This is a genomic window from Pseudogemmobacter sp. W21_MBD1_M6, from assembly GCF_052119585.1.
GTDB lineage: Bacteria > Pseudomonadota > Alphaproteobacteria > Rhodobacterales > Rhodobacteraceae > JBGQOJ01.
Window position 1 is genome coordinate 1 of sequence record NZ_JBGQOJ010000022.1, and the last position, 54,405, is coordinate 54,405.

The 54,405-nt window shown below is 59.6% G+C and carries 51 protein-coding genes, 2 pseudogenes and 1 CRISPR repeat array; of the genes and pseudogenes, 23 read left to right on the top strand and 30 right to left on the bottom strand.

Annotation, left to right across the window (positions count from 1 at the left end; translation table 11 throughout):
* Positions 1 to 38: 38 nt before the first annotated feature.
* Positions 39 to 263: an Arm DNA-binding domain-containing protein gene (locus ACEN2R_RS16690; RefSeq protein ID WP_442043818.1), complete on the bottom strand. Its 225-nt coding sequence runs from the start codon at positions 261 to 263 to the stop codon at positions 39 to 41.
* Positions 264 to 466: 203 nt separating this feature from the next.
* On the opposite strand from ACEN2R_RS16690, the gene ACEN2R_RS16695 reads away from it, so the two are divergent.
* On the top strand, positions 467 to 655 hold the full coding sequence (locus tag ACEN2R_RS16695; protein ID WP_442043819.1) for a hypothetical protein: 189 nt from the start codon (positions 467 to 469) through the stop codon (positions 653 to 655).
* A gap of 35 nt (positions 656 to 690) precedes the next feature.
* Here ACEN2R_RS16695 and ACEN2R_RS16700 read toward each other — a convergent pair whose 3' ends face one another.
* The 6 genes and pseudogenes from ACEN2R_RS16700 to ACEN2R_RS16725 form a co-directional block, all read right to left on the bottom strand.
* Positions 691 to 2,331 (bottom strand): recombinase family protein, encoded by a 1,641-nt coding sequence (locus ACEN2R_RS16700; protein WP_442043820.1) that lies wholly within the window; start codon positions 2,329 to 2,331, stop codon positions 691 to 693.
* The gene (locus tag ACEN2R_RS16705; protein ID WP_442043821.1) at positions 2,328 to 3,371 is read right to left on the bottom strand and encodes a tyrosine-type recombinase/integrase; all 1,044 of its coding nucleotides are present in this window, start codon (positions 3,369 to 3,371) and stop codon (positions 2,328 to 2,330) included. The genes ACEN2R_RS16700 and ACEN2R_RS16705 overlap by 4 nt, the downstream gene beginning before the upstream one ends.
* Complete coding sequence (locus ACEN2R_RS16710) at positions 3,368 to 5,071, bottom strand: tyrosine-type recombinase/integrase (protein ID WP_442043822.1); 1,704 nt, start codon at positions 5,069 to 5,071, stop codon at positions 3,368 to 3,370. The genes ACEN2R_RS16705 and ACEN2R_RS16710 overlap by 4 nt, the downstream gene beginning before the upstream one ends.
* Positions 5,072 to 5,236: 165 nt before the next feature.
* Complete coding sequence (locus tag ACEN2R_RS16715) at positions 5,237 to 5,446, bottom strand: helix-turn-helix domain-containing protein (RefSeq protein WP_442043823.1); 210 nt, start codon at positions 5,444 to 5,446, stop codon at positions 5,237 to 5,239.
* Between the two features lie 195 nt (positions 5,447 to 5,641).
* Positions 5,642 to 6,352 carry a hypothetical protein gene (locus ACEN2R_RS16720; RefSeq protein WP_442043824.1) on the bottom strand — a complete coding sequence of 237 codons (711 nt, stop codon included), beginning with the start codon at positions 6,350 to 6,352 and terminating at the stop codon, positions 5,642 to 5,644.
* Positions 6,353 to 6,518: 166 nt separating this feature from the next.
* A pseudogene (locus ACEN2R_RS16725) lies at positions 6,519 to 6,722 on the bottom strand (IS3 family transposase); the annotation flags it as partial.
* A 682-nt stretch (positions 6,723 to 7,404) separates the two neighbouring features.
* On the opposite strand from ACEN2R_RS16725, the gene cas3 reads away from it, so the two are divergent.
* The 9 genes and pseudogenes from cas3 to ACEN2R_RS16770 all read left to right on the top strand — a co-directional run.
* Positions 7,405 to 9,621: a CRISPR-associated helicase Cas3' gene (cas3, locus tag ACEN2R_RS16730; RefSeq protein WP_442043825.1), complete on the top strand. Its 2,217-nt coding sequence runs from the start codon at positions 7,405 to 7,407 to the stop codon at positions 9,619 to 9,621.
* Between the two features lie 102 nt (positions 9,622 to 9,723).
* Positions 9,724 to 10,407 (top strand): type I-C CRISPR-associated protein Cas5c, encoded by a 684-nt coding sequence (gene cas5c / locus ACEN2R_RS16735; RefSeq protein ID WP_442043826.1) that lies wholly within the window; start codon positions 9,724 to 9,726, stop codon positions 10,405 to 10,407.
* A complete protein-coding gene (cas8c, locus tag ACEN2R_RS16740) occupies positions 10,404 to 12,242 on the top strand; it encodes a type I-C CRISPR-associated protein Cas8c/Csd1 (protein WP_442043827.1) in 1,839 nt (612 codons plus the stop codon). Before cas5c ends, cas8c begins: the two co-directional genes overlap by 4 nt.
* Positions 12,239 to 13,141 (top strand): type I-C CRISPR-associated protein Cas7/Csd2, encoded by a 903-nt coding sequence (gene cas7c / locus ACEN2R_RS16745; RefSeq protein WP_442043828.1) that lies wholly within the window; start codon positions 12,239 to 12,241, stop codon positions 13,139 to 13,141. Before cas8c ends, cas7c begins: the two co-directional genes overlap by 4 nt.
* A complete protein-coding gene (gene cas4 / locus ACEN2R_RS16750) occupies positions 13,128 to 13,760 on the top strand; it encodes a CRISPR-associated protein Cas4 (protein WP_442043829.1) in 633 nt (210 codons plus the stop codon). Before cas7c ends, cas4 begins: the two co-directional genes overlap by 14 nt.
* Positions 13,757 to 14,785, top strand: a complete 1,029-nt coding sequence (cas1c, locus tag ACEN2R_RS16755; RefSeq protein ID WP_442043830.1) for a type I-C CRISPR-associated endonuclease Cas1c — start codon at positions 13,757 to 13,759, stop codon at positions 14,783 to 14,785. Before cas4 ends, cas1c begins: the two co-directional genes overlap by 4 nt.
* A gap of 4 nt (positions 14,786 to 14,789) precedes the next feature.
* Positions 14,790 to 15,080 carry a CRISPR-associated endonuclease Cas2 gene (gene cas2 / locus ACEN2R_RS16760; protein WP_442043831.1) on the top strand — a complete coding sequence of 97 codons (291 nt, stop codon included), beginning with the start codon at positions 14,790 to 14,792 and terminating at the stop codon, positions 15,078 to 15,080.
* 168 nt (positions 15,081 to 15,248) lie between these two features.
* A CRISPR array of direct repeats spans positions 15,249 to 16,795; the repeat unit is 32 nt; unit sequence GTCGCCCCCATCACGGGGGCGTGGATCGAAAC.
* Positions 16,796 to 16,964: 169 nt separating this feature from the next.
* Positions 16,965 to 18,212 (top strand): IS256 family transposase, encoded by a 1,248-nt coding sequence (locus ACEN2R_RS16765; RefSeq protein WP_442043832.1) that lies wholly within the window; start codon positions 16,965 to 16,967, stop codon positions 18,210 to 18,212.
* Between the two features lie 33 nt (positions 18,213 to 18,245).
* Positions 18,246 to 18,502 (top strand): annotated as a pseudogene (locus tag ACEN2R_RS16770) (Mu transposase domain-containing protein); the annotation flags it as partial.
* On the opposite strand, the gene ACEN2R_RS16775 reads toward ACEN2R_RS16770, so the two are convergent.
* On the bottom strand, positions 18,459 to 19,205 hold the full coding sequence (locus ACEN2R_RS16775; protein ID WP_442043868.1) for a hypothetical protein: 747 nt from the start codon (positions 19,203 to 19,205) through the stop codon (positions 18,459 to 18,461). The pseudogene ACEN2R_RS16770 and the gene ACEN2R_RS16775 overlap by 44 nt on opposite strands.
* A 1,043-nt stretch (positions 19,206 to 20,248) precedes the next feature.
* On the opposite strand from ACEN2R_RS16775, the gene ACEN2R_RS16780 reads away from it, so the two are divergent.
* Positions 20,249 to 21,547 (top strand): AAA family ATPase, encoded by a 1,299-nt coding sequence (locus ACEN2R_RS16780; RefSeq protein ID WP_442043833.1) that lies wholly within the window; start codon positions 20,249 to 20,251, stop codon positions 21,545 to 21,547.
* 46 nt (positions 21,548 to 21,593) lie between these two features.
* The gene (locus tag ACEN2R_RS16785; RefSeq protein WP_442043834.1) at positions 21,594 to 22,349 is read left to right on the top strand and encodes a hypothetical protein; all 756 of its coding nucleotides are present in this window, start codon (positions 21,594 to 21,596) and stop codon (positions 22,347 to 22,349) included.
* A 797-nt stretch (positions 22,350 to 23,146) separates the two neighbouring features.
* Here ACEN2R_RS16785 and ACEN2R_RS16790 read toward each other — a convergent pair.
* The 4 genes from ACEN2R_RS16790 to ACEN2R_RS16805 are packed head-to-tail and all read right to left on the bottom strand — an operon-like array spanning position 23,147 to position 26,977.
* Entirely contained in the window at positions 23,147 to 24,349 is a 1,203-nt protein-coding gene (locus tag ACEN2R_RS16790) for a hypothetical protein (protein WP_442043835.1), read from the bottom strand.
* A gap of 5 nt (positions 24,350 to 24,354) precedes the next feature.
* Positions 24,355 to 25,155, bottom strand: a complete 801-nt coding sequence (locus ACEN2R_RS16795) for a CbbQ/NirQ/NorQ/GpvN family protein (RefSeq protein WP_442043867.1) — start codon at positions 25,153 to 25,155, stop codon at positions 24,355 to 24,357.
* Between the two features lie 5 nt (positions 25,156 to 25,160).
* Positions 25,161 to 26,513: a cbb3-type cytochrome c oxidase subunit I gene (locus ACEN2R_RS16800; RefSeq protein ID WP_442043836.1), complete on the bottom strand. Its 1,353-nt coding sequence runs from the start codon at positions 26,511 to 26,513 to the stop codon at positions 25,161 to 25,163.
* A gap of 11 nt (positions 26,514 to 26,524) precedes the next feature.
* Positions 26,525 to 26,977 carry a c-type cytochrome gene (locus ACEN2R_RS16805; RefSeq protein WP_442043837.1) on the bottom strand — a complete coding sequence of 151 codons (453 nt, stop codon included), beginning with the start codon at positions 26,975 to 26,977 and terminating at the stop codon, positions 26,525 to 26,527.
* A gap of 138 nt (positions 26,978 to 27,115) precedes the next feature.
* Between ACEN2R_RS16805 and ACEN2R_RS16810 the strand changes: the two genes are divergently transcribed.
* Both ACEN2R_RS16810 and ACEN2R_RS16815 read left to right on the top strand, forming a co-directional pair.
* Entirely contained in the window at positions 27,116 to 27,334 is a 219-nt protein-coding gene (locus ACEN2R_RS16810) for a DUF1858 domain-containing protein (protein WP_442043838.1), read from the top strand.
* Between the two features lie 217 nt (positions 27,335 to 27,551).
* On the top strand, positions 27,552 to 28,739 hold the full coding sequence (locus ACEN2R_RS16815; protein WP_442043839.1) for an NnrS family protein: 1,188 nt from the start codon (positions 27,552 to 27,554) through the stop codon (positions 28,737 to 28,739).
* A gap of 17 nt (positions 28,740 to 28,756) precedes the next feature.
* Here the strand turns inward: ACEN2R_RS16815 and ACEN2R_RS16820 are convergent, their stop codons facing one another.
* The gene (locus ACEN2R_RS16820; RefSeq protein ID WP_442043840.1) at positions 28,757 to 29,452 is read right to left on the bottom strand and encodes a Crp/Fnr family transcriptional regulator; all 696 of its coding nucleotides are present in this window, start codon (positions 29,450 to 29,452) and stop codon (positions 28,757 to 28,759) included.
* Positions 29,453 to 29,551: 99 nt separating this feature from the next.
* On the opposite strand from ACEN2R_RS16820, the gene ACEN2R_RS16825 reads away from it, so the two are divergent.
* Positions 29,552 to 29,986, top strand: coding sequence for a pseudoazurin (locus ACEN2R_RS16825; RefSeq protein WP_442043841.1), 435 nt, complete (start codon positions 29,552 to 29,554; stop codon positions 29,984 to 29,986).
* Positions 29,987 to 30,049: 63 nt separating this feature from the next.
* Here the strand turns inward: ACEN2R_RS16825 and ACEN2R_RS16830 are convergent, their stop codons facing one another.
* Positions 30,050 to 30,859, bottom strand: coding sequence for an SUMF1/EgtB/PvdO family nonheme iron enzyme (locus tag ACEN2R_RS16830; RefSeq protein ID WP_442043842.1), 810 nt, complete (start codon positions 30,857 to 30,859; stop codon positions 30,050 to 30,052).
* Positions 30,860 to 30,928: 69 nt separating this feature from the next.
* Complete coding sequence (nirK, locus tag ACEN2R_RS16835; RefSeq protein WP_442043843.1) at positions 30,929 to 32,077, bottom strand: copper-containing nitrite reductase; 1,149 nt, start codon at positions 32,075 to 32,077, stop codon at positions 30,929 to 30,931.
* Between the two features lie 216 nt (positions 32,078 to 32,293).
* On the opposite strand from nirK, the gene dctP reads away from it, so the two are divergent.
* The 4 genes from dctP (at position 32,294) to ACEN2R_RS16855 (ending at position 33,969) form a co-directional block, all read left to right on the top strand.
* Positions 32,294 to 33,130, top strand: a complete 837-nt coding sequence (gene dctP, locus ACEN2R_RS16840) for a TRAP transporter substrate-binding protein DctP (protein WP_442043844.1) — start codon at positions 32,294 to 32,296, stop codon at positions 33,128 to 33,130.
* Positions 33,094 to 33,252, top strand: coding sequence for a hypothetical protein (locus ACEN2R_RS16845; protein ID WP_442043845.1), 159 nt, complete (start codon positions 33,094 to 33,096; stop codon positions 33,250 to 33,252). The genes dctP and ACEN2R_RS16845 overlap by 37 nt, the downstream gene beginning before the upstream one ends.
* Before the next feature lie 61 nt (positions 33,253 to 33,313).
* The gene (locus ACEN2R_RS16850; RefSeq protein ID WP_442043846.1) at positions 33,314 to 33,586 is read left to right on the top strand and encodes a class I SAM-dependent methyltransferase; all 273 of its coding nucleotides are present in this window, start codon (positions 33,314 to 33,316) and stop codon (positions 33,584 to 33,586) included.
* On the top strand, positions 33,586 to 33,969 hold the full coding sequence (locus ACEN2R_RS16855; protein WP_442043847.1) for a hypothetical protein: 384 nt from the start codon (positions 33,586 to 33,588) through the stop codon (positions 33,967 to 33,969). Before ACEN2R_RS16850 ends, ACEN2R_RS16855 begins: the two co-directional genes overlap by 1 nt.
* Positions 33,970 to 33,976: 7 nt before the next feature.
* Here the strand turns inward: ACEN2R_RS16855 and ACEN2R_RS16860 are convergent, their stop codons facing one another.
* The 3 genes from ACEN2R_RS16860 to ACEN2R_RS16870 all read right to left on the bottom strand — a co-directional run bounded on the left by ACEN2R_RS16860 (position 33,977) and on the right by ACEN2R_RS16870 (position 35,299).
* On the bottom strand, positions 33,977 to 34,360 hold the full coding sequence (locus tag ACEN2R_RS16860) for a LysR substrate-binding domain-containing protein (RefSeq protein ID WP_442043848.1): 384 nt from the start codon (positions 34,358 to 34,360) through the stop codon (positions 33,977 to 33,979).
* Positions 34,361 to 34,608: 248 nt separating this feature from the next.
* On the bottom strand, positions 34,609 to 34,740 hold the full coding sequence (locus ACEN2R_RS16865; protein WP_442043849.1) for a sigma factor-like helix-turn-helix DNA-binding protein: 132 nt from the start codon (positions 34,738 to 34,740) through the stop codon (positions 34,609 to 34,611).
* A gap of 25 nt (positions 34,741 to 34,765) precedes the next feature.
* Positions 34,766 to 35,299, bottom strand: a complete 534-nt coding sequence (locus tag ACEN2R_RS16870; RefSeq protein ID WP_442043850.1) for a sigma factor — start codon at positions 35,297 to 35,299, stop codon at positions 34,766 to 34,768.
* 254 nt (positions 35,300 to 35,553) lie between these two features.
* Here ACEN2R_RS16870 and ACEN2R_RS16875 point away from each other — a divergent pair, with 254 nt between their 5' ends.
* Genes ACEN2R_RS16875 through ACEN2R_RS16885 form a run of 3 tightly spaced genes read left to right on the top strand, consistent with a single transcriptional unit; the run spans position 35,554 to position 38,619 of the window.
* A complete protein-coding gene (locus tag ACEN2R_RS16875) occupies positions 35,554 to 36,150 on the top strand; it encodes a MarR family transcriptional regulator (protein ID WP_442043851.1) in 597 nt (198 codons plus the stop codon).
* Positions 36,147 to 37,355: a P-loop NTPase gene (locus ACEN2R_RS16880; RefSeq protein WP_442043852.1), complete on the top strand. Its 1,209-nt coding sequence runs from the start codon at positions 36,147 to 36,149 to the stop codon at positions 37,353 to 37,355. The genes ACEN2R_RS16875 and ACEN2R_RS16880 overlap by 4 nt, the downstream gene beginning before the upstream one ends.
* The gene (locus ACEN2R_RS16885) at positions 37,348 to 38,619 is read left to right on the top strand and encodes a DUF6522 family protein (RefSeq protein WP_442043853.1); all 1,272 of its coding nucleotides are present in this window, start codon (positions 37,348 to 37,350) and stop codon (positions 38,617 to 38,619) included. The genes ACEN2R_RS16880 and ACEN2R_RS16885 overlap by 8 nt, the downstream gene beginning before the upstream one ends.
* Positions 38,620 to 38,649: 30 nt before the next feature.
* Here ACEN2R_RS16885 and ACEN2R_RS16890 read toward each other — a convergent pair whose 3' ends face one another.
* The 12 genes from ACEN2R_RS16890 to ACEN2R_RS16945 form a co-directional block, all read right to left on the bottom strand.
* Positions 38,650 to 39,582, bottom strand: coding sequence for an IS5 family transposase (locus ACEN2R_RS16890; RefSeq protein WP_442043854.1), 933 nt, complete (start codon positions 39,580 to 39,582; stop codon positions 38,650 to 38,652).
* A 73-nt stretch (positions 39,583 to 39,655) separates the two neighbouring features.
* The gene (locus ACEN2R_RS16895; protein ID WP_442043855.1) at positions 39,656 to 41,101 is read right to left on the bottom strand and encodes an aldehyde dehydrogenase; all 1,446 of its coding nucleotides are present in this window, start codon (positions 41,099 to 41,101) and stop codon (positions 39,656 to 39,658) included.
* Between the two features lie 38 nt (positions 41,102 to 41,139).
* Positions 41,140 to 42,855: a thiamine pyrophosphate-requiring protein gene (locus ACEN2R_RS16900; RefSeq protein ID WP_442043856.1), complete on the bottom strand. Its 1,716-nt coding sequence runs from the start codon at positions 42,853 to 42,855 to the stop codon at positions 41,140 to 41,142.
* Positions 42,856 to 42,871: 16 nt separating this feature from the next.
* The gene (locus ACEN2R_RS16905) at positions 42,872 to 44,227 is read right to left on the bottom strand and encodes a TRAP transporter large permease (RefSeq protein ID WP_442043857.1); all 1,356 of its coding nucleotides are present in this window, start codon (positions 44,225 to 44,227) and stop codon (positions 42,872 to 42,874) included.
* Positions 44,228 to 44,231: 4 nt separating this feature from the next.
* A complete protein-coding gene (locus ACEN2R_RS16910; protein ID WP_442043858.1) occupies positions 44,232 to 44,741 on the bottom strand; it encodes a TRAP transporter small permease in 510 nt (169 codons plus the stop codon).
* Positions 44,741 to 45,781 (bottom strand): TRAP transporter substrate-binding protein, encoded by a 1,041-nt coding sequence (locus ACEN2R_RS16915; RefSeq protein WP_442043859.1) that lies wholly within the window; start codon positions 45,779 to 45,781, stop codon positions 44,741 to 44,743. The genes ACEN2R_RS16910 and ACEN2R_RS16915 overlap by 1 nt, the downstream gene beginning before the upstream one ends.
* Positions 45,782 to 45,882: 101 nt before the next feature.
* Positions 45,883 to 47,064, bottom strand: coding sequence for a cytochrome P450 (locus ACEN2R_RS16920; protein WP_442043860.1), 1,182 nt, complete (start codon positions 47,062 to 47,064; stop codon positions 45,883 to 45,885).
* 45 nt (positions 47,065 to 47,109) lie between these two features.
* The gene (locus ACEN2R_RS16925) at positions 47,110 to 48,690 is read right to left on the bottom strand and encodes an FAD-dependent monooxygenase (protein ID WP_442043861.1); all 1,581 of its coding nucleotides are present in this window, start codon (positions 48,688 to 48,690) and stop codon (positions 47,110 to 47,112) included.
* Positions 48,683 to 49,702, bottom strand: coding sequence for an amidohydrolase family protein (locus ACEN2R_RS16930; protein ID WP_442043862.1), 1,020 nt, complete (start codon positions 49,700 to 49,702; stop codon positions 48,683 to 48,685). Before ACEN2R_RS16930 ends, ACEN2R_RS16925 begins: the two co-directional genes overlap by 8 nt.
* Before the next feature lie 32 nt (positions 49,703 to 49,734).
* Entirely contained in the window at positions 49,735 to 50,514 is a 780-nt protein-coding gene (locus tag ACEN2R_RS16935) for an IclR family transcriptional regulator (protein WP_442043863.1), read from the bottom strand.
* A complete protein-coding gene (locus ACEN2R_RS16940; protein ID WP_442043864.1) occupies positions 50,514 to 52,457 on the bottom strand; it encodes a TRAP transporter permease in 1,944 nt (647 codons plus the stop codon). Before ACEN2R_RS16940 ends, ACEN2R_RS16935 begins: the two co-directional genes overlap by 1 nt.
* Before the next feature lie 10 nt (positions 52,458 to 52,467).
* On the bottom strand, positions 52,468 to 53,415 hold the full coding sequence (locus tag ACEN2R_RS16945; protein ID WP_442043865.1) for a TAXI family TRAP transporter solute-binding subunit: 948 nt from the start codon (positions 53,413 to 53,415) through the stop codon (positions 52,468 to 52,470).
* A gap of 507 nt (positions 53,416 to 53,922) precedes the next feature.
* Here ACEN2R_RS16945 and ACEN2R_RS16950 point away from each other — a divergent pair.
* Positions 53,923 to 54,405: response regulator (locus tag ACEN2R_RS16950; RefSeq protein WP_442043866.1), on the top strand; the 483-nt coding region annotated here is incomplete at its 3' end.

Consider the following 54,405-nt stretch of genomic DNA (forward strand, 5'->3'; position numbering starts at 1 on the left):
ACCATGGGTTCGTTCTCCTGCGCCCTCAAGTGTAAACTTTAGCCAGTCAATTGTCTCACGCTTATTGGCACAGAGGGGGGGCCAATCCGGTAGCGGCGTTGACGTCCATTGAACCGGTAGTCGAATGTGAAAGAGCGACTGCCCGAACGATAGATGCGAATGGCAAAGCCGGTGACCTCCGTGTCGAAAATCAAGTAATCACGCCCTTGAACAGGCTCTGCTTCTCGGATAATTTTTCCGTTCAGTTTCAATGTGTTGCTCATGTGCATGCCTCCTTTGAATTTATCATGAGGCGTAGATTCGCGCCTCTATCAAGTTCAAACACGCCCAGCGCACCGGAATTCAGGAATTAACCGGAAATAAACGCCACTCCTTATTCCGGATGCACGGATATCATCGACTGGAGGCAGCGCGGCCGGTCGAAACATGTCCCCGCAGCGAGTGATTTTAGGGGCCGCGGCTGGGCTTGACCGGCGACGTTCGCGCCCGCACCGTGGCGATCATCCCGATTATGATCGCAGCGTTTTACGTCAGCACCACGTCAGCCAACGCATCACAAAGTTCAGCCGTCTGGCGCGGTCTCAACGCAATGAATGTGACTGAAGATCAAGAGGTGGAACCCTGTAAGATCAAAGGCTTTCCGCTAAGCGGTTGATAAATAAAGAATCAATAAAAACAATAGCTTATGGCTCATAACCTGAAGGTCGTCAGTTCAAATCTGACTCCCGCAACCACTTTGACCGAACCACTATTAATAAGGGCCTCGGCCCCGGGTTGGGCCAGCCCTACGAGGGCTGTAATCGCCCCGTCCAGATCAATCTGCACGCCCCTTTCCGTCTCGTGGATTGTCACGGACTGGATCAAACCGCGAATTGTCTCCAAAGCAGCGGTCCGGATCTCCGGATCGGCCAGCGTCCGGGACAACTCCTCCACTTTCCGACGATAAATCTCGCTCAGTTGCGGATGCAGCCGCACCGGTGACGGTGCAGGCGCTGCCAGTTTTGCATCAACCTCAGCCAGCTGTGCTTCCATGTCTTCCAGTCTGGTCTTCAAGCCTGCCGTGCGCAGCCCATCGGCGATGGCGTCGTAGAGCCCGTCGAGTCGGCGCGTGATATGAGTGCGTTCGGATGTTAGCCGGGCGCGGGTTGCGCTTTCTTCGGCACGCTCGGCATTCATCTCGCGGCTGACAGATGCCACGAAGGCGGCCACCGCCTCGGGACGCATCAACCGATTCCGCAGCAGGTTCAGCACCACACCTTCTAGCTCGTCACGCTTGAAGGAGCGTTTCTGCGTGCAGGTGGCCTGTTTGCGTGCGGCGGAGCAGGCAAGATAATCCTTACCGACAGCGGCAAAGCCACCGCCACAGCAGCCACAGCGCAGCAGACCAGTCAGCAGATGGGTCGCCCGTTTTTTTTCCCAGAACCGTGTCGCTCTGAGCGCTTGTACGCGCGGTGTTGCATCAATCTCGCCTTGACGATGTTTGACACGAGCCCAAAGCGCGTCGTCCACGATCCGCATTTCCGGCACGTCGGTGATGATCAACTGCTCATGCGGATTGAGCCGTGAAACCCTACGTCCTGTTTCCGGGTCCTTGATGTACCGCAGCCGGTTCCATACCAGCCGGCCGATGTAGAGTTCATTATTCAGCAGGCCGGTGCCCCGGATACGGTGGCCGCGAATGGCCGTGTCGCGCCACGGTTTGCCACTGGGGCCGGGGATTTCCTCGCCGTTCAGCTTTCTTGCGATGGCTTTGGGTGACAGGCCCTCGCTGAACTCTACGAAAATCCTGCGGATCAGGGCTGCCTCCGGTTCGTTTATCGTGCGCTCGCCGGTGACGGGCATGCCGTCTGGTCCAAGACGGCGCACGACATCATAGCCGTAACTGTTGCCGCCGCCCGAGCGTCCGGCCTCGACACGCCCGCGCATTCCCCGATGGGTTTTGGCAGCGAGGTCTTTCAGAAACAGCTGGTTCATCGTGCCTTTGAGGCCGACGTGCAACTCGCTGACCTCGCCTTCTGACAGGGTGACGATCTTTACCCCGTAAAAACTCAGCCGCTTGAACAGTGTCGCCACATCCGCCTGATCGCGGCTGAGCCGGTCAAGGGCCTCGGCCACGATGATGTCGAAACAGCCGCGGCTAGCGGCGTCCATCAGGCGTTGTACGCCAGGCCGCTGCATGCTGGCACCGGAGACTGCCTTATCGGAAAATACCTCTGTCACGGTCCAGCCTTCGCGGGTGACGCGTTCACGACAGATGCGCAACTGGTCCTCGATGGATGCCTCGCTTTGCATCTGTGAAGAAAACCGCGCGTAAATGGCTACTCTGGTCATGATCGACCTTCCTTGAGACGTTTGATCAGCATTTGATAATCCCGCCCTGCATCGATTGTTTGAGCGTGGATGTAATGACGTTCGGCTGTCCTGAATCCTGAGTGTGCCAGAACGGGGCGGATCAGTCGCGCACTTTCTGGCGACATGCGAGCAAGCGTTGTCGCGGCTGCATCGCGGAAGAAATGCGGGGGCACGCGTTTGCCAGTCAGCTTGAGGGTCAGGCCGCCGATGCGGCTTCCAATGTAATCTTGCCCGATAATCTCCCCTTTTTTACCGACCCAGAGAATGTCATGGTTCTGATCCCCGCGGGACAGAAGAGCAGGACGCGTCTCTTCTATGTAACGGCGCAGGATAGGTTCTACCTGGTGTGGGACCGCAGCTTCCCAAGGCACGCCCGTTTTGGTCATGTCCTCAGACAGAGAGAGGAGGATCTCGCTCTCGGAGACGTGGAGGGACTGACCAAGGGTGAGCTCGCAAAACGAACGACGCCGGATCGGCAGCAAAGCCAGCAGGGCGATCATTATGCCGTCCCGCTGGCAGATCATCCGCTTGAGCGGAGATGGGGCAGCATCGGCATTTGCGGTGGCCTGAGTCAGCCCGGCTTTGAGCAGCACTTCGCTCGACAGTATCCGCCCCTGTTTCCGAGCTGGATCGCCACGACCAGCAGCACGCTTCAATCCAGCGAGCAATCGCTGGGGCATCGTCCAATCTTGATCTGGATCAGTGGCCCGCAAAACGCGCAGAACCCCGTCTACAAACAACAGGCGCGACATTGGCGCTGTATGTGCAAGCGCGTCCAGCCAGCGCTGAAGCCGGGCTAGGGTGGCGCGCTCTGCAGGCGGTGTGAAAAGCGCATCGGGGTCGGTGGTCTCAAGCCACTTCATCCAGCGCGCATAGCAGGCCTCAAGCGTTTTGGACGAGGTCTGACGCAAATGCGCCAGCGCACCGGGATCGTCAAACGGGCCTGCTTTCTTGTGCAGCGCGTCCCACATCATGCGGTCTGCTACAGGCCAAGCGGCGCGGGGTAGAACGAGGCTCATTTGCGTCGTCCTTTCTTTGCTTCCATCAGATCAGCAAATGCGCGGGTCGCAGACTTCACTTCGAGGCCAGAATACAGGTTGATCGTATGGCTGACGTCCGAATGACCAAGCAGGCGGCGCGCGACCTCATAACCGCCGGGATTGGCATCGAGCCAGTTCATCACGGCAGTGTGGCGGAACAAGTGAGAATTGACCTCAAGGCCGGTTACTTTGGACACGCGTCGTCTTATCCGTGCTGAAAGCTGACCGGGCACCATCGGGCCTGTTCCGTCGCGCCGTGGGAACAGCCAAGGCGTTCCAGCAGCACACATATGCGGGCAGCGCGTCGCGAGGTGGCGATCCATCATGCGGAGCACGTCTTTGGGCAGTTCGAACTCGAGGGGACGTTCATTCTTGAGATCGTCTTCTGTCAGCACCAGATAGGCGCGGCCATCTCCGGGGCGCTGGATGTGACGTTCCAGATGAATACCGGCCAGATTTTTGATGCGGACGGGGCAAACCAGAAGAATGGCGATTGCTACCGCGTCCTCGCGCGCCAGTGCCTTGGTATAGTCGTTTGCCTTGCCTGTGGGCGGACGGTTGAACACCCGTTCAGGCAACTCCAGCAAACGCAGCATAGCCTTGTCATTTTGCAAGACGCGCAGGCGGTCACGGTTCCTGCGGGTCATTCCCTTCTGCGGCGTTACGGCGACACGTGCCGCAAGCTTGGCGAGCTGCTTTTGAATCTCTTCAGGCTGACCCGTTATGCGGCTCAGGTTGCGCAGCAGCGCCGCCACTTCGCTGATCATCTTCACAGTCTTGTTCTCAGTGCGCGACAGCATCTGACGCAGGCCGCGTTCGACGACCGCAGGGGGCAGCAGTGCCGCGATACTGTCGACCTCCTCGATCGGCATGCCCGCATGCACGAGTTCTGAGGCAAAGCGGATGATCTGGCGGCGATACTGGAAAAGTGTTGCCGGACGCAGCACCTTTACCCGTCCGTTCTCCGCCAGCGGGTCCGGATGCGATAGCTGAAACATCAGCTGTTCGAGATCCGCCAGAAACTCCATGGGAAACATTGTATCGGGCAGCTTGATGATCTTCTGGCGATTTTCCAGCGGCAGGCGGGTCTCAGGCCAGTCGGGCAGTCGGCGTGCTGCCAGATTCCAGCCATTGATTGCGGCGCGATAGGCTCCATCTGGCGATTTGCTGATCTCGGTGCGGATCAGCGCCTCACGATATGCCAGAGCCTCTTCGGCGCGAACCTGATGCGGCGCGACTGCCTGGTTGTTCAGGAAGTGCACGAAGCGGCACAGAGACGCCAGCAAGGTCCTGTCCTTGGTGGCCAGTACGCTGGCCCAGAGATGCTGCCATTCAGGCGACAGATCTGTGATGCGGTTGAAGCGGCGCCCGACGATCCCGACATGGACCATCGCCGAGCGGGCATCGCTGACCGCGTTCTGCCAGGCCTTGGTCGTGAGCCCGAGAGCGGCCGGGGCGATCCGCGCCAGACGCGGCTGCAACCAGCGGCCATGGCAGGGCACATCCTGTGGCGCGCGGCCGATGGCTTTGGCAACGCGGCGCAACCCGGAGATCATGTCGCGGATCCGCGTGGGCTTCAGGCTCTGGTCTGCCTCAAGCGTCAGGATCAGGTCCGTGAACATCGGCGTGCCTTTTGGCACGAAAGCCATATCGATATCGAACTTGGCGGAATAGCTCATCGGGAAATCTCCTTTGGGACAGGCGTGGTCTCGGGTGGACAGGGCAGGACAGGGCGTCCGATTCGGGAAAACACTAGCACGTAAAGTCAGAAACTAATGGTGGAGACCTCTTCCCGAATGCCCCGTAAAGCGTTGACATATATGGACATTAATGGACGCGGCGCCCTACCAGCTGGATGCCGCGCGATAGGCCGCGTGCGCGGCCGGATCGATGCGCAATAGACGCCCGCCGGGCCCCACCCGGATGGCCTCCAGCAGGCCCGCCGCAATCGCGCGGCGAACCGTCTTCTCGGAACAGCTATCCAGTTCCGCCACATCCTTCACAGTCAGAAGGGTGCGCGGTTTGTCAGTCTTCTTGGTGGATATGTGTGGCATGGGGCGTCTCCTCGACGTCAGGAGCATCCGCCGCCAATTCCCGTGCCACCTGCCGTGCAAACAAATCGACCAACCGCATCACAGCAGTGTCGATCTGCGCTTCAGCAGGGCCAGGGAGATGGGAAGAGGCGGGGGCGCGTGTCATGCCATGACCATGACCGGAGGCGATCACCGCGTCTAAGTGTGCCGATAGGTTTAATCGTCAGTGATCGATACACTGGACCTATAGCGCTGGTTGCTGTGCCATACTTTGATTTCTGACCAGATGGTCTCGCCGTTAACACTGGCTGTGGGGTTGGTAAGGCAGCGCACGATTGCGTTGGTAAAATTTACTAACGGTCCAGTGCGTTCTGAACTCGACCCGATGGTAGAGATTGACACGTTGCGGCCTGCCGCGTCCCATGCGTCGAAGATCGAACCAAGAACTGCACTGCGACGATCATCCCGTTCACGACGCATGTCCTTGTAACCTGAAAAATATACTTTGTGTTTTGTCGCACTTTGAGTCAGCGACTTATTTATCAGTTGAACCTTAGACAGGGCATCATGAAGTTCTGACTTGTAAAATTCGTTTGGATTGTTCACGCCCGTCGCTGTTCCGGGAAATTCTACCTGTATCTTGGAGTATAGAGTTGCAGCTCGCTTTAACCGCATCTCAGCATGCCGTAATTCTTTAATCAACTTCTCAAGCTCAGCAGGACCCTTCGCCAGTCCTTTTATGACTTCTAGAACGCCACGAACTACAAATCGTTTTGAAAGCGGATAGGCGAGTCTCTGAGAAAGGGTCCGGATGTCAGATTCTGAAAGGTCAAAATCCTCGGCTAGCTTCTGCATCTGCTTTTCATTGAGGGGACCTTGCTCAGACTCTGGTCTGATTATCCAACTCAGTGGTTGCCTTTTTGCCATGAGGTCTTTCCTTTTACAGCTGAAACCGTGCTGGCAGATGCCACCGGTCGACTGTCCGGGCAAGAGCGGCGGCTTTCAAGAGGTAAAAGGACACTCCGCAACATAGCCCTCTCGTGTTCCGGATGCAGTGTTTGTTAACGAGTTGTCCGACGATTTCATGCGGCGTCTCTGGTTTCAGGGGTACGGATTTCGTTTCGGGGTTGAGCCAGACGGGTCCAACGGGCAGCCAGTTGCGTGTCTTGCCTGACCAGCGTTCCGGGTTTTGCGCACGTTCATTTGCATAGAGCATGGTGCGGTTTGCCAGCGTTGCGCGATCAAAGCCAGCATGGTGCGCATTTGGTGTGACTAAGCGGATGGCGCTGTGCAGGTGGCAAACACCAAACTTCCCTCGATTTTCCGCTATCCCAGTGTATTGATAACCAATCAAAAAGTAGATCGCTACACTTAGCATTGCCGGTCAAGAACTGGAAAATCAGGAATTGAGATGGGACCCCGCGTCCCTTCTTCCTGGCGCCAAATTTATGCTCGTTGCTTTCCCAACGCCCGGTTCGTCCAACAAGGCAGCGACCACGGTCCATCCGTCAACCGGCCACCAATGACGGGAATATGATCCGGGGACTACCCCACCCCGCGCCGATGCGGCCCCTTCTGGCCCGGTGCAGAAACACGACTACGGAACCCACCGGCCGGTGAAATCGATGCCAAGGCGCGATGTGACGGATCGGGGACTGCTGCGGCCACAATGGCCAAGGTGGGGCAGGTGTGAAGCCTGCGGGGAAGCGGCTGGCCACCGTCAAAAGGCATCGTGTGGATACGGATCTGAAAGTGAAGGGCCTTCTCCTGTATAGCGGGGGGAAGGAGCGGGGGCCGGATATTGTCTAGTTTACAGTAACTGAGGCAATCACAAAAAGATATTCGCACATTCGCCTTTAACGTGCATAGTTTCATTAGCTGCTTGAGCCAATGACGACGATAGGCAAAAATGCCAAATGGATTGGTCGGTGTATGCGCTTCCCGAGGGATATTAAGAAGCTAAGGTGAGGATGGTATTAATGGGACCTGCGCATGCGACTATTTACGCTCATAGCGTTGAAGGGCGACCTGTCTTAGAATGGGAAACGCTTGAAGAGCACGCACATGCTGTTGCAGCACGCGCAGCGCTGTTCGCCACGCCGTTTGGCGGGACGCAGGCTGCAAACTTGCTCGGATTGGTCCATGATCTGGGCAAAATGAAACCCCGGTTTCAGGCGAAGCTCATGGGTGTGCAGAATGGCGAACCGCATAGCGCTGAGGGTGCGCAGCTATTGCAGCGACGCTTTGGTCCGTTGCTGGCCGCTTGCGTGGCGGGGCATCATTCCGGCCTGCCAGATATTGCAGAGATGATCCAACGGTTGGCCGTGGTACCAGATCCGGTGCTGCCGGATTGGTTGCTCCTGCCTGATACGCTGGTGCCCTTCGGGCCTCTAACTGGAGCGCCGGCCCATTTCACGGTCCAGTTTGCAATCCGCATGTTGTTCTCCTGCCTTGTCGATGCCGATGAGGTCGAAACGGCCGCCTTTTATGACAGAATTGAAGGGCGCGCGGTCAGTCGTGTGCCTGCGGTCATCACGCAGGGCCATCAGCGTTCCTTTAACGCTCATATCGCGGGGTTTTCGGAGGCAGCAGGGCCTGTTAACCAATTGCGTGCTGAAATCCTGTCTTATGCTCGCGCACAGGCAGCACAGGTCCCCGGCCTGTTCACTCTGACTGTGCCGACGGGAGGCGGCAAGACGCTAACCTCGCTGGGTTTTGCGCTGGATCATGCTTTACTGTACGGGATGGACCGGGTGATCCATGTAATCCCTTACACCTCAATCGTAGAACAGACGGCGGATGTCTTCTCTGCCGTGCTGGGGTCTGATGAGGTGGTCGAACATCACTCTACCTTTGACTGGGACGGCGTGGACGATGACGAGGACCTGCGCCGTCTGCGCCGTGTCACCCGTAACTGGGATGCGCCGGTTATAGTCACCACCGCGGTACAATTTTTTGAAAGCCTCTTCGCCGCGCGTAAGAAGCGCTGTGCGAAATTGCATAATCTAGCTCGCGCCGTGATCGTGATTGACGAGGCGCAGACGATGCCGCGCAAGCTGTTGCGCCCGTGTCTGGCTGCGATCACCGAACTCGCATGTCATTATGGTGCGACGGTGGTTCTGTCTACTGCCACGCAACCTGTGCTGACAAAGGAGGCGGGACTAAATGTGCCCGAGTCGCTGAAGAATGTCCGCGAACTAGCCCCTGATCCAAAGCGCCTCTATGCAGCGCTGCGCCGCACCAGGGTTGAAAACGTAGGCCCACTGGATGATGACGCTTTGGTTGCACGCATCGCCGCCGCGCCGCAGGTGCTGGCGATTGTGAATAACCGTCGCCATGCTCGGGTATTGTTTGATCAGGTCAGATATCTTCCGGGGGCCTGCCATTTGAGCACTATGATGACGTCGCAGCACCGCCGCCATGTGCTGGCCGAGGTTCGCGCGCGTTTGCACGACATGCTACCTGTGCGACTGATTTCGACCTCGCTGGTCGAGGCGGGAGTTGATGTGGATTTCCCGCTGGTGCTGCGTGCAGCAGCAGGCATCGATTCCATCGCGCAGGCTGCTGGGCGCTGTAACCGCGAAGGTCGGTTGGACAGCTTGGGTGAAGTGATTGTATTTACTCCAACATCCGAAGGTGCCTCCCCTCCCGAAGAAGTGCGGCAGATGGCACAGATCGGTACGGAAATACTGGCGGCGCATAAAGATGACCCGTTGGCCGAAGCTGCTGTCGCGGATTATTTCCGTGCGTTGTTTTGGCGCCAAGGCCATGAGGCGTTGGATGCAGCACAGGTTGATCTGCAAGATGCCACAAAGACTGGGATTATGAAAGAAATCTCGGAATCTGGTGATCAGTGTCATTTTCGTTTCGCCAAGATCGCTCATGCTTTTCGTATGATAGACGATGCGCAGGCCCCAGTTATTGTACGTGGTGGGCGCTGGGGAATCTCTGATGATCTGTTGCGCGATCTTACCCACGCTACCGGCACTGGCGGAATTGCACGTGCGCTGCAGCCATTTGTTGTCAGCCTACCGCATCACATCCGCCGCGCGCTAGAAACCAGCCGCGCTGCTAGTCTTTGGCGCGAAGATCTGTTCGGGCGTGAGTTTCTGTTACTGGACAGTCAGGACATATACGATGACAACGCCGGGATGCGTATGGATCGATTTGAAGAACTTGGGTTCATGAAAGGTTAGGCGCATCTATTAGGGCAACGCCAAAAACATTTTTCAATAGCGGGCGCATATTCTTATTGCGTTATTGTCGATGTGGCTTAGCGTAAATGCAACTTTAAAGTGATGTTAGGCCAGCTCATTTCTTACGGTATCAAATTACATGTCTGGGGCGACTACGCCTGTTTTACCCGCCCGGAAATGAAGGTGGAAAGGGTGTCTTATGATGTCATGACTCCTTCCGCTGCGCGTGGTGTTTTGGAGGCGATTCACTGGAAACCTGCCGTCATTTGGGTGATTGATCGGATCCATGTCCTAAAGCCAGTCCGCTTTGAAAACATCCGTCGTAACGAGGTCGGGGCCAAAGTATCCGACCGCAATGCCCGCGCCGCGCAACGCAACGGTGATTTGTCCACCCTTGGTATGGACGTCACTGCCGAACGCCAGCAACGCGCCATGCTCGCCCTGCGGGATGTTTCTTACGGGATCGAGGCGCATTTCGAGATGACGGCAAAAGCCGGACCCGGCGACAACCCGGCCAAACATCGCGATATGTTTCTGCGCCGCGCCGCAAAGGGTCAATGCTTTCACCGTCCCTGCCTGGGGATGCGTGAATTTGCGGCTGATTTCGAGGCGGTGGAGGACTTCCCCGAAACCACCCTGTCGCCGGAGGCCCGCACCCGCGATCTGGGCTGGATGCTCTATGACATCAATTATGACAATGACCGCAGTTCAGCGTTTTTCCATGCCACGATGGAAAACGGGGTCATTGATGTCGCCAATGCGGTGCGCAAGGGGTTGGCCACATGACGATTTTGGCCGAACTTGCTGCGCTCTATGATCGGATGCCCGACCTGCCGCGCCCCGGCTATTCGCGCGAGGCGATCGGGGGTGAGGTTGTTCTGGCCCCGGATGGGTCGGTGGTGGAAATGAATGTACTCGCGGCACCCGATGAAAAGGGCAAGCTGCGGCCAAGGCGCATGGATGTTCCAGCGGCAGCAAAACGAGCGTCAGGGATTCTTCCCAACCTGTTTTGGGACAAATCGGCCTATGTGCTGGGGGTTGTGGCTGCGACGGGTGCCGATGGTAAACCGCTGTCGGATGATCTGGGCAATCCTGTGCCGGGGCAGGGGAAGCGTACGGCACAGGAACACGCCGCCTTCAGTGCCGAGCACATCGAACTGTTGTTAGGGGCCGATGCGCCCGCGCTTGTTGCGCTGTGCCGGTTCCTTGAGGGTTGGACGTGGGAAGAATTTGCCGCGCGGTTCTATGACACGGGTCTGTTGGACGCCAATCTGGTGTTTCGGATGGCGGGCGATAGCCGCTTTATCCATCAGGTGCCCGAGGCCGCAGCCCTGCTCGGGCGCGCCGATGGGGAGGGTCCGATCTGTCTTGTGACGGGAGAACCTGCGCCTGTTGCCCGGCTGCATCCGTCGATCAAAGGCGTGATGGGCGCGCAGAGTTCCGGGGCTTCACTCGTGTCATTCAATGACCTTGCCTATGAATCCCATGGCAAGAAACAGGGCGAGAACGCGCCGGTGTCCGAGGCCGCGACCTTTGCTTATGGTACAGCGCTCAATGCGCTTTTGACGCGCGGATCGGGGCAGAGTCTGCGGATCGGTGATGCGACGGTCGTGTTCTGGGTGGAAGCAGGCACGCCGAAAGCAACTATTGCTGCGACATCGCTATTCAGCGCCGCACTCGCCCCGGATTCGGAAGATGCCAATACCGCCCGCAACAAACTGGCCGGGGAACTGACCGCCATCGCGCAGGGCCGCTGGGCCGAAGCGCCGGATTACGATCCTGAAACCAAAGTCTTTGTGCTGGGCCTCGCCCCAAATGCTGCGCGCCTGTCGGTGCGTTTCTGGCATCCGGGGCGGTTGCAGGATTTTGCTGCCCGCATAGCCACTTTCTGGGACGAGCTTCAGATCATCCCTTCGCCTTGGGTCGGGCGCGACGGAACAGAACGCCCGCCCGCCGCATGGCGATTGCTTTATGAAGTTGCGGCACTCAGCGAGGCCAAGAATATCCCGCCGCTGTTGGGCGGTGCGCTGATGCGTGCGGTGCTGACGGGAGCGGATTACCCCCGAATGCTGCTGTCTGGAGTGATTGGCCGGTTGCGGGTCGAAGGAACGCCGCCTGACCGCTTTTCCGACGGTCGCCGCGCCGCGATCATCCGTGCCATTCTGACACGCAATACCAAAGAGGAGGTGCCCATGGCGCTGGACGAGACTTCAAAAGACCCCGCCTATGTATTGGGCCGCCTGTTCGGCACTTTCACCTATGCCGAACGCAGCTATGCCGACCGAGGGGCGACGATCCGCGATAAGTACATGGGCGGTGCTTCGGCCACCCCAGCACGGATTTTTCCGGTGCTGATGAAGGGCTATGAACACAACCGAGCGGGCCTAGCCAAGGCGGGTGGACAAAAGGTTGGTGCGGGGATCAAGGCGGAAAAAGCCGTGGCGGCCATTCTGGCGTTGCTGCCTGGTGGCGGCGAACTGCCAGCATCGCTGCCATTGGAAGACCAAGGGCGGTTCTTTGTCGGATTCTACCATCAGCTTTCTGCATTTTATGCCAAAGCCGAGGATGCCGTTGATGAAGCGCTTATTGATAATGAAGATACAGAAGGGGCGAACACATGACTGCCGTGACCAATCGCTATGATTTCGTTCTTTTCTTCGATGTCGAGAATGGCAACCCGAACGGCGATCCAGATGCAGGGAACCTGCCGCGCATGGACCCTGAAACCTCGCAGGGGTTGGTCACGGATGTTTCGTTAAAACGCAAATTGCGAAACTATGTCGCCGAGGCGAAAGGCGACACACCCGGCCATGCCATCTATATGCAGGATGGCGCGGTGCTGAACCGCCAGCACGCCTTGGCATATGACGCCGCCGGGCTGAAGTCCGAATCCAAGAAAAAGCCCAAAAAGGTTGAGGATGCCGAGGCGATCACCGCATGGATGTGCGCGAATTTTTGGGACATCCGCACCTTTGGTGCCGTCATGACCACCGAGGTAAATGCTGGTCAGGTGCGAGGCCCGGTGCAACTGACCTTTGCCCGCTCGGTGGAGCCAATCATGCCGTTGGAGGTTTCAATCACCCGATCCTCTGTGACCAACGAAAAGGACGTCGAAAAAGAACGCACCATGGGCCGCAAACATCTGGTGCCTTACGGTCTTTACCGCGCGCATGGCTTTATCAACGCCAATCTGGCCGGGCGCACTGGATTTTCCGAAGATGATCTGGGGCTGCTTTGGGATGGGTTCCGTGACATGTTTGAACATGACCGTTCCGCAGCACGCGGCATGATGGCTGCACGTCGGCTGATCGCGTTCCGTCATGATAGCGCCTTAGGTAATGCGCAGGCCCATAAGCTGTTTGACCGCGTCACCGTGCAGCGTGCCCATAAAGGCGACACCCTGCCGATCGGCGATGATCGCACCCATAACTGGCCGGTGGCCCGTGCTTTCACTGATTATGCGATTCGGCTGGATGAAACGGACCTGCCCGAGGGGATAACGATCGTTGACCCTTTCTGAAGCGGACGAGTCGCTTCCCTTGTCGGCCTTGCAACATTGGTTGTTCTGCCCCCGGCAGTGCGCCCTGATTCATATCGAGCGTGTCTGGGCAGAAAACCAGTTTACCGCCGAAGGCCGCGTGTTGCATGAACGCGCCGATGCAGGCCAACCCGAAAGCCGTGATGGCATCCGCATCCTGCGGGCCGTGCAGATCGCCTCATTGCGCCACAGTCTGCACGGTGTCGCCGATGTGGTGGAACTGCGGGGCGGGGTGCCTTATCCAGTCGAATACAAACGCGGCCGCCCAAAGACGCATCGCGCAGATGAGGTGCAGCTTTGCGCTCAAGCGCTCTGTCTGGAGGAAATGACTGGGCATGCTGTGCCCGAAGGCGCGCTGTACTACGGCACCGCCCGGCGGCGCAAGATCATCCACCTCGACGCCAGCTTGCGTGCCCTTACGTTGGACATCGCGGAGGAGATCCGCACCGGCATCACCACTGGCAGCTTGCCATCGCCAGTGTTCGAGGCCCGGCGCTGTGGCGCCTGTTCTATGCAGGAGCTTTGCCGTCCTGCTGCCCGGCGCAATCTGGGGCAGAGGTGGATGATGGACCATATTGACCGGGCAGGGGTGCCGGAATGAAAAAGCTGCTCAACACGCTCTATGTCACCAGCGAAGGTGCGTATCTGCGTAAGGATGGCGAAACCATCGCGGTTGATATCGAAGGCGTGTCCCGCGCCCGCGCACCGGCGCATCTGCTGGGGCAGATTATCTGTTTCGGTCAGGTGGCTGTCTCGCCCGCCTTGATGGGCTTCGCCGCCGAGGTGGGGATCACCATTTCCTTTCTGGCATATTCCGGCAAATTGCTTGCCCGTGTCGAGGGGCCGCAAACCGGCAATGTCCTGCTGCGCCGCGCCCAGCATGAGGCGACGAAAGCCGATGTCGCTCTACCAGTGGCCCGCGCCATCGTTGCAGCCAAGATCGCCAACCAGCGCGCCGTGCTACGCCGGCATCTGCGCGATTATCCTGATGCGCCCGGAGTGGCGCAGGTAAATGTCAGCCAGTTGCGGCTGTCTGATGCCGCGCGCCATGCGCTGACGGCCCCTGATCTGGACATTTTGCGGGGGCAGGAAGGCGAGGCAGCACATGCCTATTGGACTGCATTTTCGGCGATGATCCGCAATCCTGACCCGGTTTTCGTTTTTACTGGGCGCAACCGTCGCCCGCCGCGCGATGCGGTGAATGCCGTGTTATCATTCCTCTATGTATTAACCGCATTGGATGCGCGCGCGGCCTGCGAAAGCCACGGCCTAGATCCGCAGATGGGGTTTTTGCACCGTGACCGGCCGGGGCGCATGTCGCTCGCGCTGGATCTGATGGAAGAGTTGCGCGCCCCACTGGCCGACCGCGTGTGTCTTAGCCTGATCAACCGCCGTCAGCTTGCCCCGTCAGACTTCCGCTCTGAGCCGACCGGGGCGGTTTTGCTGAATGATGCTGGTCGCGAAACCGTTTTGAAAGCGTATCAGGAACGTAAGCGCGCGGAATTGCGTCATGCTTGGCTGGACGAGCGGATCGCATTGGGACTTGTCCCACAGGTGCAGGCGCAATTGCTGGCGAGACACCTACGCGGTGATATCGACATTTATCCCGCATGGATCTGGGGGTGAGATCATGATGGTTCTAGTGACCTATGATGTCCGGACCGACAGCAAGGAGGGTAAAAGGCGGTTGCGCCGCGTGGCCCGTGCATGTGAGGATTGGGGGCAACGGGTTCAGTTTTCCGTCTTTGAATGCGATCTTGACCCCGCACAATGGACTGCACTGCGTGCCCGGTTGATCGGAATTATCAACCCTGAGACCGACTCGCTCCGATTCTATATGCTTGGAGCTGAATGGCGCAGACGGGTCGAACATATCGGCGCAAAGCCTGCAACTGACATGGATGGACTTCTGATATTTTGATTTGCGAACCTGTAGCACACGTTGTTGCGCTGGCATGTTCGCAACCCAAGTTATATTGGGGTTTTGAGGCCATTGAACGATGCAAAGCGTAAGTTTTGGCGCAGTGGACTGAAGGTTCGCAATAAGGCAGTGGTTTTAGAAGCTATTTCAAATTGTTAATAAGAGAGAGTCGCCCCCATCACGGGGGCGTGGATCGAAACCCTGCCGCACGACGCCGTGCACCAGCGCCAAATGTCGCCCCCATCACGGGGGCGTGGATCGAAACAGCGCCTCGCCGAGAGAGACGTGCGGTCAACGTCGTCGCCCCCATCACGGGGGCGTGGATCGAAACCTGTATCCCTTGAATTGAAAGTTCCCGATTATACGTCGCCCCCATCACGGGGGCGTGGATCGAAACCGCCTTCATACATCTCGACGAAGGCAGGCTTGAGGTCGCCCCCATCACGGGGGCGTGGATCGAAACTTGAAGTACCGATCAATCGTTGCGTACCGCATCTGTCGCCCCCATCACGGGGGCGTGGATCGAAACGCCGTAGGAGCCTTGTAATGGAACATAGCCATCCGTCGCCCCCATCACGGGGGCGTGGATCGAAACACGGATCGCGTGGCGACATGAACGCAGCCCTCGGTCGCCCCCATCACGGGGGCGTGGATCGAAACCCGTTTGCGTATTTGATATGACCAGCCTTGCGGGGGTCGCCCCCATCACGGGGGCGTGGATCGAAACAATGACTTAGGCGTTAAATTTGCCCCAGACATAGGTCGCCCCCATCACGGGGGCGTGGATCGAAACTATCCCGATGCCGTTGCGGCCTAGGCGTTGGCAGGTCGCCCCCATCACGGGGGCGTGGATCGAAACAATCGCACCCGTCCACACAAGCAGGTTGCCAGCAGTCGCCCCCATCACGGGGGCGTGGATCGAAACGCCAAAGTCGAGCAGATCATGTCTATCTCGCTCGTCGCCCCCATCACGGGGGCGTGGATCGAAACTTATGCTCGCAAGATGGGCATTCCTTGCTTGTCCGTCGCCCCCATCACGGGGGCGTGGATCGAAACCAATTTGCAGCGGCGCTTGGGATGAACCCGAACGTCGCCCCCATCACGGGGGCGTGGATCGAAACTCGTAATAGGGGCTTAGAAGCGCGGCGATGCGCCGTCGCCCCCATCACGGGGGCGTGGATCGAAACGAGTGTGAAGCCGTATGGCGTCCCAGATGCGGGTGTCGCCCCCATCACGGGGGCGTGGATCGAAACGCTATCCCATGCGCCTGCGCAGTGTGCGGCCTGCCGTCGCCCCCATCACGGGGGCGTGGATCGAAACATTGGATCACGCAGAACAGTTTGTGATACGCCGGGTCGCCCCCATCACGGGGGCGTGGATCGAAACTGTGAGCCTGTAGCCTGTGCCGCCCAGATTTGTGTCGCCCCCATCACGGGGGCGTGGATCGAAACACGAGAGGCGCACCCGTGGCCCGCTCTGCCCGTGGTCGCCCCCATCACGGGGGCGTGGATCGAAACTTGAATTGCTCCGCCGTCACACCGACAAGCGGCCGTCGCCCCCATCACGGGGGCGTGGATCGAAACCAGCGTCTCCCGCTCGATTGTGGCGATGCGGACCGTCGCCCCCATCACGGGGGCGTGGATCGAAACGCAATAGCGGCACCCATAACGGGCTGAAAACCCGGTCGCCCCCATCACGGGGGCGTGGATCGAAACGAACATTTAGCCCGTCATTGTGACGAGCGTAGGCAGGTCAACATGCGCATCCTTGCGATGGCAAACGAGCTATGAGTGAATCTGGTGTCCGGGCGGTTTGCATGACGGCGGTGCATCTGGTTGGTTTGTTGTTGCGACACAAGCCATCAACTACAGGAGCACCACCGCCATGGACGACTCTACCATCATCGAATTTGCGGGTCGAGACGCCATCACAGATCCGCTGACCGAACTTCTGGGCAAGGGGGCGCGGGACTTGCTGCAGGCCGCTGTTGAAGCCGAGAGGGATGCCTTTCTCGCCGAGTTTGCAGCACGCCGGACGGCGGATGGCCGGGCGGCAGTGGTGCGCAGCGGGTATCACCCGGAAAGGGCCGTGCAGACCGGGATCGGGCCGGTCACGGTGAAAGTCCCGAAGGTCCGGGCCAAGGACGGCAAACCGGTGACGTTCCGCTCGGCGCTGGTGCCGCCCTATGTCCGCAAGGCCAAATGCATCGAAGCCGCACTGCCCTGGCTGTATCTGAAAGGCATTTCCACCGGCGAGATGGACACTGCGCTGAAGGTCCTCCTTGGCCCTGACGCCACGGGCTTCTCAGCCAAGACAATTTCGCGTTTGAAAGGCCAATGGGCGGCGGAATATGACGACTGGCGCAAGACGGATCTGGGCAAAGATGAATGGGTCTACATCTGGGCAGACGGCATCTACAGCGGCCTGCGTGGCACGGATGACCGGCTCTGCGTGCTCGTGGTCATCGGGGTCAACGCACGGGGCGAAAAGCATTTTCTGGCCATTGAGGACGGCGTTCGTGAAAGCACCCAGAGCTGGCGCGAAGTCCTGCTGGGCCTCAAATCCCGTGGGCTCAACACCCCAAAATTGGCTATCGGCGACGGTGCCATGGGGTTCTGGGCGGCATTGGAAGAGGTCTTCCCAACCACCCGCCAACAGCGCTGCTGGATGCATAAAACCGGCAATGTGCTCAATTACTTGCCCAAGCGCACCCAGCCCAAGGCCAAGAAAATGCTGCACGACATTTGGCAGGCCGAGACCCGCAAGGACGCCCACAAGGCGTTTGATCTGTTCATCGACACCTTCGAGGCGAAATACCCCAAGGCCATCGAATGCCTGATCAAAGATCGCGACGAGTTGCTCACCTTCTTCGATTTCCCAGGTCAACACTGGCAGAGCATCCGGACGTCAAATCCAATCGAAAGCGCCTTCGCTACGATCCGTCATCGCACCAAACGAACCAAAGGCTGCCTCAGCCGCGATGGCATGCTTCACATGATGTTCAAGCTCGGACAATGCGCCGAAAACAGCTGGCGCAAACTGCGCGGCTTCGCTCACCTCGCCGACGTCATCCAGGGCGTCGACTTCGTCAACGGCATCAAGCCATCAAACACAGACCAAGCCGCCGCATGAAAACCGCTTGGGCACCAGAATTGACAGTAGCTCATGGCAAACCACTACGTGTTCGAGCCCGAGTTCTGCAATCCAGCTGCTGGCTGGAACAGGGATGTGTCGCGTTATGGGGCGAGATCCCGCATGCTACGCAGCTTGGCAGCGTTTCTGACGTCTGGGCCGCAGAACAAGCCGCGCTGATGTCATTGCCCCCCGCCTTCGATCGCTTTGTCGAACTGCGCAAGCGAGTGTCGCCCACTTGCCTGATCAGCTTTGAACGCAACCGCTATAGCGTTCCGGCGTCATTTGCGAAGCCTCGGAGACCGCCGCAGGATAAGCACGCACAAAGCAGGCATCGCTGTAGGGCAGATCCAGTGCAAAGAAATATGCCTTCAGCATCGAGTTTGAGCGCATAGGGCCGAGGATCTCTCGCAAGCCCGAAGCGTAGGTCTCGTCAGCAAGAAGGCGGTGAGAGACTAGAAAGCAAGAGCCAGAAGCCCATGGATTGGTGCCAAAGCCACGCCTGCGACGAATCTGAGCCAAGTAATTTCGGTCCAGAATGGTGGCCGCTATCCCGAACTTCTGACCAAGTTCTTCATGCCATTGCATAATCATTGAAGGTGGGCATGCGATCACCACAAAGTTAACTCGGCCGCGAAGCAGCATTTCTCGCAGCACAAGCCCAGCTTCGATTGTTTTGCCCAAGCCAACGTCATCGGCAATCAGCATGTTGACCCTTGGAAGGTCTAACGCTTTTTGAAGCGGCGCGAGCTGGTAAGGATCAAGTCGTATTCCCGCGCGAAATGGTGCCTGGAATAGTCCTTTGTCCGCAACCGAAGTCGAATTCCAATCGACGGTCTTTAGCCACGCGGAAAACGTAGCTGCGGTGTCGGTTCCCGCCGAGCCTATTGCACCCCAAAGTGAATCGGTCGCAGAATGTGCTGCAATCTCTGCATCCCAGATTACTGTCGCTTCTTCGCCTTGGGCATCGTCTTCAATGCAGGAAAGCTGCAAAACGTTCAGATCTTTCGCAAGGAGATTGGCACCTTGAGACAGTCATTTTCGCCCCCTGAGCTCGACAAACTCACCAAACTCAATGTGGTCGAGGGTTTCTTCGCTCAAATTTCAACTCCAAAGCATTAGGCTGTTGTGTACGGTCCAGGCCGCTGATCAACGAGGCCACTGTTTCAAAACAAAATTGCAGTATGCTGGGCCAGATGCAATGGGAACGTCCGTACAAATCAGGGTTGAATGGCGGGTGATGCCGAATAGGGGTGCGATTGCTTCCATGGATGCAACTTCGGCATCGCCGTCGTCACCTCGACCTCCCGCACCCAATCCAACGCCTGCCACCAATCCTCATAACCACGCCGGGCGGCTTCGATCTGCTGTGGGCCCGGGGAAAATGTCACCGGACAGGCACGGACATCGACTGTCCGCGATTTGCCCCGAACCAGTATCTTCTCGGTGCCTACAACGACGCTGACGGAGCGATCACCATGCCGGTTGCGCTTTATGTCAACCGGTACGCAAAGCGCTGCGACCTTGTCCAAAGTGCCATTCCGATAGACCTGTTTTGCTTTTGGTTGAGGACTGCTCTCCCCACACGCGCAGATTGCATCGGGCTTCGATTCGGGCAAGAGGGGGGAGCGAAAGTGGCTGTGGATAAGTGAAGATGACTTTGGGTCGCATCGACGAGCTATGTGCCGACGGCCAGGCAATCTGCTGCTGTTTAGGGAGGGCGGCGAAATTCGTCGCATGGTTCCACGTAGTAGGATGGCTCTGCCAAATTCGACCTCTCAACTCATCATCAAGGCACGCATTTGACCCGTCTTTACAAGAGCTATTAACGTCGAGGGGCACGGCACTAGTTGACATCACAAGACGGTTAGCATCCAAAATGGTACGGTCGACACAGGGAATTCGGGGGGTTTCACGGCGATCCCAAACAATCTAAAAGGTGCTAGTAGACTTGTTTTGCCGCACAATTTTTAATAGCCGCGGCTAGGCTAAAACGTTTGCTAAAGAAAACGTAGTCATTTTTCGATGGATTGAACATGTACATCACCAGCCTCGAAATATCGAATATTCGTTCGGTAACAAATTTCAAATACGAAATGCGTCTTGGTGACTGCGCCGGTTGGCATGTTATTCTGGGTGACAACGGATCTGGAAAGTCAAGCGTGATCAGATCGCTTGCTATTTTGTTCGCGGGAGGCCCAAAAGTTAGCGCGACCAGACAAATTTGGGAGGATTGGTTGTCCATAAATGAGACAACGGCAACGATTGAGGCGCAAATAAATAGAGATCCCAGTTTTGATCAATTCATCTTAAAGGGCAAGCAACCCACCTCATATACCTTAAGAGCTACGATTGGGAAAGCTTCAGAAAGCGACCTCCAAGGCACAACAATCACTTACAATTCGCAGAATACTAAAACCGCTGAGCGCACAATCTGGGCGGCTGGTAACGGCTGGTTCAGCTCCTCATTTGGGCCATATCGACGGTTTAGTGGTGGCGATCGAGATTGGGATCGCCTTTATGTTTCGCCCGAGTATACGAGAATGGCGGCACATCTATCTGCATTTGGTGAGGATGTGGCATTCTCAGAGGCACTAATTTGGCTAAAGCAGCTCAAAGTTAATACGTTTGAAGATACAAGTGGTAAGAACCAAAGAATATTGGACTCTGTAGTAGCGTTTATCAATGCTTCGAACCTTTTGCCTCATGGTTCGGCAATTTCAGAAATTTCCACAAAGTCTGTCAAGCTGACGGATGCTGCAGGTGTTCCAATAGCGGTGGAGCAAATGAGTGATGGATATCGTTCTGTGCTCAGCCTGACTTTCGAACTGTTGAGGCAGATGTTCTTGGCATTCGGTGACGAGATTGTTCTGTCCGACCTCGAAAAAACGCCTGGTACAATCAATCTTCCTGGTGTTGTGGCTATAGACGAGATTGATGCTCACCTGCACCCAACCTGGCAAGCAAAGATAGGGCATTGGTTTGTCGAGCATTTTCCAAATGTTCAGTTCTTTGCAACGACCCATAGTCCTTTGGTCTGCAGGGCTGCTGCGAAAGGTTCGATCTGGCGGCTTCCGGAGCCTGGGTCCACTGGAACGGCAGAAAGGGTAACGGGTCAGGATTTTGACCGTTTGGTTTCTGGAGATATATTGGATGCGTATGGCACTGATTTCTTTGGTGAAGGTATCGATACTCCTAAAGTTGCCAAGGAGGCCGCTGAACGAATTGCGCGGTTGTCCATGAAGCGGTCGAAAGGTGAGCTTTCAGCCGAAGAAAGTGTTGAACTCAAGCTGCTTCAGGCTTCGCGCCCCACAGTTGCATCGAGCATCGGCTAACATGCTTCGTCTCTCAGCGCCCAATTTATCACTAGGAGACCTGGCATTGATTTCAGCACTTCAAGCTGAGGTTGATGTCGTTCAAAATTACCAGGAACGGGTGAAAGTCGCCAAAGTGAAGTTTGGATCGAAGCCTAAGCCTCTATTTGACAGAGTCCGTGTTGCTCTAGCAGAAGCTTGCGGAGATTTAGTTCGCTGCGGTTACTGTGAGGACTCTTGCGCTGATGAAGTAGAGCATCTTTGGCCCAAAGACTTCTATCCCAATTTCACGTTTGTTCACGAGAATTATTTATTTTCTTGTGGAAGGTGTAACCCAAAAAAGGGCAATAAATTTTCCATTTGGGTTGATGACGCTTGGCTTGATTTGCAGAGCCAAAGGAAATCTGGAATTTTTGTTGAACCTGCAGCTGGAGTTTCTCGATTTATAAGCCCGCTAACAGAAGCACCACTCGAGCTTCTCTGGCTAGATATCGATGGCGGGACGTTCTACTTCGTTGCGACTGCAGATGAAGGTAGTTTGGAATACGATCGCGCAGAATTCACCATCCAAACATTAGGCCTCAATAGAGGGTTCTTGGCGAAGGCGCGCGAGAATGCATATTCTGGATTCCTCGACCGGATGCATATGTATATCGGCTGCAAAGAATCTGGAGGGACCCAAGGCGAATTAGATAGGCGGATTTGGGAATTAAGGCGATGTCCTCACCAGACCGTTCGACATGAAATCGCACGTCAAATCGGGGTTACAATTCTGCCGCCAGACACTGTGGCTCGTTGCCCTGAGCTCTTTTTGGATGAGTAGCCACATTTCGCGACGAGGCACCTCTGAACAAAAGTACTCAAACTGGTCTTGTCCAAAGGTGAACTGTTTCGGTCCCTAAGTGGTCTAAGCTGGAAGCGATTGTGGGAAGTGGAGTACTGATCGGCTTACATCAACGCCACATCAACCCGCGAATGGGTGTTTCGCAGCAAGTTTGCTGCTGAATGTCACTGAAAATGGCTTATTGCGGTGGTGGGAAGTGCGCAAAATCAAAGGCTTGACGCGTAAGTAATTGAATAACTAAAGTATTGGAATCGCATGGGTTTTGGCTCATAACCTGAAGGATGTAGGTTTTGAGGGTCGGTTCGCCCTTGGTAAGGAGCACTCCAATTGCTTGCTTGTTCGGCTCAGGTCAAATCCCCCTCCCGCAACCAATTTAAGCAAATAAATCAGTGGCTTACACAGCGCCCCAAGGGGCGCTTTTGCCGTTCGAAAATTTGAGTCACCACCTGGTCACCAAAATACCCCGCCGCTAAAATAAGCGTATGGGCACCTCTAAAAATTGCCTCAAACTTGCCATGTCATCTGGCGGACGCCGTAAAATTGCGTTTCCAGGAACTGCTCTCCTTTTTGTCGAAAATCAGAAGACTGCAAATCGTAGCTTATGTGCGAATTTAGCGGGGTAGCTCAGGTTGCGCCGCCCTCGACCAGCCTTCGGCGACGTCGGCAGCGCGTCCGGCGCATCATACTCGCAGGGCGTCGCCGTAGGGCAATAGGTGCCGTTCCCTTGCCTTCCGTGCACTAACTCGCTGCGGGTTTCGGTAAGTCCCGGACAGTGATTACGGTACCTGCCGGGGCAGCAGGATGCGACGCGGGTGCAACGCCTCGAACTGGCGGCGCACCCGCGCCATCAGGCGTGGATCGGGGGTGAACGTGGTGCCGGGTGTGGCCTCGGCCTCCAGAACGATGCAGTGGTCCGGCATGTAGGCGCGTGCGCGGTGGTTCCATTCGGGGTAGGTAAACCGGGCCGACAGGCGTTCGTGGTCGGCATCCTGCGGGGCAAGATCCAGATGCAGGCGCAGCCGTGTGGCGGCGCGTTTGTGATGTTTGGTCAGGGTGATATGGTCCTGATCCTCGGCGGCCTTCTGGGCGTTTTCCAGATCATCGTCATCGGTGGCGCGATTCAGCCCCATGCTTTCGACCCATGAAAAAATCGATTCAAACCGGTGCATGATGAAACTGTCGGTGCGGTTGGCCTGTTCGTTGTCCTGCCGGTTGCCCTGCTTGCGGGTTGCCGTGGCAAGACCGGGCGGGGCGCTGATGGTATCGTCCGCAGGGCTTGCCGCCGCACTACCGGTCGCGCGGTCCAGCCATAGCCAGACCGCCACCGGTGCCAAGGGGGCGTAACTGCGCGGCGCGGGTGGACGGGCTGTGTCAACTTGCAAAAGCGGATCGTCCAACAGAACGGCGCGCGCGCGGCGCTCCACATCGCGTTCCGCCTGCGATGCGGCGAGATCGACCCGCTCTGCCATCAGATAGGCGCAAAGCGCCGCATGAGGTGCGCGCAGACCGGGGCAAAGCGCCAAAGCTCGCGCCGTCGCCTGCTGCATCGCAGCCAGATGGGCAAGGTCGGCGGCCAGCGGATCGGTCGGAGCCGGCGCAGGCCTTGCGCAGGCCGCAAGGGCCGCAAGCCACAGATAGGCCGTGCGGTTCATCTGGACCGTCGGAAAGACATCCATCACCGGCGGCAGACGCAGGGTTTCGCCATCGAACGTCGTCCGGTGTTCCAGCACCCGCGCATCGGCCAGCCGCGCGCCGATCCCACGCCGGTGGCACGAGGCAGTGGCGGGGCTGGCGGCAATCTCGACCCCGGGCTTGCCGCCAAGCGCACGAAATAGCAGGGCGATACTGGGGCGTAGCGCATCCAGCGCCACAGCGCTTGTCGCGTGACCAGTCACCGGGGCAAGACGCAGGGCAACGCCGTGCCACAGGTTGCCCATGGCTTCCTCCGGCTCCATCAGATCCATTGGGTGCAGGGCCATCGCGCTTATCCGTAGACGCTTGCGATGACGTCGCGCAGGGCCTGCGCCACGTCGGGTTCATCCGTCAGGGGTTCAACCACCGCCGCCTGCAGGGCGCGTTCAATCGGCATCCCCCCGGCGATCAGGGTGGCGGCGTAGATCAACAGGCGGGTGGAAACCCCTTCCTCCAGATCCATCCCCGACAGGGTGCGGATATGCCCGGCCAACCGGACAAGGGGGGCGACACGGTCCGCATCCAGCCCGCTTTCGCGCGCGACCACGGCGATTTCGGTTGCAGGGTCCGGAAAACCAAAGGTAATCGACAGGAACCGCTGGCGGGTCGACGGCTTCAGCCGTTTGAGGATGTTCTGATAGCCGGGGTTATAGCTTGCCACCAGCATGAAGCCGGGCGGCGCCACCAGTTCCTCGCCGGTGCGGTCGATCATGAGTGTACGGCGGTTGTCGGTCAGCGGATGCAAAACCACCGTCACATCCTTGCGGGCCTCGATCACCTCGTCCAGATAACAAATCGCGCCTTCCCGCACCGCGCGGGTCAGCGGCCCGTCGACCCATTCGGTCGCGCCCCCGCGCAACAGATAACGCCCGATCAGATCGGCTGCCGACAGGTCGTCATGGCAGGCGACGGTGTACAGCGGACGGCCCAGACGGGCCGCCATATGCTCTACAAACCGTGTTTTGCCACAGCCGGTCGGCCCCTTCAGAAGAAGGGGCAGACCATTGGCATGTGCCGTCTCGAACAGCGAACATTCCTGCGCGACGGGGCGGTAGTAGGGTTCCGCCAGTTCCGGCGCGCGTTTGGGGGCCAGCGCGTTCACAACAGGTCTCCGGCCAGTGGGGGTGCAGTGTTTGGCGCGATGATCTCGCGGCGCACAACCACCTGACTGTAGATGAACAGCACCGCGCCCAGAACCACCGCAATGCCGGCCCCAAAGCGCATCATGTAGAACAGGCCAAGCTGGTCCTGCACATCCATGTAATAATCCCCCACGATCCGCTGCATATGCGTCTGGATCGTACCGGCGAAGGTCAGAACAAAGGTCATGAACGCCATGCCCCCGGTCATCAGCCAGAACGACACCATATTCAGCACTTGGTTATAAGGCGCACGCCCGCGCAGCAGCGGCATGGCATAGGTGATGATCGCAAGGTTCATGGCAACATAGGCGCCATAGAACGACAGGTGCCCGTGTGCAGCCGTGATCTGCGTGCCGTGGGTGTAAAAGTTCACCCCGTGGAACGTGTGCAAAAAGCCCCAGACTCCCGCCCCGAAAAACGCCACCGTGGCAGACCCCAATGCCCACAAAAGCGCGGCCTTGTTGGGATGGTTGCGCCGCCCTTTCCACACCATGATAAAGGCGAAGGACATCATCGCGAAGAACGGCACCACCTCGAACGCCGAAAAGATCGACCCCGTCCACTGCCAGTATTCCGGCAACCCGATCCAGTAGAAATGGTGTCCGGTGCCAAGGATACCGGAGAACAGCGCAGTGGCGACGATGACGTATAGCCATTTCTCCACCACTTCGCGGTCAACGCCTGTCAGCTTGAGCATCAGGAAGGCAAGGATAGACGCCATCACCAGCTCCCATGTGCCCTCGACCCACAGGTGGACGACGAACCACCAATACATCTTGTCGAGGCTGAGGTTGTCAGGGTTGATGAAGGCGAAGATCCACAGCAATGACAACAGCCACAGCCCGGTCAGCAACACCCCGGTGATCGCGGTCTTGCGCCCGGCAAGCACCGTCATCGAGATGTTCACCAGAAAGATCACCGCCGCGACAAGAATGCCGAATTTCACCCAGAGCGGTTGCTCGAGAAATTCGCGCCCGCCGTGGATACCGACAAGATAGCCCGCGACAGCCCCCAGCGTGCCGACGACAAGGATGATCAGCTGCAGATAGGCCAGTTTCACCGACCAGATCTCGCGTTCCGATTCCTCGGGCACGAGGAAATAGGCCGCGCCAAAGAAGCCCAGCAACAGCCAGACGATCAGCGCGTTGGTGTGGATCATACGGATGATGTTGAACGGCACCAGTTCAGACAGGGTGTTGGGAGAGATATAGATCCAGCCCGCCAACAATCCGCCCGCCACCTGAATGCCAAACAGCCCCATCGCCACTAAAAAGTAGGCGTATGCGACCTTTTGCGATTGATATTTCATGATTTTCTCTCCTATCCCGCGTCCGTCGGCGGCCAGCCCTGGGTGTCGGTTTGATCGGCCCAACGCAGGAACTCGGCCAGACCGCGCATTTCTTCGGGTGTGATCTTGAAAAAGGGCATCTGGCGACGACCTTCGATGCCACTGGGTTGGGCGGCCATCCACCCATCCAGTATCTCGTAGGCGCCCTCGGGGTCGTCCTGCACGCCCCAGCGTGTCATCACATTGCCAAGCTCAGGGGCGAAATAGGCACCCTCGCCATGCAGGGTGTGGCAGTTGATACAGCTATGGCGTTCCCAGACATGCTTGCCCAAAACCACTTCGGGCGAAAGCGGCATACCTGCGGTAGAGACGTTCACCACATAGCGATGCGAATGAACGGTCATGGCCACGAACACGACGATGAAGAACAGCGATCCACCGTAGAATATGTTTCTGGCACGTGATTTCGTAAGGATCTCTGACATTTGGTCGGTCCTGGCGATTGTTGCGGATCAGGCCGGTCTACGCGGCACGCAGCGAGGCGACGTTGTTCCAGCACAACGACGCGACGCGTTGGCCGGCGCAAAGTCACAAAACGGCACATCAGCCAGAGCGGAGGCACCATGCCCGGCACAAGAATGGACGATCCCGATTTAACGCTATGCCTTCTGTTCGACTATTGGCCGGATACCGCAGCGGTATTCCTATCCCACCGCATGTTCTGTTTTGGCTGCCCGATCGCTCCGTTTCACACGGTGATCGATGCCTGCATCGAGTACCGCCTGGATGAGGCGGCCTTTCGTGCTGAATTGCGGGCTGCGGTGATCGCGACGCTGGCATAGAGCCACTTCACCACTTCACCACGGTCAGATACCCGACAGCGACACCGCCGCAGATCAAGCCGGCAGAATTGCGGCATTTTACATGGCTGGCCTGCGTCAGGCATGTGCATTGGACGGCCCAGAGGTTGAGCCAGCACAAAGACGCTGCGCTGTTGGAGAGCGCAAGTTCACCATCAGAAATATGACCCAGATCAAACACCGCACAAAGGCACCCTATATGCAAAAACCCGTCCGCCCGCTCTACACCGGCCCCGCGCTGTTCAGCTATGGCTTCCGCCCGTTCTTTCTGGCGGCAGGCTTGTTTGCGGTGCTGATCGTGCCCCTTTGGATGGTGGTCTGGTCGGGCAAGGTGAACTTGAACGGCCCATTCTCGCCAATGGACTGGCATATCCACGAAATGCTGTTCGGTTATACTTCGGCGGTGATCGCGGGGTTCTTGTTTACGGCAATTCCAAACTGGACCGGACGGATGCCGACGCGGGGCTGGCCGCTGATCGTGTTGGCTGCCCTTTGGCTGGTCGGGCGCCTTGCCGTTGTCGGGGTATTGGGGGCCGGACCGATCCTTGTGATGACGTTGGACTGCGGTTTCATGGTGGCGATCGGCGCGATGGTGGTGGCCGAAATCGTGGCGGGGCGGAACTGGGGCAATCTGAAGGTGGTTGCTCCGGTGCTTGTGTATCTTGTCGCCAATATCACCTTTCACCTTGAAGCAATGACGCAGGGCAGTGCTGACATCGGGCGCAGGCTGGGCTTTGCGATGGTGGTGATGCTCATCTTGCTGATCGGGGGCCGGATCATCCCCAGCTTTACCGGTAACTGGCTGGTCAAGCGGGCCCCTGAACCGGGGTCGCTGCCCGTGCCGTTCGGACGGTTCGATGCGGCGACCCTTGCGCTGTCGTTGCTGGCCTTGTTGATCTGGGTGGTCTGGCCTATGTCCGCTTTGGCCGGGGTTGGCCTGATGCTGGCCGGGGCGGTGCAAGGTGTGCGGCTGACGCGATGGCGCGGCTGGCGGGTCTGGCGCTCGCCGCTGGTGCTGATGCTGCATCTGGCGTTTTGTTTCATTCCGGCCGGGCTTGTCGCACTGGGGCTGGCATCCATTGGCCATTTGCCGATGGCAATCGGACTACACCTGCTGGGCATCGGTGGATTTGGCGGAATGACGTTGGCCGTGATGATGCGGGCATCGCTGGGCCACACGGGGCGCGCATTGCAGGCGGGGCCCGCTCTGACGCTGGCCTTTGCATGCGTGTCCGGGGCTGCGGTGGTGCGGGTGGCCGCCCCGACTGACCTGGGGCTTTGGACCGCGGCGGCGCTTTGGTCGTTTGGCTTTGGTATCTTTGTGTGGCGTTTCGCGCCGATTCTCAGCGTGTCCAATCCGGCGCGGCGCGTGCCCGGTGGCCGTTGAGGCCACCCCGTGCAACGTCAGACGTTTGCCCCACTCAGCATGACCAGTCGATGCGGTGCCGTCACTGTGATCTTGCGGCGTTCTGACATCACGATCCCGTCACGCTCCCACGCGCTCAACAGGCGGCTGACGGTGTGCAGGGTGGTTCCGGTCATGTCAGAGATGTTCTGCCGGGTGATCGGCAAGCCTATTTCGACGCCGCCCTCCACCTTGCGACCGGTCTGGCTGATAAGCCGCAGGATCGCGCACGCGACGCGTTGTTCCACTTGTTGCGTGGCCATTTCAACGATGCGGTTGTTCATCTCGCCCACCCGTTCGCCGACCGTCTTATAGGTTTCGGTGGCAAAGCCGTCATAACGGGCGGTGAACTCGGCCCACATCCGGTTGGGCCAGCACAACGCCACGCAATCATCCGCCGTCATCGCCGTCGCAGGATAGGTGGTGCGCCCAAGTGCGGCCCCGATGCCGAACAACTGCCCTGGCGCGATGTGAAGCGCGATGATCTGATCGCCCCCCGGCGTGGTTCGGATCACGCGAATATGCCCATCCAGCAGCAAAAAGAAACGCTCGACCGGCATGCCTTCGCTGAACACCGCGACACCCGGATCAAAGCGCAACGCATGTGACGCGTCCAGGATTTCGCGGATCTGGGGGCGGCTCAGTTTGCAAAACGGCGGCAGGTCGGTCAGCAAACTTTCATCAAGTTTCTTCAAACGAAGCCTCCGATGTTGTGGAAGCACAACGAGTCGGGCGCATCCATAGCCTAGAACCGGGGCAAGACCAACCTTTACTGTTCTCTGAAAGGACGCTCCATGTTCCCGAAATTGATCGCCGCAAGCTTTGCCGCCCTCTTGCTGGCCCCTGCGGCCCATGCCGAAAACTTCGACGTAACGATGCTGAACAAAGGTGCCGAAGGCGCGATGGTGTTCGAGCCGGCTTTTGTGAAAGCCGCCGTCGGCGACACTGTCACCTTCATCTCCACCGACAAGGGCCACAACGTCGAAAACATCGACGACATGCTGCCCGCGGACGTCGAGGAGTTCAAAAGCAAGATGGGCCAGGATTATGTCGTGACGCTGACGGCCGAGGGCCTTTACGGCGTGAAATGCACCCCGCACTACACGATGGGCATGGTGGGGCTGATCCAGGCCGGTGCGCCGGTCAATCTGGATGCCGTCGCGGGCGTGACCCTGAAGGGCAAAGCAAAAACCCGGTTCGAGCCGCTGATCGCGCAGATCGCCAAGTAATCGCTGCGTCGCGCAAGTAAGAAGGGCGGTTCCGGAAACAGGACCGCCCTTTGCCTGGCGTCGTCAGGCCGCACCATCGCGCACCAACCGGAACCCCAGATAATCGGGCGGCACACCGGCCGCACAGCCTCCCGAGCGCGCGTCGCGGATGAAGTCGATCACGAAGGCCCGGTGCTTGCCCTGCACCGCCCGCACGCCGCAATAGTTTGAACGCGTGCCAATGGTATTGCCCGTCGCGGTCACTGTGCCGTTCTGAAAGCAGGTCTCGGTCCATTCCCAGACATTGCCCGCGATGTCTGCAACCCCCAGCTTGTTCACTCCGAAATGCCCCCGGGCATGCGGCATCAGATCCGCTTCGCCCCGCAGCGCCACCTCGCGCCGGTAGCTTGCGATCCAGCGACGCGAGGGATCATCGCCATTGGCCTCTTCAGCGAACGTATCGTCGCTACCGCGCTCTGCCGCTGCGCGCAGCCATTCCGCATCTGTCGGAAGCCGCCAATGCTGTCCGGTCCTGTCCGAGAACCAAGCGGCATAGGCGGTGGCATCGGCGTGATTGACGTTGGTCTGGGGAAATGTTGATTGTCCGGCAGATGGGACGATCGGGCAGGCCCCGGCGGTCGCGCAGCGGGCATAGTCTGCCTCGCTGACCTGATACTTCATGATCTCCAGCACCGCCGCCGTTCGCTGCTGCACCGGAGCATCCACCACCCTCGTGCCTTTGCGGAACTCTCCTGCAGGGCGATACTCCTGCGGGCCGGCCGCGATCCGCACGGTTTCGGGCAGCGCCACCGGTGTGGGGAGGGCAAGCCACAGAACGGCCCCCGCCACCAGTGCCACAAGCGCCACAAACACTGGAACGGACTGGCGATACATGATTTCCCCTCACGTCAAGAAAGGGCGACCCCGAACACGGGGCCGCCTGTCAGACACTGCCAGCCGGGTTTACGGCAGGGCGGTGCGCCCTTCGTGCACCACATCATATTCGACCGGGGCCACCACCTGTTCCATCAGGTCGTTGTTCCAGTCGCCCCCGACGATCACATGCGCCGTTGCCCCCAGATTGACCGCCTCGATCAGGTTGTGGTTGACGTAGGCGTAGACCCCTGGCTGCCGAAAGGTATACAGCGCCGCCCCGGCGGACCCGCCCCGAATGAACCACGTTTCCAGATCACGTTCGGGCAGGTTGTTGAACTTGCCGGTTTCCCAGACCAGATCGCCATGCCCGCCGATCAGATGCGGGCGGGTGTCGCGGTTGGCCTGGCTGTGCACGAAAAGCACGGTTTCGCCCTGTTCCGCCTCCAGCGCGCGATCGCCGGTCAGTGCGCCCACGCGACCGTTGAACACCACATGTGACGGGATCAGGCCGTTCATCACCGCCAGCATGTCGGAATAACCTTCGCCGGCATCGGCAAAGCGCATATAGGCACCATCCGGCCCGCGAGGAATGTAGAAATCATTCTCGCCGATGTAATAAATGCGGTCATAGGAAACCGGCGCGCCAAGGTGATCCTTCAGTCCGTCGCGCGGCAGCACCATGATGCAGCCTGACATGCCCGAGACCACATGCCAGGGGATCATCGGCCCCCCCGGCGCGCAGTGATAGACAAACACCCCCGGCCGAGTCGCCTTGAACCGCAGCACGGCCTTCTCGCCGGGGTTGACCAGAGTCAGCGATCCGCCGCCAAGCGCGCCGGTGGCGGCGTGAAAGTCGATGTTGTGCTGCATCATGTTTTCCGGCGGGTTGAACAGGGTCAGTTCGACATAATCGCCCTCGTGCACCACCATCATCGGGCCGGGAACCGAGCCGTTGAAGGTCATTGCCTGCATCCAGGCATCCTCGTCGACCTGGATTTCCTTTTCCATGATCTTCATTTCGAACTCGACGATCTCCGGGCCAGTCGTTGCCACTTGCTCGTGCGGATGCACGAATGGCGGAGCCACCAGCTTCACCTTGCGGCGCGTCAGCGTCGAAAGGTCGACCGGCGCCGCATTTGAGGTGTCCATCACCTCTTCAGCAAGAGCGGTCTTGATGACATAGGGCGAGGCAGCAACCAGTGCGGCCCCCATGATTGCAGCGCGTCTCGTGAACATCGGTTTCTCCTTCTGGGATCGGTCACTTTCCCAAGGTCTAGACCGCTGAACGCGGATGTTCCTTGTGATACCACAACGTTGCGGGCAGTTGGTGGCCCAGTTCGGCACGGCGGTTGGCCGATACTCGGCAATCTCGGCGCCAAGATCGCCGGACAGAAATTCTCGCCCGAGCCAAGCCACAGGCTCGGATATTGTGCCGGTCGACGGCTGGCCCTTTTGCGTAGTGGTTCTGGTTTTTTCCGGCCCGAAAATCTGGCCGGGGACGACTTCGGTTATCTGGCAGGGGCCTGTAATGATGCTTTCATTGTGGGCAATTCTCCGAGAGTTTTGCCCTCCGGTAAACCCGGGGCGGTTCACATCGACGTCTCGGTCTTCCACTCGGGCACGCTGTATACTGACCGCGACGCAATCGCCGCGCTTGGCACTGGGGCGGTGCATATGGTCTGGCCGGTCAGCGTCAACCTGGAATCCATCGCGCCGGAATACGGCGTCGTGAACCTGCCGTTCTCGCTGACGGATCAGTTCATGCAATCCGAAGGGGCCGTGGCCGAACTGTCGGACATGATGTCCAAGATCATCGAGGGGCGCGGCATCCGTGTCATGGGCCTGATGCGCACCGCCGACCTGATTTTCCTGTTCAAGGAAAAGGCAGTCACGCAGCCGTCGGATCTGTCCGGCGAGCGGGTGCGGATGACGGGTGGGCGTGTCCTGCAATCCATGTTGCGTGAATTCGGCGCCAGCCCGATTTCGATGCCTGCGACGGAAATGGCAGCGGCGTTGATGCAGGGCGCGATCGACGGGATCTTTACCTCGGCCGGGGGCTGGGAAATGGTCGGCACCAATGCGGCCCAGACGGCCAGCTATATCCCCGGCCTCAGCCTGCTGTCCTATACCATCGTTGCGGATGACAAATGGATCAGCAGCCTGCCCGAAGACCTGCGCAAGGTCGTCGTCGACACCACCAACGAGCTGGTCGCGATGCGTGGCAGGAAGGCATCGAAAAGGACAAGGCGACGATGCAGCTGCAGCTGGATCAGGGCGGCAATCTGGTGACGGCGGATGACGCCGCAATCGCCGAATTCCGCGCGCTGGCGGAAACGGCATCGGCTGAATTCACCGACAAATTCCCCGAAGTCTGGGAGCAGTTCCGCACCTTGAAGGCCAAATACGAATAATCCAGATCACGCGGGGCGGCCATCGGTTGCCCCGCGTCATTTTCTTTGCGACGGACATCCCATGAGCCCCAAACAGCCCACAACCGCACTGCACGTCATCGCGCGCGCGCTTGACGCCGGGGCCCGCGCGACGCTGTTGGATGTGGGATGCGGCGCGGGCGGGCTGAAGCGGCATATCGAAAAGCTGGGCGTGATCTGGACGGGGGTGGATCCTGCCGTGCCCGGCGCGGGCAGCGACATCCACCGGGCCGGGGCCGAGGCGCTGCCGTTCGACGCGGGCGCATTCGATTCGGTCCTGTTCCTGAATTCGCTGCATCACGTTCCGCCCCCCTGATGGGCGAAGCCCTGCGCGTGCTGGCGCCGTCAAAGGGCCCGGTGATCGTGATCGAACCCGATATCAGCGGCGACCTGAGCGAGGCCCTGCGCCGCGTTGACGACGAAACGCAGATCAGGACGAATGCGCAAGCCGCGCTGGAGGATATCGTCACCAGCGGACGGGCGACCCGACAGGCCGCCCATAGCTATATGCGCCACGAACGCTATCAGGATTTCGACGATTTCACCGCGCGCCTGTCAGCGGCGGACGCATCGCGCGCCGCCAGTATTCGCAGGCACCGCGCCGCGCTGGAGGATGATTTTCACCGGCTTGCCACGAGCGATGACCGCGGATTTGTCCTGTGCCAGCCGATGAACGTCTGCCTGCTGCGCGGCGCCTAGGGCCTGATCACAGAAAATCTTCCGATTTGAAGGTCTCGCTGGCGGTTTTCAATGCGGCGACGAACCGCTCGACATAGGGCAGTTGTTGGCCGTCCTCGGGCACGACCATGGACAGCTCGAATTTGGTATCGGTGGCGAACCGGCGCACGATCCCCCCGCGCGAGCGGTGGACGTGGGCGGCAAAGGAATCGACGATGGCAATGCCGCAGCCCATCTCGATCAGCGACCAGGTGCTTTTGCTCAGATGCACGCGCAGCCGCACGATGGGCGACGGGGTGACCCCGGACAGCATCCGGTCCAGCATCAGACCGGACCCGACGTATCGGCATAGCCGATCAGGTGACGCCCGGCGCGTCCGCGTCTTCCAGCAAAGCGTCGAGGTCTTCGCCACTCAGCTCTGTCAGCGGAAAATTCGAAGCTGATCTAATCCCTTCTGCTGGCGCATTGTCGCTGGTCGGCGCAACTGGCCAGGGTGGATTCCCCGGTGAAAAGCCACGCGCTAGCGAAATGGCGCGTTAAGTACGCCCGTATACACAAAGGCCCCGGGAGGAACCATGGGAGGGGGCTGGGGGGCATCTCGCATGAGGAACATGGTCAAATTGCAGTCCGAATTTACAGACGCTTGTGCAGATGGCTTCATCACAAGGTGGCAGTATCCGCAAAAGATGCGCGTAGTCGGGCCAGCGCAGATTCACGGATCTGGCGGATGCGTTCACGGGAAACACCAAACCTATTGCCCAACTCGAGCAGCGTTTTAGGGGTATCCGACACATAGGTTTCAATGATGATGTCTTGCTCACGCTTTTGAAAGCCGGTTCATGTGGGTGGACATTGTTAGCCAGAAGGCGCGGGAATCCAGTCGCTCGCCGACTTCTCGTTCGACATCCACATTCGGATCCTCAAGTAGATCCTGCAATTGCATTGTGCCGCCATCGTCGCCGATGGGTCGGTTCAGCGACCCGTCCGGAGCGGCCAGCCTTTGTTGCATTGACACAACCTGTTCGGGCGTCACCGCGAGATCAGTTGCTATCTGCTCGACAAGCCGTTCAGGTGGAACCTCGCCCGCTGCGACCAGTCGGGTTTCAACACGCTTCAGATTATGAAACAGCTTACGGCTGGAGGCTGAGTTTGGAAGTCGCACCAAGGACCAGTTTTGGATTTTGTGGTCTTGGATTTCCGCCCTGATCCACCATGCGGCATAGGTCGAAAAGCGAAAACCCTTATCAGGATCAAAGAGATCGGCTGCCTTTAGCAATCCGATGTTTGCGTGTTGCAGAAGGTCGCTTTCCAGTTCCTTTCCATTACCCCCGGCCCGCCGCGCCGCAGCCATGGCAAGTGCCTGATGCGCCGTGACTAGCCGGTTGCGCGCGGCCACGTCACCTGTGTCGCGCCAGCATCTGGCAAGCCGCGCCTCTGTTTCCGCATCCAGAAATTCTGCGCGCGGCGCCTGTTTGCGATTGGTTCGGGGTGGTAAAAAAGGTTTGTTCATCTGCTTCACTTATAGTTTCGTTTCGACACTAAGCGGCGTGGAATTCTCTTGTCAATTTGATTTCGAAACGATATCTGTTTTAAATGGGCAACAAAGTGACAAACACAGATGAACTTGCCGAACTGCTTGTCTATCTTGGGCGGGCCGCTCGGGGGGGGGACACAGGGTCAGACCTGACAGCGGCGCAATGGACGGCGCTGCGGTTTTTTGCGCGTGCAAATGGTATTTCCCGAACGCCATCGGCCTTTGCCAGCTTTCACGCCACCACGCGGGGCACAGCATCGCAAACCATCAAATCATTACTGACAAAAGGGTATCTTTCCCGACATGAGGCTAAGGACGATCGGCGCAGTGTGCGGTACGATTTGACGGACGTCGGGATGCAGGTCATGCGCGATGATCCCTTGCGTGAACTTTCAGACGCCATTGATCGTCTGGACGTCCGGCTGAAATCAGCCTTGCGGCAGGCCTTGCCCGCCCTTGTGGGAGAGATCGCAGACATTCGCGATACCGTCGCCTTCGGCACCTGCGGCGGTTGTCGGCATTTTTCGGATTGTGGCGCGACCAGCTATTGTGTCTGCGTCGCAGCAGAACTCGATCCGGCTGATCTTGGCCGGTTGTGCATCAATTTTGCCGCGGTGCAGGACCCAAAGCTGGTCTTGCCCGGCGTTGACCCAAGGAAAACGACATGACCCCCGCACAAACGACGCCCCGCGCATCTGATGAGTCAGGCATGGCGCATCTGGGCCAGATCATTGCCGTCGCCAGCGGCAAGGGCGGCGTGGGCAAAAGTACTGTCAGCACCAATCTGGCATTGGCCCTAGCGGCGCAAGGTGCAGCGGTCGGGCTGGTAGACGCCGACCTTTACGGCCCCAGTGTGCCGGGAATGTTGGGAATAGAGACGGGGAACCCCCCGATGATGTCACCTACGGGCAAGGTGGCCCCGGCACAGGCGCACGGAATAAAAGTCATTTCGATGGGCATGCTGACCGATGATGACAGGCCCGCAATCCTGCGAGGCCCCATGGTATCGAAATACCTACGCATGTTCATTCTTGATGTGGATTGGGGCAAGCTCGACTATCTGATCCTCGATCTGCCCCCCGGCACTGGCGACACGCAACTGACGCTGGCGCAAAGTTTCCCGCTGACTGGGGCGGTCGTGGTCAGCACGCCGCAAGATGTCAGCCTGAAAATTGCCAGACGCGGGATCCGGATGATGGAGCAGGTCAAGGTGCCAATTCTTGGCATCGTTGAGAACATGAGCGGGTTCACTTGCCCAACTTGTGGCGACGTAACCCATATCTTCCATCAAGGCGGCGGCGCGAAGATCGCGGCCAGCCTTGGTGTGCCGTTTCTGGGAGCGGTCCCGCTTGACCCGGCAATCGTGGATTGTGGCGATGACGGGCGGCCTTTGGTGATTGCCTATCCTGATACTCCTGCTGCGCAAGCCTATCGCGATATCGCCGCAACCCTGTCGGGGCGGGCACGTTCTATGGCCGGGATGCCGACACCATTTGACTGGCATTGGGCGGGTGACGCCAGCACTCCAGGGGCCGCGCCTATGACAGACCATGCGGGAGGCGCGGCAGAAGTTCCCGTGGCACTGGCTCGGCGCGATGGGCGCACCTTGGCCGTGCTTTGGCAGGATGGTCATGATCAAGAGATCGGCGCGCGCGATCTGCGTCTGGCCTGCCGTTGTGCGGCTTGCGTCGATGAGATGAGCGGGCGCGCGGTGCTCGACCCGATGACGGTGCCACTGAACATCGTGCCGACCCGGATCTGGAGCCTTGGCAACTATGCTATCGGCATCAGCTTCAGCGATGGCCATAGTTCAGGAATTTACACTTTCGATCAGCTTCGCGGGATGGTGGCCGCCGAGGTTGAAGATGTCTGACCTGAAAGTGCCGCTGCTTATTCGTGCCGAAACTTCGCCCGCTGATCCGCTCAGCATGCGCTTTGTGTTGGACAGAGACGTGCAGGCCAATGGCCTTGCGACCTTTCCCGATGTCGCGTCAGCGCAGGGCGCCCCTTTGGCCGAGGCACTATTTGCCATCTCCGGGGTGAAAATGGTTGATGTTTCGGGCGCAATTGTGACCGTTTTAAAGAGTGATGCCAACGATTGGGCCGTCCTGAAACGCCCGATTGCCGATGCACTTCGCGGCATCATGGCGCAATCTTCTGCGCCCTTGGGGGCAGAGGTCAAAATCATTGGCCAAGCCCGGACCGATGCCGAAATTCGTCTGGCAGTGCAAGAGGTACTGGACCGCCAAGCCAACCCTGCGATTGCCGGCCACGGCGGGCATGTCCGCGTGGCTGACGTGCAGGACGGCGTTGTTAGCATGCTGATGTCAGGAGGCTGTCAGGGCTGTGCATCCTCTGCCGCGACCCTGCGCGGCGGGGTGGAAAGCATGATCCGGGCCGCTGTACCTGAAGTCCGCGACATCATTGACGTGACGGACCATGCCGCAGGTGAGACCCCGTTTTACAGCAACGAGCCCGATGCTGCGCCGCCGCCGAAGCGTCCGCTGCTCTATCGTCCCGTACCACCCGATATGATTGTGCGGGAGGAGGACCAGTTTCTGATCTCGCCCGACTACCTTGCACCCCGCTTGGGGATGGACCCAGAAACGCTACGGGCGGCGATGCAATCGGGCGAGGTTGTCAGCCAATCGGAATCTGGCACCGGCGCGGACGCAGGAAAGACGCGGCTGATCATGCGCTCCAGTCGGCGGGTTTGGGCGGCCGAAATTGCTGCGGATGGAACGGCCTTTGAAATCCCGGCGCCACGTGCCGCAGTAGAGGCAACCGCCGCCGGCAGTGCGTTGCGCGATCGCATCCGTGCGTATCTGATGGGCTTGTGCGCAGCAGATGTCCCGGTAAGCTACGGCCAGCTTGCCCGTGCCATGGGGCTCTATATGCCAGGGTCCATTGGCAAAGTAACTCAGGCACTCGAGGCGACCATGGTAGAGGACGCCGAAATCGGCGCGCCGTTCCTGGCTGCACTCGTCGTAAGCAAAATTGCAGACGGTGAACCGGCCAAAGGGTTTCATCTGCAGGCGCGCGCACTGGGTCGAGGACCGGGCTTGGGCGAAGGCGACCTGAAGTATTACCAGCGCGAGTTTACCAGTGCCGTTGGCCCTGTTGCACAAATGGGCTGATGGCCGGGGTTCCCCTTTCCCCGGACGGATTTATCCCACAGCTTCCGTGACGGGTATGCCGTGCGCGGTGTAGCCGTTCAGGACTGCGATGCGCACCTGGAGTTCGGCGACCTGGCGGTCGAAGTCCCGCGCCATGAGGCGCTGCCCCAGAAGTTTCACACAATGCATCTTCGTTTCGACGCGGCTTCGGCGGTGATATCCACTCCAGTTTCGCCAGATCGCGCGACCCAGATACTTCGATGCCCGCAGGGCCTCATTGCGTGCCGCCGCTCCGGCTGTGTTTTCCGTCCACGGCTTTGCGTTCTTACGGGGTGGAATGACGGCATGAGCGCCGCGGTCAGCGATGGCATCGTGGCATTTGCGAGTGTCGTAGGCGCCGTCTGCCGTGACGCTGCCGATCTCCTGGCCCTCCGGGATCTGGCTGAGAAGGTCGGGCAAGACCGGTGCATCGCCGATGTGGCTCCCGGTGATCTCGACAGCCCGGATTTCCAAGGTTTCCTCGTCAATCCCGAGATGGATCTTACGCCAGACCCGCCGCTTGGGCCCACCATGCTTGCGGGCGTGCCACTCTCCTTCCCCCTCGACCTTGATGCCCGTGCTATCGATCAGCAGGTGCAGCGGCCCCTTGGAGCCGCGATACGGGATGTTCACCGCAAGGGTCTTCTGGCGGCGGGACAGCGTGCTGAAGTCGGGCACCGTCCAGCCAAGACCGACCAAGCGCAACAAGCTTTCGACGAACCCGGTCGTCTGCCGCAGCGCCATGCCGAACAGCACCTTCATCGTCAGGCACGTCTGGATGGCGGTATCGCTATAGGTCTGCTGGCGGCCACGCTTGCCTGTCGGCGCGGCATCCCAGGTCATCTCGGGGTCGAACCAGATCGTCAGCGAGCCCCGGCGCTTGAGCGCTTCGTTATAGGCTGGCCAGTTCCTGGTCTTGTAAGTCGGGGGCGTCGGTCTGCTCATGCATCCCAGCTACCACACTGGATTCACAAGATGAATCCCTCATGCGATTTGTGCAACAGAGCCGGTCTGGAGCCTAAAACGGATAATGCTGGTTCGGGTCCTCGATCGTGATCCAGCGCGTGTCGGTGAATTCGGCGATGGCCGCCTTGCCGCCGAACCGTCCATAGCCGCTGGCCTTGACGCCGCCAAAGGGCATCTGCGGCTCGTCGGCGACAGTGGGGCCGTTGATGTGGCAGATGCCGCTTTCGATGCGGTTGGCGATGTTCATGGCACGTTGCAAGTCGCGGCTGAAGACCGCCGCCGACAGCCCGTATTCGGTGTCGTTGGCCACACGCACCGCTTCGTCATCGCCGTTGACGCGGATGATGGATTTCACCGGGCCAAAGGATTCCTCGGAATAAATCCGCATGGAGTCGGTTACGCCGTCGATCAGCGTCGCCTCGACGATGGACCCGTTCCGGCCTCCGCCTGCGACGATGCGGCCCCCTTTGGCTTTGGCGTCGGCCATCAGTGCGTCCATTTTGTCGGCGGCATCAGGCGTGACAAGAGAGCCGAGCACGACCTTACCGCGTGGATCGCCTGCGGGCAGGGCCGCAGCGCGCGCGGCCAGTTTTGCGACAAAGACGTCGGCGATCTTTTCGTCGACGATGATGCGCTCTGTCGACATGCAGATCTGGCCCTGGTTCATGAAGGCACCGAAAATCGCCGCGTTGACCGCGCCGTCGATGTCGGCGTCGTCCAGCACCAGCAGGGGGGCTTTGCCGCCCAGTTCCAGCAGCGAGGGTTTCAGGTGCTCGCCCGCCAGACGGCCGATGATGCGGCCGACCTTGGTCGATCCGGTAAAGTTGACGTGCTTGACGGCGGGCGCCGCGATCAGCGCCTCGACCACGGCGGCGGCATCGGCGGGGGCGTTGGTGACCACGTTGATGACGCCTGCGGGCAGGCCAGCCTCGACAAAGCACTGGCCGATCAGGCGATGCGTGGCAGGACACATTTCCGAGGCCTTCAGGACCACGGTGTTGCCACAGGCCAGCGCCATGGCAACGGCACGAACCCCCAGAATGACGGGGGCGTTCCACGGCGCGATGCCAAGGCAGACACCTTTTGGCCGGGCCAGACCCATGGCCAGCGTGCCGGGTTTGTTCGAGGGAATGATCTCGCCTGCGACCTGCGTGGTCATGGCTGCGGCCTCGCGGATCATGCCTGCGGCCAGCATCACGTTGAATCCCGCCCATGGGCCTGTGGCACCGGTTTCGCAGATCAGGATGTCGATGAAGTCCTGGGTTTTGGAATCCATGATGTCGGCGGCTTTGTTCAGCAATTTGCGGCGCTCTCCGGGGCCGGTTTTTGACCAGTCGGCAAAGGCGGTCGCGGCGGCATCGACGGCGCGCAGGGCATCGGCGGGGGTTGCGGCGGCGGCCTCTGTCGCGACCTTACCGGTTACAGGGTCCATCCGTTTGAAGGTCTTGCCACCGGTCGCGGCAACTGCAACTCCATTGATCAAAAAGTCGATTTTCATGGCGGTACTCTCCTGTTTTAGTGTTGGCTTGGGGCCGCTTAGAGCGGCAAAATCGCAATATCTAGCAGGGCCTGGCGGCGGTCATGTTGAACCACGCGGATCGCTTCGGCCAGGGCGTCGGGCACGTCGTCGGCGCGTGTGACGCGGCGTGTCCATGCGCGGCTTGCGGCGGCGGTGCTGCTGAAATCCGGGCTTGGTTTAAGCGCGGTTAGGGGCATTTCGTTCGCCTTTGCCGCATATCCATCGGGGTAAAGTCCCACGACAGAGCGGCGAACAGCACCCCATTCCTCGTTGTTCAGGATGATGACCAGAACCGGCAGGTCCAAGGCCTCGGCGATCTGGTGGCAGACGGTGGGGTTGGCGAACATGTAGCTGCCGTCACCAAGGGTGGCGACGCAGATCCGGTCAGGATCTGCCAGTTGTGCGCCAAGGGCTGCGGGAAACGACCAGCCAAGGCCGCCGGAATGCGGCTCCTGGAACCATGACTTATGCTCGCGGCGCTTCATCGGGCCAAGGATCGCGCCCAGTTCCGAGAACACGGTCGAGGTTTTTCCGTCGAGCGCCTCTCCAAGGCAATGGCTGACCCATGATTTTGTGATGCCTTTGGCGGTTTGCGCTGCGGCTTCGGCCTTTTGTGCCGCACGGACCGTGGAAGAGGCGGCGGTCAGCCGGTCCATCCGATTGACGACCGCTGCGGCGTCACGGGGCAGGTCGCGCATGGCGCGAAACAGGGCGGGCAATACCAAAGACGTTTCGCCCGCGATGGACAGGTCGGACCGGAAGCCGCGCACCGGTGTGCGGCTGAACAACGGATCGGGACCAATGTTGATGACGCGTGCGTCGGGGTTCAGCGGGTGCTGATCGGGCCACCACGGGGCCAGACAGTTCAGCGAGACAACCACATCCGCCTCTGCCAGCCAGGGATTCGGGTCCGGCCCGATGTGGCAGGGGTGGTCGGTGGCGATTGCCAGATGCGTCGTCCACCACGAACAGACCGCAATGCCCCAATGCGCGCACCAGTCCGCGAAGGCGGCAAAGCTGTCCGCATCGCCCGACCCGCGTTGGGCGATGACCAGAGGGCGCTTGGCTGTGGCCAGCCAGTGCGCCGCGGCTTCGATGTCGGCGGGGTTTCCGGCGCCGGTGACCGGGGCCAGGGGCGGGCTTTTCGACAGGTCGGCCCGGCTGACCGGATCGCACAGGATTTCGCGGGGCAGCGACAGATAGACCGGCCCCTTTGGCGTTGAATTGGCAATGGCATAGCCACGGTTCAGCAAGGGCGCGATCTGCTCGGGGAACTTCATCTCGTAGTCCCACTTGCAGGCTTCGCGGACCAGCGCGGTCTGGTCGCGCATTTCCTGACCCCAACCGATCGGCACGGTGCGCGCGCCAAAGCGGCCCTGCTCGGTCACGGGTGTGCGGCCCGACATCAGGATCATCGGCACGTTCTCGCAGGCGGCGTTGATCGCCCCCGTCGCCCCGTTCGACAGCCCGACATTGGTGTGCAGCATCACTGCCTGCGCGCGGTCCGTCATCAGATAGGCCCCATGCGCCATGCCCATCGCGGCATGTTCGTGCGGAATGACCATGGCGCGGGGCAGGGCGATGTTTTTCGCGGCGGCCTCTGCCAGACCTTCGATGATCGGTGGGAAATCCGTGCCCGAGTTGGCAAAGACATAATCGACCCCAAGCGCCTTGAGCTGTGTGAAGATCGCGCCGCCAGCGGTCAGGTCGGATGTGTCTGGATCGTCGGTCATTGCATAATGCCTTTCGTCAACTCAGGACTCGCGGTAGCCATAGCACGATGACCGGAAAGGCCAGCAGCACCGCCACGCGAAGCAGCTCGGCCAGAAAGAACGGCAGAACCCCCTTGAAGGTTTCGGACATCGGCACATCCTTTGCCAAGGCCGAGATCACAAAGACATTCATCCCCACGGGGGGCGTGATCAGCCCCAGTTCCACGACAATCAGGGCAAGGATGCCGAACCAGATCTTCAGGTCCTCCGTGCTCATCCCAAAGCCCGATCCGTCTGCCATCTGGTAAAGGCCGCCGTTCAGTTCCACCAGCACCGGCCAGAAGAACGGGATTGCCAGCAGGATCATCGACAGGCTGTCCATCAGGCAACCCAAAGCGATCAGCGCCACCAGCAACAACAAAAGCACGGTCATAGGTGCAAGGCCCGAGTTCGCCATCCATTCGGCGGTGGCCTGCGGCACACCTGCCCGCGACATGAAGATTTTCAGCATCTCCGCGCCCAGCAGGATCAGATAGATCATGCCCGTCGTCGAGGCGGTTTCCAGTAGCGATATGCGCATCGCCTTCAGCCCCATCTGGCCACGGAACGTGCCGTAAAGCCAGACAAGGAACACGCCGACGGCGGCAGCGGGCGTCGGGTTGTAGAACCCCGCGTAAATCCCGCCGATGACCAGAAGAAAGATCACCAGAACCGGAATAACGCCCAGCGTCGCGCTGAGAAATTCGGCGCGTGTGTTGGGGTCGCCGCGGGGGCCGGACTCTGGCCAGATCATGACATAGATCGCGATGGTCAGCAGGAACAAAAGCACCGCCATGATGCCCGGAATCAGGGCCGCCATGAACATTGTCACGATGTTCGCCTCGACGATGATCGAGTAGATGATCAGCACGACCGAGGGCGGAATCAGGATACCCAGCACCCCGCCCGCCGCCAGCGTTCCCGTGGCCAGCGCGCCCGAGTAGCGGTAGCGCGCCAGTTCCGGCAGGGCGACCTTGCCCATGGTCGATGCGGTGGCCAGCGATGATCCGCAGACCGCGCCGAAAATGGCGCAGGCGGCGATGGCTGCCATGGCGGTGCCGCCCCGCAGCCAGCCAAGCCATGCGTTCGCGGCGCGGAACATGTCCTTGCTTAGTCCGGCCTGCGTGGCCAATGCGCCCATCAGCACGAACATCGGCACCACCGACAGGTCGTAGATAGAGAACTGCCCGTAGGCCAGTGTTTTCAGCTGGGCCATAAAGATGGCGGTGCCGTTCAACAGGGTCACCCCGACACCGCCGACGATGATCATCGCCAGGGCAATCGGCATCCGGATCGCGATCAGAAGGATAAGGACGATCAGCCCCGCAAACCCCGTCATCAGTGCGTCTGCCATTAGGTCACGTCCCCGAGAATTTTATCAGGCTGTCCCGAAGGGTCAGCGCGGCGGCCAGCGCCAACAGCGCAAGCGACATCAGAATTGGAATGAAAGCGACCCAGTGCGGAAACTGAAGGATCGTGGTGGTATAGCCATAGGCCTTTTGGTCCAGCAGACCCGCATACATCCGCCACAGCAGCAGCAGGCTGAACCCAAGCGCCGCAGTCGAGCCAACCAAGGCGAAAATGGCGACCCAGCGGCGCGAGGCATTGGCGGTGAAGATGTCAGCGGTGACATTCGCATCGGTCAGCTGGCAATAGGGCAGGAACATGAAGGCGGCGACGGCAACGCCGACCTCAGTCATTTCGAAATCACCGGGAAAGGGGGCCCAGAACGTGCTGCCCACAACGGAGATCACGTTGATCAGAACCACGCAAAGCAGGATCACCCCGCCCAGAATGGCCCAACCGGTGATCAGGGTGCGGGCGAGGCTGTCACGCCCCGCCCGCAGTTCTGGATGTGCGTCTGGCACTATTTGCTGCCGTGCTTTGCGATGCCGTTACGGGCTGCGGCGACCAGACCTGCGCCGTCGATGCCCTGCGCAGTCACATCCGCAACCCAGCGGTCGACAACGGGGGCCATGGCGTCGGCAAAGGCTGCGGTTTCTTCGGGCGTCAGGGTGATATGCTCGTTGCCGGCATCGGTCGCGACCTTGATCCCGAAGTCATCCGAGGCACGCCAGATGTCGCCAACCTGCGCCCACCATTCGGGGCCGGATGCGTCTTTGAACGCCGCCTTGATGTCATCGGGCAGACCATCCCAACGGGCCTGGTTCATCGATACCTGGAACGTTGTGGTGCCAAAGCGGGTCATGTCGGCGCCTTCGATCTGGTACTGTGTCTGTTCCTGGATCTTCAGCGGCGGAATGATTTCCCACGGGATCATCGCACCATCAACCACGCCTTTGGACAGGGCCTGTGGCAGCTCGGGAACCGGCATTGCGGCAGGTGACGCACCCAGTGCCTCGATCACCCAGGCGCCGGTGCGTGTCGGCACGCGCAGCTTGGTTCCGACCAGATCGGCGGGGCTGCGAACCAGCTTGTTCGCCATATGAAGCGCCTGACCCGCATGGACATGAAGGAACATGACTTCCATGCCTTTGTAGTCGTCCTTCAGGGTGTCCATCATGTCATACATCGCAAGGTTGGTCGCCTTGGGGTCGTTGATGAAGACGTTCGGCAGTTCGAACACTTCGGTGCGCGGGAACAGGCCGGGAGTATAGCCGTTCACCGTCCAGATCAGGTCGACAACGCCGTCGCGGACCTGTTGCACCAGCTCTGGCGGGCGCCCGCCCAGCGACATCGCCGGGTAAAGCTCGATCTTGACGCGGCCACCGGAATTCTCTTCGACCTGCTTTGCCCAAGGCTCCAGCATCTTGGTCTGGGCAGGGGCCTGCGCAGCCAGAAGGTGGTGCAGTTTGAAGGTATATTCCTGTGCCCATGCCCCCGTCGCAGCGGCAACGGACAGCGCCGACGCGACCAGCATCGTCTTAAGCGATTTCAGTTTGGTCATTGGATCCTCCCAGATCTCATTATTTACATTGTCAATTAGTAGCGATGTTTCGGCATATGGCTAGGTCTCATTTGCGCTTTCTTTCTGGAAACGGCTGACCCTTAGACAAGCGTGACCGGAAGCGTGGTTGGCCCCCTGAAACCGAACCCGCGGAACGTGACCAGACCGGGGTCGGGCAACGACATCTGCGCAAAGCGGTCGAACAGAACGGGCATCAGGATTTGCGAAACCATGCGCCTTGCGACATGGGTTCCCTGACAGAAATGCGGCCCGTTGCCAAAGGCCTGATGTGGGGCCTTGTCGCGGAACACGTTGAAAAGATGCCCGTTTTCATACACGTCTTCGTCATGGTTCGCGCTGGCCTGAATGGTCATCACAACATCCCCCTTGGGAATGGCCACACCGCGGATTTCCGTGTCTTCGGTCACCAGCCGGGAACTGGCTTGAATCGGCGCGACCCAGCGCACCGCCTCTTCAAAGGCCTCTGTCCAGCTGATGTCGCCGGACAGGACCGCGTCGCGCTGGTCAAGGTTGGTCAACAGCCCGAACACCAGGGTCGAGGCGGCATCGCGGGGTTCATTGATGCCGCCGCCGATCGCGATTTTGATGTTCGATATGATTTGCGACATCGGAATCGGATCATCGGAATTGATCATGACGGCAAGTGCGCTTGGCCCTTGTTCGGCACGGTGCCGGTCCAGCATGGCGGTGATCGCCGCATCCATTTCGTCGTTTGCCTCGTCTGTTTCGGCAAACAAATCCGGGTTCCAGGCGAAGTTTCCCGAACCGTCGATCAACATCTGTGACCAACGCTGCATGTCTGCGTCGCTGGCATCGGGCAACCCCAACAGATGCGCCAGACAGCGGGCGGCAAAGGGGCCGGCCAGATCGGAAAACAGGTCCACCGTTTCGCCGCGCGGCAGGCGTCCGACGTAGTCTTCGGCAAAGCCCTGATAAAGCGGCGCCCAGACATCGCGGATCACCTTTGCGCCAAATGCGGGGGCCATCGCCATCCGTTCGCGCATATGTTCCTCGCCGTCCTTGCGCATCAACGTATGGGCGCGAAAGGCACGCTCCATCGGGGTATGCGGGTCGTCCGAGCTGAAAAGGACCGGGTTGTCCTTGACGTATTTCGTGTCGGTCGCCTTTGTCAGCAGGGTCCGGTTCACCACGGGCACGCGCGCCACGGGCGCCTCGGCGCGAAGGCGTTTGTAGACGGCATAGGGATCGACGATCAACTGGTCGATGGTGATATTGGCCTCGATGGGGGCGGCGTGTGTCATCGGGTTTTTCCCTTGGTGGTGGCGTATGCACAAGTGATGCAGAACCTATGCACCGGTTGTATGGGTCAAAATGGCCTGCGGGTCTGCGGCATCCTGCCCGACCCAGGCGACAAACTGGTCAGGACGCACAAGGATCAACGCGTGACCATATGCCTCTCGGCCTTCCGTTGCGGTATCTTGGACGACAGTCAGGGGAATGTTCAAGTCCCGTGCCGCATCTTTGAACGATTGGCAGGCATCCTTGTCAGCCCCGAAGGCCAAAAGGGTAAACCCGTCGCCCAGAGCCTCGAACACATTGCGCCCGTCAGACAGGGGTTGCGGTGCCAGATGGTGCCCCGCGCGCGCCGTGAACCGGTGGTCCCCCATTGCACTTGGCGTGGCGCCGGTTCGGTCGGGATCAAGCGGCGATCCGGCGTAGTTCGGCTCGAAGGCGTTCACCTCGTGCGCTGCCGCGTTTCTGGCGTTCCACATTTGCTCGAACAGAGCGCGGTCCTTGGCGGGGTCGTAGGTGTTCAGGAATGCGCGGTCTTCCTCGATGAAGGTCTCGATGAAATCCTTGGCGGTCGAGAGGAACACCGGCCTGCGTTCCGCGCCGTAGCTGGCCAACAGGCCGGGCCCGCCCCAGCCTTGCAGCGTCGCGGCCAGTTTCCAGCCCAGATTGCGGGCATCCTCGAACCCGGTGTTGATGCCGTAACCGCCATAAGGCGGGTGGCTGTGCGCCGCATCGCCCGCGATGAAACAGCGCCCATTGGCATAGGTGTCTGCCACCGCGATGCGCAGTTCCCACAGGCCGATATGTTCAAAGTCCACCGGAAATTCCGCCCCCACGGCGCGGTGAAGAAGCGCGGTGAAGTCGTAGGTGTCCGGGGTGCTGCCCAGTGGCACGGGGGCGTGGAAAAACCATGTCGTGCCAAGGTCGACGCGGCCCAGAAACTGCCAGTATCCCTGAAGGTCGGGGTGCAGCGCGCAATAGACCGACTTCGGGGGATTGGCGGCAAGCAATTCGTGCAATTCGGGCGAGCGGAACACCAGAAGCGCCATCAGTCGCTCTCGGTCGTCCATCGTCTGGGTGATGCCCGCGGCCTGCCGGACCACCGATTTGCTGCCATCGCAGCCAACCACATAGCGCGCGGTCAGGCGGCGGGTTCCGGTGCCTTTGTGCCGGGCGATTGTGACGGTGACCTGCTGGTCGGTCTGGGTCACATCGGTGCCATCCCAGCCATACAGGATGTCCACGCAACCGATCTGTGCGACGCGGGTGCGCAGCACGGCCTCTGTCGCGTATTGCGGCAGGCGTTCGGCATCGGTGAAGTAATATTGCCGGACCTTGCCGCGCGACAGCCAGTCGTAGTGATAGCCCGACAAAAGCGAGCCGTAGCACATCATGCCGCCGTTATCATAGCCGCGCGGCACGGTGCGGGCGGCGCGCAATTCGTCCTCGGCGCCCCAGAAATGGAAATGCTCCATCGTGCGCTGGGTCAGGTTCTGACCCTTGGGCACGGGTTGCGGTTCAGTGTGGCGTTCGACCACGCAGGTTTTGACCCCGCGCTGGCCAAGCTCTATCGCCAGCCCCATGCCGACTGGTCCGCCGCCGACAATCACCACATCAAAGTCGGTATCAGTCAAAGCGCATCCCCAGCAGGGTTTCGGCGTTGCCCTGAAAAATCTTGTGCTTTTGCGCGTCGCTGATGTTCAACTCGTTGATGCAGCGGATGGTTTCGCGGATATACATCGGCCCGCCTTCGGGATCGAACGGCGCATCCGAGGCGAACAGCACATGGTCGTCGCCAAAGAATTCCATCGCGTGCAGGATCGCCGATTTAGAACCGAACGAGGCGGTATCGGCGTAGAAGTCCTTGAAGTAGTCCAGATGCGGGCGCTTCAGCCCATTGCGCACGGCGGCCAGATCGCGGCCAGAGGTTCGCTTGCCCATCTGGTCCCAACCGGGGCCGACGCGCCCCTCGAAGAACGGAACCATACCGCCCGCGTGGTGGGTGATGACCTTGAGGCCCGGGTATCTGTCGAACACGCCGCCAAAGACCAGCCGCGCCATTGCGGCGGACGTCTCGTAGGGCCAGCCGAAGGTCCACCAGATTTCATACTCCGACCGGTCCTCGGTCGCGTAATCGCTGAACTTTTCGCCGCGCGCGGGGTGCAGCCAGACGGGTTTTCCCGATTTCGCCATATAGTCGAAAAATGGCCCGAATTCGTCCAGATCCAGCGGCTTGCCCGCCACGTTGGTGAAAATCTGCATGCCCGCGGCGCCCAGATCCTCTATCGCGCGGCGGCATTCCGTCACCAGTCCATCGGGGGAGTTCATCGGGGCGGTGCCGATGAACGCGGGAAAGCGGTCAGGGTATTTCTGGCACAGCTCTGCCATGGAATCCGACCCGATCTGCGACAGTTCCAGCGCCTTTTCCGGCCCTGCCATCAGTTCCAGCGGCGGCGAGGCAAGGGACAAAACCTGACGGTAGTCATCGCCGAACATATCCATGACCTCGAACCGGCGGTCGAGGTCGGTCATCATCGGCACATCGCCGGATCGCTTGGTGATATCGGTCATCGTTCCGATATGGTCGATCAGGCGATCAAAGAACGGCTTGGGCCAGATATGGTTGAAAATGTCGATCTGCTTCATTCCGTCTCTCCTGGTTTAAATACTCATCTGCTTTATTCGGCGGCTTGATCGGGTTGTTCGCGGGTGCCGGACAGGTTTTGCGACAATTGATGGGCGGCGGCGCGGACCGCCTCGCCGATCTCCGTGATCTGCTCGGGGTGGATCGCGCTGGCGGTCAGCGTTGTGCACAGGGCGGCGACGGGGTCGGGTCCGTCCTGAAACACAGGGGCCGAAATGCCGATCACGCCCTTTGTCACCTCGCCATGGGCGACGGCGTATCCGGTGCGGCGGACCTTGCGCAGGCTGTCCAGCACCTCGTCCACAGTCTGGCCCTGATCGAGCGAGCTGAGCACGGCCAGATTGTCGGCCACCAGGGGGATCTGTCGGCGCTTTGGCAAAAACGCCAGGATCGCGCGGGAGATTGCGCCACGGGCCAGGGGCATCGGGCGGCCACGGGGATAGCTGCTGATCGGGTCGCCGACACAGCATTCCGAAGCAACGCAAAGCAGCCGCGACCCGTACCAGCGCACCAGAAGGGCGGTGCAGGGCCATGTGCGGGACAGCTGTTGCAGGGTTGCGGTGCCTTGCAGGATCAACGGGTCGGATTTGCGCATCAGGTAGTCCAGCTCTACCACCTTGGGGCCAAGGGTAAAGCGTGCGCCGGGCAGGGCGATCAGAAAACCCGCGTCTTTCAGGGTGCGGATATAGCGGTAAAGCGTCGGGCGGCTGTAGCCCAATTCGGCCATCAGGGCATCAAAGGACCATTCCAGCCGATCCTCGCTGAACACGTTGAGAACCGAGAGAACCCGTTCGAGACTGCTTTCACTCGCCATTACACACCGACCTTTTTCATACGGGGATTTTTCGCCCTTAACAGTTCCAACGCCATGACGGTCAGCCCCCCCGCGCAGCCAACGATGTCGGTGATCTGCGCCCCTGCAAAGGCTCCGGCGGGCACCAGCGCCAAAAGGCCGAAGCCTGCGAACAGGGCGCGCATCAGCGGTGACAGTTGTGTTGAAAAGTGGCCGGCAAGGGCAGCCGAGATCAGCCAGACACCCAATACGGCTGTGGTGACGGCCAGGGCAATGTCTGACGGGGGGCCGATCAGGATCAGCGTCGGAGAGAAGGCAAAGAGAACCGGAATGACATAGGCGGACCAGCCGAATTTCATCGCGGCAATGCCTGTTTTCATCGACGAAGCCCGTGCAATGCCCGCCGCCGCAAAGGCGGCAAGCGCGATGGGCGGCGTGATCATCGACATCATGCCAAAGTAAAGGACGTAAAGATGTGCGGCCATCGGCTCGATCCCGACCTTGATCAGCGCAGGCGCAACAAGGGCCGCCAGCAGGACATAGACGCCCAGCGTTGGCAGGCCCATGCCCAGCACAATGCAGACCAGCGCCGACAGGAACAGCAGCAAACCCGCGCTGCCGCCGCCGACCTGCACCAGCACATAGGTCAGGTTGAAGCTGAGGCCGGTGATGTTTAACACCCCGATGACAAGACCCGAGGCGGCAGAGATCAGGATGATCTCGACCACCGCGTGGCCTGTGCCCGAGATCGTGCCGAACAAGGCGGAAAGGGTGGGGCGGTTGCCCTTGTAGCCAAAGATCAGCGCGGTGACCGCGACAGAGACACAAGCCAGCAGCGCCGCCCGTTCCGGCTGCCATTTCAGGGTGAACAGGGCGTAGATCAGCAAGGCGAAGGCGGTGATGAAATGCAGCCCGCTGATGACGGATTTTCCGGTCGGGATCAGCTCTGCCGCGACCCGCTTGATCCCCAGCTTTGCCGCCTCCAGGTCGGCCTGGATGAACAGCGCAACATAGTAAAGAACCGCAGGCACAAGGGCGGCCATGACCACCGAGGAATAGGATGTTTGCAGGAATTCGGCCATCAGAAAGGCCGAGGCCCCCATGACGGGCGGCATCAACTGCCCGCCGGTAGAGGCGACCGCCTCGATTGCGGCGGCCTTGTGCGCGGGGTAGCCGTCGCGCTTTATCATCGGGATGGTGACAACGCCGGTGCCAACCACATTGGCCACCGCCGACCCCGAGATCGAACCGAAAAGGGCCGAAGCCAGAACGGCGATCTTCATCGAGCCGCCGCGAAAGCGCCCCATGCCCAACATGGCCGCGTCTGTGAAAAAGGCAGAGCCACCCGTCGCGGCCAACAGTCCGCCGAACAGGATGAAGGTGACAACGACAGTCGAGGCGACGGCGATCGGGATGCCGAAGATGCCGTTGGTGTCGAAGGCCATATAGCCCGACAACAGCTGCCAGTTCTGGGGGCGGGCGGCAAGGCGACCGGGAAAGAGGTTGCCGAACAGGGCATAGACCAGAAAGACAGAAATGATGATGACCAGCGCCCAGCCTGTTGCGCGGCGCAACGCCTCTAGCAACAACAGCGTGACGATCAGGCCGGGGATCCAGACCTCTGGCGGTTTCATGAAGATCTGGTTGACCAGCCATGGGTAGGCCACAGCGACATAGCCGGTTGCCACAAAGGCAAGGGCGGCAAGGGCAACGTCAAGCCAGGGCACAACGGCGCGATCTGTGCCGCGCCGCGCGGGCAGGGTCAAAAAGGCGGCCGTCATTGCCAGCATCAGCATCGTCGCGAAATACTGCTGGGGATACAGGCCCAGCCCGACGTAGCGCGGAATGGACAGCGCCCAAAGTGCGGCGGTGACGGTCAGGCAGAATGCCAACCCGTTCGCGATTGGCCGCCAGTGGCGGAAAGCGAGGCCGCGCGCGGCCCCGTCCTGTGATGAGGGCGTCATCGGCATGGTCTTATTTGATGCCCGTTTCGGCATAATATTTCAGTGCGCCCGCATGATAGGGCGTAACGCCCGCGTCTCCATGCATATCGTCCGGATTGAAGGCCTTGAACGGCGGAAAGGTCGCGCCAAGCCCCTCTTTTCCGTCGTGGATGGCTTTGGTCATGGCATAGACTACATCGTCAGAGGCGGCGGCATTGGTGAAAATCACCTGCGGAAAGGTGAAGTATGTCGCGTCTTCCAGCACACCCGGCGCAGAGCCCGCCTTTTTCACCGAGAAGAAACCGGTGGGCCAGTGTTTGCGAATGCGGGTCAGGGTTTCATCGGATGGGTCAGCGATTGCCAAAGCGCGCAACCCGCCGACGGCGGCATCCGCCTCGCGGACTTTGCCCGCACCATGGGCAAAGATAAAGCCGTCCGCCTCTCCGGCCATGAAGGCATCGGCACCGGCGACGACGCTGGGCACATTGACGGGGATCATGTCGGCGCGGGTCAGACCGGCGCTGGCATAGATCGCGTCAAGCTGCGGCAGGATGGTGTTTTGCGCGGTATAGCCATCGACCATGCGTTTGCCTTTGAGATCGGCGATGGTCATGATGTCGCTGTCGGCGCGGACAAAGATCGCCTCTTGCAGGGGCATAAGTGTCGCGACCATTTGCAGGTTTGGGTTGGCGTTGCCTTCGAACCATGCCTTGCCCTCTTGGGCATAGTTGACCTCTTGCAGGTTGGCGATGCCGAATTCTATGCCGCCCGCGTTCAACAATGGGATGAACTGGTTCGGGCTGGTGGCGGGCTGTATCGTGGTGTTCAGGCCGGCCTCGTTTGCCACGTTGGCGATGGCGGTGCCGATGTTGTGGTAAAGCGATCCGGGGTTCGAGGTGGCAATGCCGACGTTCTGGGCGCTTGCCGCCCCCGCGCTGACAGCCACGGCGATTGCCGCGCTTGTAAAAAAGTGACGCATCCTAGTTCCTCCCTGGTTGCGATATGTAGTCTCAATATACGAATATCTGCATTTTTTGCTTATTGTGAGACCTGAGTGGAAATCTATCTGCATTTGGCCTTTGGGCAAGCAGAAATTTCAGCGGTATGATTTTGGCGGTTCGGGTGTGGACCAGACGGGTTGGACATACGAAAGATAAGGTTGACCAGATATCCTTTGATAGCCGAAGTCGATGCCCACCGATTCGGGTGATTGGTCAGACGTGTTGCCTTAAACTGGCCTTGTCGAAATAGAACCAATTGTGAAAATTTTCCCAAATTTGATAACTTTCGGAAAGAATGATTCAACCACTGGTTGCTTAACCTTCTGAATTTAATGAAATTCATCTTAAGAATGTCATTCTTTAGCTTTGGCTGCCGGAATTTAATGTAAGCTGAACCAGTGCGCACAAGACTGTGTTTGTTGGCGGTGACCTCGTTTAGACAATTGGTGCGCGCATGAGAACCTGTTCATTTGCTGGAGGGACTCGTGGGTCATATTGAAGAGAAAGATATTAGAATTGCGTTCGTTGACGATCATGAAATTGTACGTCGGGGACTAAGACATATTTTTGAAGGCGATGCCGGATTTACCGTGGTCGCCGAAGGTGGTTCAAGACAGGATGCCCTGTTGATTGCCGAGCGCGACGCGCCGGATGTCATGTTGATTGACCTGCTGATGCCTGGCGGTGGTGGTATCGAGGCCCTGAAAGCGATCACCGAAGATCACCCCGCAATTCGCTGTGTGATCATCACGGCAAGCGACGATGCGGCGATCGCGATGAAGGCGCTGAAGCTGGGCGCACGGGGGTATATCCTGAAGGGTGTCAGCGGGCGAAATCTTTTGGCTGCGATCCGCACCGTAATGGATGATGCGTCATATATCTCGCCGGAATCGGTGTTTGTCAAACAAGTTGTCCGCCGATTTCATGCGGCGTCTCTGATTTCAGGGGCGCTGATTTCGGTTTCGGGG

Excerpts from the sequence above, each read along its gene's own strand:
- ACEN2R_RS16805 (WP_442043837.1), bottom strand. The coding sequence starts at position 26,977 with ATGTCAGAGATCCTTACGAAATCACGTGCCAGAAACATATTCTACGGT.
- cas7c (WP_442043828.1), top strand. The coding sequence starts at position 12,239 with ATGACTGCCGTGACCAATCGCTATGATTTCGTTCTTTTCTTCGATGTC.
- ACEN2R_RS16880 (WP_442043852.1), top strand. The coding sequence starts at position 36,147 with ATGACCCCCGCACAAACGACGCCCCGCGCATCTGATGAGTCAGGCATG.
- ACEN2R_RS16945 (WP_442043865.1), bottom strand. The coding sequence starts at position 53,415 with ATGCGTCACTTTTTTACAAGCGCGGCAATCGCCGTGGCTGTCAGCGCG.
- ACEN2R_RS16705 (WP_442043821.1), bottom strand. The coding sequence starts at position 3,371 with ATGAGCCTCGTTCTACCCCGCGCCGCTTGGCCTGTAGCAGACCGCATG.
- ACEN2R_RS16700 (WP_442043820.1), bottom strand. The coding sequence starts at position 2,331 with ATGACCAGAGTAGCCATTTACGCGCGGTTTTCTTCACAGATGCAAAGC.
- ACEN2R_RS16815 (WP_442043839.1), top strand. The coding sequence starts at position 27,552 with ATGCAAAAACCCGTCCGCCCGCTCTACACCGGCCCCGCGCTGTTCAGC.
- ACEN2R_RS16830 (WP_442043842.1), bottom strand. The coding sequence starts at position 30,859 with ATGTATCGCCAGTCCGTTCCAGTGTTTGTGGCGCTTGTGGCACTGGTG.
- ACEN2R_RS16765 (WP_442043832.1), top strand. The coding sequence starts at position 16,965 with ATGGACGACTCTACCATCATCGAATTTGCGGGTCGAGACGCCATCACA.
- cas1c (WP_442043830.1), top strand. The coding sequence starts at position 13,757 with ATGAAAAAGCTGCTCAACACGCTCTATGTCACCAGCGAAGGTGCGTAT.
- ACEN2R_RS16800 (WP_442043836.1), bottom strand. The coding sequence starts at position 26,513 with ATGAAATATCAATCGCAAAAGGTCGCATACGCCTACTTTTTAGTGGCG.
- ACEN2R_RS16850 (WP_442043846.1), top strand. The coding sequence starts at position 33,314 with ATGAGCCCCAAACAGCCCACAACCGCACTGCACGTCATCGCGCGCGCG.
- ACEN2R_RS16845 (WP_442043845.1), top strand. The coding sequence starts at position 33,094 with ATGCAGCTGCAGCTGGATCAGGGCGGCAATCTGGTGACGGCGGATGAC.
- ACEN2R_RS16715 (WP_442043823.1), bottom strand. The coding sequence starts at position 5,446 with ATGCCACACATATCCACCAAGAAGACTGACAAACCGCGCACCCTTCTG.
- ACEN2R_RS16930 (WP_442043862.1), bottom strand. The coding sequence starts at position 49,702 with ATGAAGCAGATCGACATTTTCAACCATATCTGGCCCAAGCCGTTCTTT.
- nirK (WP_442043843.1), bottom strand. The coding sequence starts at position 32,077 with ATGTTCACGAGACGCGCTGCAATCATGGGGGCCGCACTGGTTGCTGCC.
- ACEN2R_RS16915 (WP_442043859.1), bottom strand. The coding sequence starts at position 45,781 with ATGACCAAACTGAAATCGCTTAAGACGATGCTGGTCGCGTCGGCGCTG.
- ACEN2R_RS16940 (WP_442043864.1), bottom strand. The coding sequence starts at position 52,457 with ATGACGCCCTCATCACAGGACGGGGCCGCGCGCGGCCTCGCTTTCCGC.
- cas8c (WP_442043827.1), top strand. The coding sequence starts at position 10,404 with ATGACGATTTTGGCCGAACTTGCTGCGCTCTATGATCGGATGCCCGAC.
- ACEN2R_RS16790 (WP_442043835.1), bottom strand. The coding sequence starts at position 24,349 with ATGGCCCTGCACCCAATGGATCTGATGGAGCCGGAGGAAGCCATGGGC.
- ACEN2R_RS16890 (WP_442043854.1), bottom strand. The coding sequence starts at position 39,582 with ATGAGCAGACCGACGCCCCCGACTTACAAGACCAGGAACTGGCCAGCC.
- ACEN2R_RS16720 (WP_442043824.1), bottom strand. The coding sequence starts at position 6,352 with ATGGCAAAAAGGCAACCACTGAGTTGGATAATCAGACCAGAGTCTGAG.
- ACEN2R_RS16920 (WP_442043860.1), bottom strand. The coding sequence starts at position 47,064 with ATGACACACGCCGCCCCCATCGAGGCCAATATCACCATCGACCAGTTG.
- ACEN2R_RS16810 (WP_442043838.1), top strand. The coding sequence starts at position 27,116 with ATGCCCGGCACAAGAATGGACGATCCCGATTTAACGCTATGCCTTCTG.
- ACEN2R_RS16935 (WP_442043863.1), bottom strand. The coding sequence starts at position 50,514 with ATGGCGAGTGAAAGCAGTCTCGAACGGGTTCTCTCGGTTCTCAACGTG.
- cas5c (WP_442043826.1), top strand. The coding sequence starts at position 9,724 with ATGTTAGGCCAGCTCATTTCTTACGGTATCAAATTACATGTCTGGGGC.
- ACEN2R_RS16855 (WP_442043847.1), top strand. The coding sequence starts at position 33,586 with ATGGGCGAAGCCCTGCGCGTGCTGGCGCCGTCAAAGGGCCCGGTGATC.
- ACEN2R_RS16690 (WP_442043818.1), bottom strand. The coding sequence starts at position 263 with ATGAGCAACACATTGAAACTGAACGGAAAAATTATCCGAGAAGCAGAG.
- ACEN2R_RS16870 (WP_442043850.1), bottom strand. The coding sequence starts at position 35,299 with ATGGCTGCGGCGCGGCGGGCCGGGGGTAATGGAAAGGAACTGGAAAGC.
- ACEN2R_RS16905 (WP_442043857.1), bottom strand. The coding sequence starts at position 44,227 with ATGGCAGACGCACTGATGACGGGGTTTGCGGGGCTGATCGTCCTTATC.
- cas2 (WP_442043831.1), top strand. The coding sequence starts at position 14,790 with ATGATGGTTCTAGTGACCTATGATGTCCGGACCGACAGCAAGGAGGGT.
- ACEN2R_RS16895 (WP_442043855.1), bottom strand. The coding sequence starts at position 41,101 with ATGAAAATCGACTTTTTGATCAATGGAGTTGCAGTTGCCGCGACCGGT.
- ACEN2R_RS16900 (WP_442043856.1), bottom strand. The coding sequence starts at position 42,855 with ATGACCGACGATCCAGACACATCCGACCTGACCGCTGGCGGCGCGATC.
- ACEN2R_RS16710 (WP_442043822.1), bottom strand. The coding sequence starts at position 5,071 with ATGAGCTATTCCGCCAAGTTCGATATCGATATGGCTTTCGTGCCAAAA.
- cas3 (WP_442043825.1), top strand. The coding sequence starts at position 7,405 with ATGGGACCTGCGCATGCGACTATTTACGCTCATAGCGTTGAAGGGCGA.
- ACEN2R_RS16885 (WP_442043853.1), top strand. The coding sequence starts at position 37,348 with ATGTCTGACCTGAAAGTGCCGCTGCTTATTCGTGCCGAAACTTCGCCC.
- ACEN2R_RS16825 (WP_442043841.1), top strand. The coding sequence starts at position 29,552 with ATGTTCCCGAAATTGATCGCCGCAAGCTTTGCCGCCCTCTTGCTGGCC.
- ACEN2R_RS16780 (WP_442043833.1), top strand. The coding sequence starts at position 20,249 with ATGTACATCACCAGCCTCGAAATATCGAATATTCGTTCGGTAACAAAT.